At 73.9% G+C, this 57671-nt stretch carries 44 protein-coding genes and 3 pseudogenes (2 of these 47 only partly in view); 29 read left to right on the forward strand and 18 right to left on the reverse strand.

What is annotated here, in order from left to right:
* The 4 genes from ACIP67_RS37440 to ACIP67_RS37455 all read left to right on the forward strand — a co-directional run.
* On the forward strand, positions 1-411 hold the 3' portion of the coding sequence (locus tag ACIP67_RS37440; protein WP_401697958.1) for a WD40/YVTN/BNR-like repeat-containing protein. Its footprint begins 675 nt before the window's first position; the window shows 411 of its 1086 coding nt (coding positions 676-1086); its start codon lies beyond the left edge, outside the window; its stop codon occupies positions 409-411.
* 82 nt (positions 412-493) lie between these two features.
* A complete protein-coding gene (locus tag ACIP67_RS37445) occupies positions 494-1171 on the forward strand; it encodes a uracil-DNA glycosylase (RefSeq protein WP_401697960.1) in 678 nt (225 codons plus the stop codon).
* Positions 1168-2160, forward strand: a complete 993-nt coding sequence (locus tag ACIP67_RS37450) for an N-acetylglucosamine kinase (RefSeq protein ID WP_401697962.1) — start codon at positions 1168-1170, stop codon at positions 2158-2160. Before ACIP67_RS37445 ends, ACIP67_RS37450 begins: the two co-directional genes overlap by 4 nt.
* 158 nt (positions 2161-2318) lie before the next feature.
* Positions 2319-3242, forward strand: a complete 924-nt coding sequence (locus tag ACIP67_RS37455; RefSeq protein ID WP_401697963.1) for a sirohydrochlorin chelatase — start codon at positions 2319-2321, stop codon at positions 3240-3242.
* 339 nt (positions 3243-3581) lie between these two features.
* Here the strand turns inward: ACIP67_RS37455 and ACIP67_RS37460 are convergent, their stop codons facing one another.
* Positions 3582-4622, reverse strand: coding sequence for a lactonase family protein (locus ACIP67_RS37460; protein WP_401697965.1), 1041 nt, complete (start codon positions 4620-4622; stop codon positions 3582-3584).
* Between the two features lie 257 nt (positions 4623-4879).
* Here ACIP67_RS37460 and ACIP67_RS37465 point away from each other — a divergent pair.
* A pseudogene (locus ACIP67_RS37465) lies at positions 4880-5119 on the forward strand (hypothetical protein); the annotation flags it as partial.
* Positions 5120-5695: 576 nt separating this feature from the next.
* On the opposite strand, the pseudogene ACIP67_RS37470 reads toward ACIP67_RS37465, so the two are convergent.
* Positions 5696-6682 (reverse strand): annotated as a pseudogene (locus ACIP67_RS37470) (FUSC family protein); the annotation flags it as partial.
* Positions 6683-6878: 196 nt separating this feature from the next.
* On the opposite strand from ACIP67_RS37470, the gene ACIP67_RS37475 reads away from it, so the two are divergent.
* Positions 6879-7358 (forward strand): Lrp/AsnC family transcriptional regulator, encoded by a 480-nt coding sequence (locus ACIP67_RS37475; RefSeq protein ID WP_401697967.1) that lies wholly within the window; start codon positions 6879-6881, stop codon positions 7356-7358.
* Positions 7359-7524: 166 nt separating this feature from the next.
* Positions 7525-10329 (forward strand): beta-L-arabinofuranosidase domain-containing protein, encoded by a 2805-nt coding sequence (locus ACIP67_RS37480; protein ID WP_401697968.1) that lies wholly within the window; start codon positions 7525-7527, stop codon positions 10327-10329.
* A 93-nt stretch (positions 10330-10422) separates the two neighbouring features.
* Here the strand turns inward: ACIP67_RS37480 and ACIP67_RS37485 are convergent, their stop codons facing one another.
* Complete coding sequence (locus ACIP67_RS37485) at positions 10423-11247, reverse strand: LysR family substrate-binding domain-containing protein (RefSeq protein WP_401697969.1); 825 nt, start codon at positions 11245-11247, stop codon at positions 10423-10425.
* A 58-nt stretch (positions 11248-11305) separates the two neighbouring features.
* Between ACIP67_RS37485 and ACIP67_RS37490 the strand changes: the two genes are divergently transcribed.
* The 10 genes and pseudogenes from ACIP67_RS37490 to ACIP67_RS37535 all read left to right on the forward strand — a co-directional run bounded on the left by ACIP67_RS37490 (position 11306) and on the right by ACIP67_RS37535 (position 29341).
* A complete protein-coding gene (locus ACIP67_RS37490; RefSeq protein WP_401697971.1) occupies positions 11306-11728 on the forward strand; it encodes a DUF5997 family protein in 423 nt (140 codons plus the stop codon).
* Between the two features lie 299 nt (positions 11729-12027).
* Positions 12028-12378 (forward strand): annotated as a pseudogene (locus ACIP67_RS37495) (LysR substrate-binding domain-containing protein); the annotation flags it as partial.
* An 88-nt stretch (positions 12379-12466) separates the two neighbouring features.
* On the forward strand, positions 12467-12856 hold the full coding sequence (locus ACIP67_RS37500) for a cold-shock protein (protein ID WP_401697972.1): 390 nt from the start codon (positions 12467-12469) through the stop codon (positions 12854-12856).
* A gap of 734 nt (positions 12857-13590) precedes the next feature.
* Positions 13591-14445, forward strand: a complete 855-nt coding sequence (locus tag ACIP67_RS37505) for a DUF4132 domain-containing protein (RefSeq protein ID WP_401697974.1) — start codon at positions 13591-13593, stop codon at positions 14443-14445.
* Positions 14442-19547, forward strand: a complete 5106-nt coding sequence (locus tag ACIP67_RS37510) for a hypothetical protein (protein ID WP_401697975.1) — start codon at positions 14442-14444, stop codon at positions 19545-19547. The genes ACIP67_RS37505 and ACIP67_RS37510 overlap by 4 nt, the downstream gene beginning before the upstream one ends.
* Before the next feature lie 35 nt (positions 19548-19582).
* Positions 19583-20752, forward strand: a complete 1170-nt coding sequence (locus ACIP67_RS37515; protein ID WP_401698036.1) for an AAA family ATPase — start codon at positions 19583-19585, stop codon at positions 20750-20752.
* 122 nt (positions 20753-20874) lie between these two features.
* Entirely contained in the window at positions 20875-24378 is a 3504-nt protein-coding gene (locus tag ACIP67_RS37520; protein WP_401698038.1) for a DUF5682 family protein, read from the forward strand.
* A gap of 362 nt (positions 24379-24740) precedes the next feature.
* Positions 24741-26555 (forward strand): hypothetical protein, encoded by a 1815-nt coding sequence (locus ACIP67_RS37525; protein ID WP_401698040.1) that lies wholly within the window; start codon positions 24741-24743, stop codon positions 26553-26555.
* Between the two features lie 152 nt (positions 26556-26707).
* Positions 26708-27346, forward strand: a complete 639-nt coding sequence (locus tag ACIP67_RS37530) for a DinB family protein (RefSeq protein WP_401697976.1) — start codon at positions 26708-26710, stop codon at positions 27344-27346.
* A 156-nt stretch (positions 27347-27502) separates the two neighbouring features.
* The gene (locus ACIP67_RS37535) at positions 27503-29341 is read left to right on the forward strand and encodes a glycoside hydrolase family 15 protein (RefSeq protein ID WP_401697978.1); all 1839 of its coding nucleotides are present in this window, start codon (positions 27503-27505) and stop codon (positions 29339-29341) included.
* 74 nt (positions 29342-29415) lie between these two features.
* On the opposite strand, the gene ACIP67_RS37540 is transcribed toward ACIP67_RS37535, so the two are convergent.
* Complete coding sequence (locus tag ACIP67_RS37540; RefSeq protein ID WP_401697979.1) at positions 29416-29838, reverse strand: secondary thiamine-phosphate synthase enzyme YjbQ; 423 nt, start codon at positions 29836-29838, stop codon at positions 29416-29418.
* Between the two features lie 131 nt (positions 29839-29969).
* Between ACIP67_RS37540 and ACIP67_RS37545 the strand changes: the two genes are divergently transcribed.
* On the forward strand, positions 29970-31055 hold the full coding sequence (locus ACIP67_RS37545) for an NAD(P)-binding domain-containing protein (protein WP_401697981.1): 1086 nt from the start codon (positions 29970-29972) through the stop codon (positions 31053-31055).
* Between the two features lie 58 nt (positions 31056-31113).
* On the opposite strand, the gene mltG is transcribed toward ACIP67_RS37545, so the two are convergent.
* Both mltG and ACIP67_RS37555 read right to left on the reverse strand, forming a co-directional pair.
* A complete protein-coding gene (gene mltG, locus ACIP67_RS37550; protein WP_401697983.1) occupies positions 31114-31971 on the reverse strand; it encodes an endolytic transglycosylase MltG in 858 nt (285 codons plus the stop codon).
* A gap of 53 nt (positions 31972-32024) precedes the next feature.
* A complete protein-coding gene (locus ACIP67_RS37555) occupies positions 32025-33827 on the reverse strand; it encodes an ABC transporter ATP-binding protein (RefSeq protein WP_401697985.1) in 1803 nt (600 codons plus the stop codon).
* A 95-nt stretch (positions 33828-33922) separates the two neighbouring features.
* Here ACIP67_RS37555 and ACIP67_RS37560 point away from each other — a divergent pair, with 95 nt between their 5' ends.
* The 4 genes from ACIP67_RS37560 (at position 33923) to ACIP67_RS37575 (ending at position 39052) form a co-directional block, all read left to right on the forward strand.
* Positions 33923-34372, forward strand: coding sequence for a MarR family winged helix-turn-helix transcriptional regulator (locus ACIP67_RS37560; protein ID WP_401697987.1), 450 nt, complete (start codon positions 33923-33925; stop codon positions 34370-34372).
* A gap of 220 nt (positions 34373-34592) precedes the next feature.
* Positions 34593-36395, forward strand: a complete 1803-nt coding sequence (locus tag ACIP67_RS37565; RefSeq protein ID WP_401697989.1) for an ABC transporter transmembrane domain-containing protein — start codon at positions 34593-34595, stop codon at positions 36393-36395.
* Positions 36392-38209 (forward strand): ABC transporter ATP-binding protein, encoded by a 1818-nt coding sequence (locus ACIP67_RS37570; RefSeq protein ID WP_401697990.1) that lies wholly within the window; start codon positions 36392-36394, stop codon positions 38207-38209. The genes ACIP67_RS37565 and ACIP67_RS37570 overlap by 4 nt, the downstream gene beginning before the upstream one ends.
* Before the next feature lie 372 nt (positions 38210-38581).
* Entirely contained in the window at positions 38582-39052 is a 471-nt protein-coding gene (locus tag ACIP67_RS37575) for a DUF5709 domain-containing protein (RefSeq protein ID WP_401697991.1), read from the forward strand.
* Positions 39053-39195: 143 nt separating this feature from the next.
* Here the strand turns inward: ACIP67_RS37575 and ACIP67_RS37580 are convergent, their stop codons facing one another.
* Positions 39196-39990, reverse strand: a complete 795-nt coding sequence (locus tag ACIP67_RS37580; RefSeq protein WP_401697993.1) for a metal-dependent hydrolase — start codon at positions 39988-39990, stop codon at positions 39196-39198.
* Positions 39991-40135: 145 nt separating this feature from the next.
* Between ACIP67_RS37580 and ACIP67_RS37585 the strand changes: the two genes are divergently transcribed.
* Both ACIP67_RS37585 and ACIP67_RS37590 read left to right on the forward strand, forming a co-directional pair.
* Positions 40136-42649, forward strand: coding sequence for a DEAD/DEAH box helicase (locus ACIP67_RS37585; RefSeq protein ID WP_401697994.1), 2514 nt, complete (start codon positions 40136-40138; stop codon positions 42647-42649).
* Between the two features lie 43 nt (positions 42650-42692).
* Positions 42693-43559, forward strand: coding sequence for an acyl-CoA thioesterase (locus tag ACIP67_RS37590; protein WP_401697996.1), 867 nt, complete (start codon positions 42693-42695; stop codon positions 43557-43559).
* 27 nt (positions 43560-43586) lie between these two features.
* Here the strand turns inward: ACIP67_RS37590 and ACIP67_RS37595 are convergent, their stop codons facing one another.
* On the reverse strand, positions 43587-44591 hold the full coding sequence (locus ACIP67_RS37595; protein WP_401697997.1) for a DUF6397 family protein: 1005 nt from the start codon (positions 44589-44591) through the stop codon (positions 43587-43589).
* Between the two features lie 127 nt (positions 44592-44718).
* Complete coding sequence (locus ACIP67_RS37600; RefSeq protein ID WP_401697998.1) at positions 44719-45132, reverse strand: roadblock/LC7 domain-containing protein; 414 nt, start codon at positions 45130-45132, stop codon at positions 44719-44721.
* 156 nt (positions 45133-45288) lie between these two features.
* On the opposite strand from ACIP67_RS37600, the gene ACIP67_RS37605 reads away from it, so the two are divergent.
* A complete protein-coding gene (locus tag ACIP67_RS37605) occupies positions 45289-45717 on the forward strand; it encodes a PPOX class F420-dependent oxidoreductase (protein WP_401698000.1) in 429 nt (142 codons plus the stop codon).
* Between the two features lie 18 nt (positions 45718-45735).
* Here ACIP67_RS37605 and ACIP67_RS37610 read toward each other — a convergent pair whose 3' ends face one another.
* The 5 genes from ACIP67_RS37610 to ACIP67_RS37630 all read right to left on the reverse strand — a co-directional run bounded on the left by ACIP67_RS37610 (position 45736) and on the right by ACIP67_RS37630 (position 50630).
* A complete protein-coding gene (locus ACIP67_RS37610) occupies positions 45736-46341 on the reverse strand; it encodes a GTP-binding protein (RefSeq protein WP_401698002.1) in 606 nt (201 codons plus the stop codon).
* A gap of 63 nt (positions 46342-46404) precedes the next feature.
* Positions 46405-46815, reverse strand: coding sequence for a DUF742 domain-containing protein (locus ACIP67_RS37615; RefSeq protein WP_401698004.1), 411 nt, complete (start codon positions 46813-46815; stop codon positions 46405-46407).
* 20 nt (positions 46816-46835) lie between these two features.
* On the reverse strand, positions 46836-47273 hold the full coding sequence (locus ACIP67_RS37620) for a roadblock/LC7 domain-containing protein (protein ID WP_401698006.1): 438 nt from the start codon (positions 47271-47273) through the stop codon (positions 46836-46838).
* On the reverse strand, positions 47270-49789 hold the full coding sequence (locus ACIP67_RS37625) for a nitrate- and nitrite sensing domain-containing protein (RefSeq protein ID WP_401698007.1): 2520 nt from the start codon (positions 49787-49789) through the stop codon (positions 47270-47272). The genes ACIP67_RS37620 and ACIP67_RS37625 overlap by 4 nt, the downstream gene beginning before the upstream one ends.
* 46 nt (positions 49790-49835) lie before the next feature.
* Positions 49836-50630, reverse strand: coding sequence for an MHYT domain-containing protein (locus tag ACIP67_RS37630; protein ID WP_401698009.1), 795 nt, complete (start codon positions 50628-50630; stop codon positions 49836-49838).
* A 152-nt stretch (positions 50631-50782) separates the two neighbouring features.
* On the opposite strand from ACIP67_RS37630, the gene ACIP67_RS37635 reads away from it, so the two are divergent.
* Complete coding sequence (locus ACIP67_RS37635; protein ID WP_401698010.1) at positions 50783-51382, forward strand: class I SAM-dependent methyltransferase; 600 nt, start codon at positions 50783-50785, stop codon at positions 51380-51382.
* 97 nt (positions 51383-51479) lie between these two features.
* Here ACIP67_RS37635 and ACIP67_RS37640 read toward each other — a convergent pair whose 3' ends face one another.
* The gene (locus ACIP67_RS37640) at positions 51480-52376 is read right to left on the reverse strand and encodes an oxygenase MpaB family protein (protein WP_401698011.1); all 897 of its coding nucleotides are present in this window, start codon (positions 52374-52376) and stop codon (positions 51480-51482) included.
* Between the two features lie 101 nt (positions 52377-52477).
* Between ACIP67_RS37640 and ACIP67_RS37645 the strand changes: the two genes are divergently transcribed.
* Positions 52478-52840 carry a hypothetical protein gene (locus ACIP67_RS37645; protein ID WP_401698013.1) on the forward strand — a complete coding sequence of 121 codons (363 nt, stop codon included), beginning with the start codon at positions 52478-52480 and terminating at the stop codon, positions 52838-52840.
* Positions 52841-52981: 141 nt separating this feature from the next.
* The gene (locus tag ACIP67_RS37650) at positions 52982-53893 is read left to right on the forward strand and encodes a hypothetical protein (RefSeq protein ID WP_401698015.1); all 912 of its coding nucleotides are present in this window, start codon (positions 52982-52984) and stop codon (positions 53891-53893) included.
* Positions 53894-54010: 117 nt separating this feature from the next.
* Here ACIP67_RS37650 and ACIP67_RS37655 read toward each other — a convergent pair whose 3' ends face one another.
* Positions 54011-54193, reverse strand: a complete 183-nt coding sequence (locus ACIP67_RS37655; protein ID WP_389517422.1) for a hypothetical protein — start codon at positions 54191-54193, stop codon at positions 54011-54013.
* A 296-nt stretch (positions 54194-54489) separates the two neighbouring features.
* Between ACIP67_RS37655 and ACIP67_RS37660 the strand changes: the two genes are divergently transcribed.
* Entirely contained in the window at positions 54490-55833 is a 1344-nt protein-coding gene (locus ACIP67_RS37660; protein ID WP_401698016.1) for an esterase-like activity of phytase family protein, read from the forward strand.
* A gap of 180 nt (positions 55834-56013) precedes the next feature.
* Here ACIP67_RS37660 and ACIP67_RS37665 read toward each other — a convergent pair whose 3' ends face one another.
* Positions 56014-56316: a hypothetical protein gene (locus ACIP67_RS37665; RefSeq protein ID WP_401698017.1), complete on the reverse strand. Its 303-nt coding sequence runs from the start codon at positions 56314-56316 to the stop codon at positions 56014-56016.
* Between the two features lie 585 nt (positions 56317-56901).
* Positions 56902-57671, reverse strand: the 3' portion of a protein-coding gene (gene xylA / locus ACIP67_RS37670; protein ID WP_401698019.1) for a xylose isomerase. Its footprint extends 397 nt past the window's final position; 770 of the gene's 1167 nt are visible here — the last part of the coding sequence; its start codon lies beyond the right edge, outside the window — the gene reads right to left on this strand; it ends in the stop codon at positions 56902-56904.

Raw genomic sequence — 57671 nt, forward strand, 5'->3', positions numbered from 1 at the left:
GGCGTGTACCGCAGCGACGACGCGGGCGCGCACTGGACCGACATCGGCGAGGGACTGCCCTCCACCTTCGGATTCGCCGCCGCCGCACACCCCCGCCGGGGCGACACGGCGTACGTCTTCCCGATCAACGCCGACGCGGACCGGGTGCCCGCCGGCCACCGCTGCCGGGTCTTCCGTACGGCGGACGCGGGCAGGAGCTGGGAGCCGCTGTCGGCGGGACTGCCGCAGGAGGACCACTACGGCACCGTGCTGCGCGACGCGCTCTGCACGGACGACGCGGACCCGGCGGGCGTCTACTTCGGCAATCGCAACGGCGAGGTGTTCGCGTCGGCCGACGACGGCGACACCTGGCGGCAGTTGGCCTCCCACCTGCCCGACGTGCTGTGCGTGCGCGCCGCGGTGGTCGGGTGAGCCCGGCCGGCGCCGTGAGCCGGCCGCCCGGCCTTGGCCACCGGTTGATCGCCGCCCCGCGTACGGCAGTAGGGTGACGCCCGTGGCACCACGACCTTTGCATGAGATCGTCGAACCGGGCTGGGCGAAGGCCCTGGAACCCGTGGCGGGACGGATCGCCGAAATGGGCGACTTCCTGCGCGCGGAGATAGCCGCGGGACGCACCTACCTCCCCGCCGGGCCGAACGTCCTGCGCGCCTTCCAGCAGCCCTTCGACGAGGTCCGCGTCCTGATCGTCGGGCAGGACCCCTACCCGACGCCGGGACACGCGGTGGGCCTGTCGTTCTCGGTCGCGCCGGACGTGCGGCCGCTGCCCGGCAGCCTGATCAACATCTACCGGGAGCTGACCACCGACCTGGGCCTGCCCCAGCCGTCCGACGGCGACCTGACGCCCTGGACCCGGCAGGGTGTGCTGCTGCTCAACAGGGCGCTCACCACGGCCCCGCGCAAGCCGGCCGCGCACCGCGGCAAGGGCTGGGAGGAGGTCACCGAGCAGGCGATCCGGGCACTGGCCGCGCGCGGCAAGCCGCTGGTGTCCGTCCTGTGGGGCCGCGACGCCCGCAATCTGCGCCCGCTGCTCGGCGACCTGCCCGCGGTGGAGTCGGCACACCCGTCCCCCATGTCCGCGGACCGGGGCTTCTTCGGCTCGCGCCCCTTCAGCCGCGCCAACGACCTGCTGATCCGTCAGGGGGGTCAACCCGTCGACTGGCGCCTGCCGTGACCGACCCCGCCGGCCCGCGGCCGTCCCCCGGCGTCCTCGCCGTGGACTCGGGCGGCTCCGGGCTGCGGGTCGCACTCAGCACCGCCGGACACGGCGCGCCGGCGCGCCGCTCCTCCCGGGTACCGGTGCGCACCGGCGCGCGGGGCATCGACCCGGCACATCTGATGGAGCAGTTGACGCCCATGGTCCGGGCCTTGACGGCGGAGACCGGCGTCGAGCCTCCCGTCGCCGTGGCCGTCGGCGCCGCCGGGTTCGGCACCCTGGGCGAGGCACTGCGCGCCGAACTCCCGGCCGCGCTCGCCCGGGAGTTCGGCGTGCGCGGCGTCGCCCTCGCCTCCGACGCCGTCACCGCCTACGTCGGTGCCCTCGGGTGCCGGCCCGGGGCCGTGGTCGCGGCCGGCACCGGCCTGATCGCCCTCGGCACGGATCTGACGGCGTGGCACCGGGCCGACGGCTGGGGCCATCTGCTGGGCGACTGCGGCGGCGGAGCCTGGATCGGGCGGGCCGGGCTGGAGGCCGCCCTGCGCGCCCACGACGGCCGGCCCGGCGGCTCCGTGCCGCTCCTCACCCGCGCCGAGGAGCGGTTCGGACCGATGCCCGGCCTGCCCGGCCGGCTCTACCCGCGCCCCGACCGGCCGGCCGTCCTCGCCTCGTTCGCGCCGCAGGTCGCCGCGTGCGCACCGGGCGACCCGGTCGCGGCCGGCATCCTGCGGACGGCCGCCCGGCACATGGCCGACGCGGCCGCCGCCGTCTGCCCGACCGGCGGGGAGCCCCGAGTGGCCCTCACCGGCGGCCTGTTCCGGCTGGGCGACGCCCTCCTCGCCCCTGTGGAGGAGGAACTGGCACGGCGGCTGCCGCACGCGCGGCGGACAACGGCCGCCGGCGATCCGCTGGACGGCGCGATCCGGATCGCCACCGACCTGGCGGCAGGCGTGCTCACCCTGCCGGACGACGAGACCGTGCTGTACGTGGTGAACCGCACGCCATGACACGAAAGGGGGATTGACCCCTCCGCGGGCAAGTCGCCCGGAAAACACGCTGATCACTTCTGATCCGTACGTAACTCATCAGACAAAAGCGGACGGATACCGCTCACCTGCACCCTCCCCGAACAGGGGAGCCCAGGAAGCCAGTAACATGCGGCGCCATGAGCTCCCCCACTGGGCCCGCGTCCGGCCTGCCTGTACGAATGCCGCGCCCCCGCCAGCCCGGGCGGCACCGCCGACCCGAGCCCCTGGCGGCTCCCGAGGGCGCGCCCGCGCTCGTCCTCGCCGTGCCGGGCACGCCGAGCGCCGCCACCCGCGGCCTCGCCGAGGAGATCGTGAGCATCGCCCGCTCGGAGCTTCCCGGCCTCGACGCGCGCATCGGGTACCTCGACGGGGACGACAGCGACTTCGCCAGCCTCCAGTCGGTGCTGGCGTACGCCGGTGAGGAGCGCACCGCCCGCTACGAGCAGGCCCGCGCCGCCGGGCTGGACGTCAAGGAGCCGGACGGCCCCGTCGCGGTCGTCGTGCCGCTGCTGGCCGGGCCGGACAGCGCACTGCTGCGCCAGGTCCGCCAGGCCGTCATGGACAGCCGGGTCGCCGCCGACCTGACCGACGCCCTCGGCCCGCACCCCCTCCTCGCCGAGGCGCTGCACGTGCGCCTGTCCGAGGCGGGCTTGGCCCGCGCGGACCGCGCCCGCCTGTTCACGGTGGCCACCGCCGCGGACGGCATCATCCTGGCCTCCGTGGGCGGCGACGAGGCCGTGCAGGCCGCCGGCATCACGGGCATGCTGCTCGCCGCGCGCCTCGCCGTGCCGGTGATGGCCGCGGCCCTCGACCAGGAGGGCTCGATCGCCTCCGTCGCCGAGCAGCTGCGTACGTCCGGCTCGCAGCAGCTGGCCCTGGCGCCGTACCTGATCGGCCCGGAGATCGACGCCTCGCTCATCGAGGAGGCGGCCAAGGAAGCGGGCTGCCCCGCCGCCGAGGCCCTCGGCCCGTACCCGGCCATCGGCAAGCTCGCCCTGGCCAAGTACACGACGGCCCTGGGCATCGCCCCCCAGCAGCCGCAGGGGACGCCGGTCCGCTGACCGCTCCGCCGGCCCGTGCGCTCGCGCGTACGGGCCCACCGCACGTCGCGGTTCGTCGCGGCACGTCGCGGCACGTCGCGGCACGTCGCGGCACGTCGCGGCACGTCGCGGCACGTCGCGGTTCGTCGCGGCACGTCGCGGTTCGTCGCGGCACGTCGCGGTTCGTCGCGGCAGAACGTTGCAGATGGTTGCAGAACTTCGCAGAACGCCGAAAGGGCCCGCTCCGGGTGAGGAGCGGGCCCTTCGTCGTGCGGGGCGGCCGGTGATCCGCTGTATGCGGCGCGTCCGAGGCGCCCGAGACGCCCAATGCGCACGGTCGGGCGGGTGAGCGGGCGCCGGTCAGCCGAGCACCACGCAGGAGGCCGCCGCCACCTCGATCGAGCCGGCCCGGCGGGGCAGACCCGTGGACGGGTCGAGGGCGAACCAGGTGACGTCGCCGGAGCGTTCGTTGGCGACGTAGAGGAATCCCGCGGAGACGGCGAGCGCGCGCGGCCAGTGGCCCCCGCACGGCACGGTGCCGACCAGCCGCAGCGCCTCCCCCTCGCCCTCCACGGCGAACACGGACAGCACGTCCTCGCCGCGGGTGGCCGTCCACACGAACCGGCCGTCGGGCGAGACGGCGATGCCCGAGGGGTAGGCGTCCCCGGCGGGCGCGTCGGGCAGCACGGGGACCTCCACCAGCGGCTTCAGCGAACCGTCCGGGGCGTCCCAGCGGCAGGCGGTGACGCTCGGCGTGAGTTCGTTGACGACGTACGCGTACGAGCCGCCCGGGTGGAAGACCAGGTGACGCGGGCCGGAGCCCGGGCGCAGGGCGACCTCCCGGTGCAGCAGGGGGCTGCCGTCGCGCAGGTCGCACACCCGTACCGAGTCCGTCCCGAGGTCCACGCTGACCGCCCAGCGCCCCGTCGGGTCCGGCTGGACCTGGTGGGCGTGCGGTCCCTGCTGACGCTTCGTGTGCGGCCCGGAGCCGCTGTGCCGCAGGACACCGGAGGCGGCCCGCGCCAGGGTGCCGTCCGCCCGGACCGGCACGGCGGTGACGCTGCCGGACCCGTAGTTGGCGGTCAGGACGTGGCCGTCGAAGACGCTGAGGTGCGTGGGGCCGTTGCCGTCGACCGGCACGGGCGCCCCCGCCCGCTCGGGGACGTCCCCGGTCACGCCGTACGCCACCACCGCGCCCTCGGCGGTCTCGCTCACCGCGTACAGCGTGCCGCCGGTCGGCGACAGGGCCAGGTACGAGGGGTCGGGAATGCCGTTCGCCCTGCTCAGGACGGTCAGCGCACCGCTGTCCGGATCAACGGCCGCCACCACGATCCCCGGCCCGCCGGCCGCGGTGAACGAACCGATGAACGCCCGCCCGGGCCGTCTGCCGACCTCCGCCACCGCTGTCCCCTCTCGTGTCGCCGCCGTCCCGGGGTGACGGTAGCAGCCGGCCTCGCGCGGTCTAGACCAGACGAGAGGCTCGGGACGGGTGTTTCCGCAGGCCCGCGACGGGGGGCTCGATACGGGGCACGCCGAGGGCACCGGTGGTCCGGGCGTGGCGACGGATCCGGCCGGAGCCCGGCTTCGGCCCCGCGACGGTCGCGGGGGACGCGGCCTCACGCGCCGACCAGCGGCGCCTCTCGCCTGGCCCGCAGGGGATGGGCCAGCTCCGCCAAGGCCCGCTCCAGACCGTCCAGGTGCGTGAGGGCGGACGCATCGCCGAGCGGCGGGAGGCGGTCGGCGGACCACGTCGGCGGGCGGTCGGCCAAGGGCGTCACCGGCGGGCGATCAGCCCACAGCATCGGCGGACGGTCGGCGCACGGCACCGGCAGACGGTCGGCGTACGGCACCGGCAGACGGTCGGCCAAGAGCACCGGCAGACGGTCGGCCAAGAGCACCGGCAGACGGTCGGCCAAGAGCACCGGCAGACGGTCGGCCAGGAGCATCGGCGGACGGTGGGCGTACGGGGTGGTCCGCGTGCGCTCGGGGTTCGGCTGCGGGCACTGCGCGCGGACGGCCCGCTCCGGTCCGCCCACGGTCAGCGCCTCCACAGCGCCCTGCACGCGCCGGCAGGCGGCGGCGAGGCGGACGTCGTGGGAGGCTTCGGGGTCGGCGGCGACCGCGGCCAGGCCGCGGATCTCGCGGGCGCAGTCGTCGAGCAGGGCCAGGACCCGGCGGGCGCGCCGCTTGCGGACGAGGACGGGGTTCAGCGGGTGGACGAGCGGGGCGACGGAGAGCCGTACCCGGCCGAGGAGCTGTTCGAGTTCGGCGACCCGTGCGGCGGGGTCGGCCTCCGGGTCGCCGGCGAGGCGTGCCGCGGCCTCCGCGGTGCAGGTGTGGACACAGCGCAGGGCACGCCGGATCCAGCCGTCGGTGACGGTGTGGGTGGTGACGGGGAGCACGAGCAGGACGGCCAGGACGGCACCGAGGGCCCCCACGCCGGTCTCCACGGCCCGCAGCGCCAGCAGGGCGGGGTCGAGGACGCCGAGGAGTCCGTAGAGCAGCTCGGCGAGCAGGGTCACCCAGAGCATCATCCAGGTGTAGGAGACGGCGGCGGTGTAGAAGATGCCGAAGACGCTGACGGCGGCCAGGGCGGCCGTGGGTACGCCGGCGCCGTTCACGGGGACGGCGACGAGCAGTCCGAGTCCGATGCCGAGGACCGTGCCGAGGACCCGGCGGAAGCCGCGCACCAGGGTCTCGCCGCGCGAGGTGGTGTTGACGAAGACCCACCAGGTGGCACCGACGGCCCAGTACCAGCGCTGGCCCGACACCAGCTGGCCCACGACGAGGGCGAAGCCGGCGCCCGCCGTGGCCTGGACCGCCTGCCGGGTGGTGACGCGGACGAGTCCTCGGCCGCCCGGCGGCACGGGAACGGGAACGGGAACGGGCGGCAGCCGGCGCTCGTAGCACCAGGCCCCGAAGCGCACCGCCGCCGCGCTCAGCACGGACAGCACGACGGCCCCGCACAGCTCGGGCAGCCGGCCGCCGGTCGCGTGCAGGAACTGCGCGACGAAGAACATCATGAACGCGAACACGCCGAGGCTGTGCCCGCGGGGCCCCCAGCGGCGCGCGTACACGCCCGCGCCGACGACGGCGAGGAAGGTGAGGTCGCGGGCCACCGGGTGGCCGTGCAGCAGGGCCGCGGCCGCCAGCACGGGCAGGCCGACGGCGGGCAGCAGCGCGGTGGTGACCGCCTGGCCGCGCATGGTGGCGTCGGTGACGGTGAACAGGGCGAGCAGCGCGGCGAGCCCGCCGGTGACGGCACCGGCCAGGGAGTGCCCGGCGAGGCCGCACACCACGACCGCCGACCCGATACCGAGGACGGCCCGCGCGGCGAAGCGCAGCCGCGCCCGCCCCGGGTCCGGAGCCACGAACACCCTCTTCAGCACTGTGTCCCGCCCCTCCGCGACATCGGCACGCAAAAGGCGCCGCGGGGTCCGCAGCGCCATCGATGTCCCCATGACAGCATCCAGGCCACCACTGGCTCAAGTGCCTGCTCAGAAGGTGAGCCAATGGCCCATTGGTTCAGGAAGTGCCAAGGCCATCGGAATGCCAATGGACCAGGATCGAACGGCTCACCCTCAAGGCGCACCGCTGGGCCATCGGTACAGTCGAGGGAAGATCGCAGGCACGCAGACCGAGGAGGCCGGGCACCCCGTGGCCGTGGACGAGCTGGACACCCGCATCCTGCGCCTGCTGCTGGAGCAGCCGCGCACCAGCGCGCGCGAGTACGCCCGCGTCCTGGGCATCGCCCGCGGCACCCTCCAGGCCCGCCTCGACCGGCTGGAGCGGGAGGGCGTCGTCACCGGTACCGGCCCGTCCCTCTCCCCCGCGGCGCTCGGCCACCCGGTGCTGGCGTTCGTGCACATCGAGGTCACCCAGGGCCACCTCGACGACGTGGGTGACGCGCTGGCCGCCGTGCCGGAGATCGTCGAGGCGTTCTCGATCACCGGGGGCGGCGACCTCCTCACCCGGGTGGTGGCGCGGGACAACGCGCACCTGGAGGACGTCATCCAGAAGCTCATCAGCCTCCCGGGCGTGGTCCGCACCCGCACCGAGGTCGCCCTGCGCGAGCGGGTGCCGTACCGCCTGCTGCCGCTGGTGGAGTCGATCGGCCGGTCCACGGCCGGAAAGTGACCCCGAGCACGCCCGGCGGCCGGTCCGGCCGCCGGAGGGCGACCGCACGCCGGAGCGGCCGATCCCGTCCACACGGTTGACGCCCCTCCGCACCGCCTCTAACGTCTGGTCGATCACTCGCACACTGTCCGTGATATCGAACATTCTGCCTCCGGAGGAGCAGTACATGGCGCAGCCCCTCACCAGACGGACCCTTCTGCAGAGCGCGGTCCTCGCGGCCTCCGTCCCCGGAATCGCCGGCGGAGCCTCCGTGGCGGCCTCGGCGGCCACCGCGGCCCCGACGGCCGTGCTGCCGCCCCCGGCCGCCTGGACCCTGCTCCCCTTCGACCTCGGCAGCGTCTCCCTCGGCCCCGGCGTCTTCGCCGACAAGCGCCGGCTGATGCTGGACCACGCCCGCGGCTACGACGTGCACCGGCTGCTCCAGGTGTACCGGGCGAACGCGGGCCTCTCCACGCTGGGAGCGGTCGCCCCCGGCGGCTGGGAAGGGCTCGACGGGGAGGCCAACGGCAATCTGCGCGGCCACTACACCGGCCACTTCCTGACCATGTTGTCCCAGGCCTACGCGAGCACCGGCGACCAGCTGTACGCGGACCGGATCGGGACCGTGGTCGGCGCGCTGACCGAGGTGCGCGAGGCGCTGCGGCGCGACCCGGCCGTGCTGGGCGTGACCGGCAGGTTCGGTACGGCCGTGGAGAACGTCCGGGGCTCCTACCAGTACGTCGACCTGCCCGCCGGCGTCCTCGGCGGCGCGTCCGAGATCACCCTGGCCGCCTGGGTGAAGCCCACCCACGCCAGTGCCTGGGCCCGCGTCCTCGACTTCGGCGACGACACGACCCGCTATCTGTACCTGACCACGCGCAACGCCGGCGGGGTGCCCCGGTTCGCCGTCACCACCGGCGGACCCGGCGCCGAGCAGGGCCTCGACGGCACCACCCCGCTCCCCCTCGACGAGTGGAGCCACCTGGCGGTGACCCTCGCGGGGAGCACCGGGACGCTGTACGTCAACGGCACGGAGGTGGCCCGGAACACGGCCATGTCCCTCACCCCGGCCGCCCTGGGCACCCTCGCCCACCACTGGCTCGGCCGCTCCCACTACGCCGCCGACCCCGTCTTCGCGGGCGCCTTCGGCGGCTTCGACGTCTGGTCGCGCGCCCTGGGCGCGGCGGAGATCGGCGGCCTGCAGAGCGTCCGCGGCGCCGGCGACCTCGCCTCGTACGCCTTCGACGAGACGTCGGGCTCCACCTTCGCGGACACCTCCGGGCACGGCCTGACCGCCACCCTGCGCCGCACCTGGGGCGGTCCCAGCCACCCCGGTTTCCTCGCGGCCTACCCGGAGACGCAGTTCATCGAACTGGAGTCGATGACCGGCAGCGACTACACGCGGGTGTGGGCGCCCTACTACACCGCGCACAAGATCCTGCGAGGCCTGCTGGACGCCCACCTCGCCACCGACGACGCCCGCGCCCTCGACCTGGCGTCCGGACTGGGCGACTGGATGCACTCCCGGCTGTCGCCCCTCCCCGAGACCACGCTCCAGCGGATGTGGGGCCTGTTCTCCAGCGGCGAGTTCGGCGGCATCGTGGAGGCGATCTGCGATCTGCACGCGCTCACCGGCAAGGCCGAGCACCTCGCGCTCGCCCAGCTGTTCGACCTCGACCGGCTCATCGACGCGTGCGCCGCGAACACCGACATCCTGGACGGCCTGCACGCCAACCAGCACATCCCGATCTTCACCGGGTACGTCCGGCTGTACGACGCGACGGGCGAGGAGCGCTACCTCACCGCCGCGAAGAACTTCTGGGACATGGTCGTACCGCACCGCATGTACGGCATCGGCGGCACCAGCACGGGCGAGTTCTGGAAGGCGCGGGACGTCATCGCGGGCACCCTCGGCGCCACGACCGCCGAGACCTGCTGCGCGTACAACCTGCTGAAACTCAGCCGGCTGCTGTTCCTCCACGAGCAGGACCCGAAGTACATGGAGTACTACGAGCGGGCCCTGCTCAACCAGGTCCTCGGCTCCAAGCAGGACACCCCCGACGCCGAGAAGCCGCTGGTCACGTACTTCATCGGCCTCACGCCGGGGCACGTCCGGGACTACACCCCCAAGCAGGGCACCACCTGCTGCGAGGGCACCGGCATGGAGAGCGCCACCAAGTACCAGGACTCGGTCTACTTCGCGGCCGCCGACGGCAGCGCCCTCTACGTCAACCTGTACAGCCCCTCCACCCTGACCTGGGCGGAAAAGGGTGTCACCGTCACGCAGAGCACGGACTTCCCCCGCGAGCAGGGCACCACGCTCACCGTCCGGGGCGGTACCGCGTCCTTCGCGCTGCGGCTGCGCGTGCCGTCCTGGGCGACCGCCGGGTTCCGGGTGACGGTCAACGGCCGCAGGGCCGGCGGCACCCCCACCCCGGGGACGTATTTCACCGTGTCCCGGACCTGGCACGACGGGGACACCGTCCGCGTCGAGGCGCCGTTCCGGCTGCGCGTCGAGAAGGCCCCGGACGACCCGTCCCTGCAGACCCTGTTCCACGGCCCGGTCCATCTCGTCGCCCGCGACGCCGCCACCACCTACCTGGAGTTCGGCCTCTACCGCAACGCGGCCCTCTCCGGCGACCTGCTGCCCTCCCTGACCCCCGTGGACGGGAAGCCGCTGCACCACACGCTGGACGGGACCGAGTTCGCCCCGTTCTTCGAGGGCACCGAGGATCCGACCCACGCCTACGTGCGCCGGGCCGAACCCCGGGTGGTCTTCGGCAACAGCGACTCGGGCGTGGCCAACCCCGCCAAGGCGGACGGCACCACCCTGCTCGACGAGGTGTGGGCGGGGGCGCCGTTCAACGGCAAGGCAGCGCTGGTGGCCCGGGTGCGGAGCGTGGTGAACGCCTGGGTGGCCGACGGGCTGCTCGGACAGACCGACGGAGAGACGGTGGTGAGCACGGCGCGGAACGCGACCTTCGTGCCATGACGGATGACCGGATCGCGGATCGCGGATGACGGATGAGGGATGAGGGATGACCGGATCGCGGATGCGTGACTGACGTCGCCCGGTGCGGGGCCGTTACGACCGGCGGCGCGGCCTGCCGCCGCCGGTACCGCGCCGGCCGCCGCCCTGGGCGCCGCCCGCGCGGCCGCGGGTCCCTCCACCCGCCGCGGCCTTGCGCGGGGCGCCACCGCCGGACTGCGGAGCCCGCCGTTCGCCCTTCCGCTCCTGCTTGCGGTCGCCCTTGCCGTCGCCGCTCCGCTCGCCCCTGCGCTCCACCGGTGTCTGCTGGGCCCGGCCGCGCGTGCTGTTGACGGTGCGGCCCCGGACGATGCCGATGAAGTCCTCGACCAGGTCGGTGGTCGCGTCCTCGGGCCAGGACAGCGCGACGCTCGACTGCGGGGCGTCCAGGACCGGGCGGTACGTGAGGTCGCGGCGGTGGTGCAGACGGGCCAGCGACTGGGGCACGACCAGGACGCCGATGTTCGCCGCGACCAGTTCGATCGCGTCCGCCGTGGTGGCCGGGCGCTCGAAGGCGGGCTCGCCGGGCAGCCGCTCCCAGCCGAGGACGTCGTCGAGGGGGTGGAGAACCACCTCGTCGGCGAGGTCGTCGAGGGTGACTTCCTCCGCCGCCGTCAGCAGGTGGTCCTTGGGGACCACGACGACGCTCGTCTCGGTGTAGAGGGGGATCGCGCTGAACACCGTACGGTCCACCGGGAGCCGTACGAAACCGGCGTCGGCGGCACGGTCGCGCAGCACGCCGGAGACCTCCGCCGCCGTCACCTGGAGGAGGGTGAGGGGGACGTCGGGCAGGCGCTCCTCCCAGGTCCGCACCCACTTGGCGGGCGTCACTCCGGGGACGTACGCGAGCCGGAACGAGGGGGAATCCGCCGAGTCGGTCATCCCGCCAGGCTACCGGCTGTGGTCGGGGGCGCCGCCCGCGGCCGATAGTCTGGACGACATGAAGTCGCACCAGAGCACCCAGACGATGAAGCCCGCGACCGCGGCGAAGAAGCTGGGTGTGTACCTCCCCGCCACCCCCGCCGAGTTCCAGGAGGGTGTCGTCTCGCGCGCCGAGTTCAACGAACTCCAGGCGAACCCGCCGGAGTGGCTGCGCGCGCTGCGGGAGAGCGGTCCGCACCCCCGCCCGGTCGTGGCGGCGAAGCTGGGCGTGTCGATCGCGGGACTGGCCCGGGGCGGCGTCACCGAGGCGCTGACCACCGAGCAGATCGAGGCCCTCAAGACCGCCGGTCCCGAGTGGCTGGCGAAGGAACGCGCCACCCAGGCGGAGGTCCGCAAGGAGGCGGTCCGCCTCAAGCAGCGCAAGGCCGAGAAGGCGGAGCAGGCCGAGAAGGCGGAGCAGGCCGCGCGCACGGAGCGCTGACCCGGAACCCGGCCGACGGCTCGCGGGCACGGCTCGCGGGCACGGCTCGCGGCCGACGGTTCCCGGCCGCGGGAGAGGTTCATCGTCCCGAACACCAGGGCGAGCAGCAGGACCGGCCCCCACTGGTGCCGGGTGAGCGCCCGCAGGCGAGGGCGGCCGACGGCCGGCAGGGCGAGTGCGGCGACGTACTGGCGTACCGCCACGACGCCCACGGGGCCGAACACGGGGAAGGCGAGGGAGCGGATCGCCGCGCCGGTCTGGTGGGACAGCCCACTGCCGACCATGACGGCCACCCCGGCGAGCCGCTGGCCCGGCGGCGGTCCGTGCGGCCGGCCGACCTCGGTGGACGGACGCTGCTGATCGACCGCCGCACCGGCGCCACCACCCCTGCACTGTGGCCTGCCGACGCGTGGCCGGCCACCGAGGAGACCCACGACGTCGACGACTGGCTCACCGTGATCGCCACCGGCCCCGGCGTCGGCATGACCGCCGAGTCGGCCGCGAACCGGTACCCACGGCCCGGGATCATCCACCCTCCCGTCCGCGACGCCGAACCGGTCGCCGTGCGCCTGGCGTGGCGGCGCGACGATCCCCGTCCGGCGACCCAGGCCGGGATGGAGCTGCTCACGGCGCTGTACCGTGCGCAGTGAGCCCCGGGAGTCGCTCGGGGGCCGTCGGGATGACTACGATCTGGTCAGGTTCACCGACGTGGGTGTTTCGAGGTTGTTGGGGGTCGGGATGGTTGCTGGTCGTGTGGTGCGCTTCGACAGCCAGCGTGGTTACGGGTTCATCGCGCCCGACGACGGCGGCGAGGACGTCTTCCTGCACGTGAACGACATGCTGATGCCCGAGTCGCAGGTGCGGCGGGGCATCGTCGTGGAGTTCGAGATCGAGGACGGAGAGCGCGGGCCGAAGGCGTCCGGGGTCCGGCTGGCGCGGGGCGCGGACGGCAAGCCGCTGGCGGCCGACGACGACGTCCTGTGCGATGTGCTCAGCACGGAGGAGTTCACCCGGGACGTCACCGAGGCCCTGCTGACGGCTGCGCCCTCGCTCACCGCCGAGCAGATCCTCCAGGTCCGCGGCTCGCTGGCCCAGTTCGCGAAGAATCACGGCTGGGTCGAGGGCTGAGCGCCCCGGCCGGGCTGCCGGCCGGACGTTCCGTGTCGCGTCGGCCCCGGTGGAGCCGGGGCGGACACGGTCGGTGTGCCCGCCGTCCCACCCGTGCGACCGGATGCCGGCCGCGGGAGGTGCGGGCGACCCCGGAGTGTGCCGGAGCGTCGGTGTCCCGGGCGGGCGTCGGCGTCGGCATCGGGCCGCCCGCCTGTCGATCGCCTCGGTGATCGAGGCGCATGCCGTCCCGCGCCGTCCGGCGCGTCTGCCGGGCCGGCCGCTGCCCGCCTTCCCCGCCTCACGGTGGTGCCGAGCGACAGCGGCCCCCTGACGGCGCTCCCCACCCCCGGCATCGACCGTCCCCGCGGACCGAGCCACGCCCTCGGTATCTACCGCCCCCGGCGGATCGAGCCACGCCGTCGGGACGCCGCCGGGACGCCGTCGTGGTGGCGGCGTGGCGGCGTGGCGGCGTGGCTGCGTCCTGGCACTGCCGGAACGTCGTCAGGACGCCGCCGTCGGAACGTCGGCGGAACATCGCCGGGACGCCGGGCGGAGCGAGCGGCCCGTGACCGGAACGAGCCCTCCGCGGGCGGCTGTCCGCTCCTCGAGCCGGACGCGCGTACGTCGTCGACCTGGGCTTTCGTCCCGGTGGTGCCGCGCAGCGCCGAGCCACCGCCTCGGCCCGGGACCCGTTGTCAGTGGCCTGTTCTACAGTTCCCATCACTTGATCACTGCGGGTGCGGGAGGCACACATGGGGTGGGTGTCGGCCGGCGGCTACGAAGTCGCCCTCGACGACGGCAAGGTGGTGTGCCGCAACGCGGCCGGGCGGCGGTTGAAGTCCGTACCGCCCAAGATCGCGGACGATCCGGCCGTGGTGGGCCTGCGTCAGCTCGTCGAGTGGCTGGAGCGGCACGAGCGCCGGTGCCTGTCCGACGTCGAGCGGTGGATGGTGCGCTCGCTGCCGGTACCCCTCACGGTCCTCACCCGGGTGTGGCCCGACCCGGCCTGGCGGGCCGCCCTGCGCGACCTCGTCGTCATGGGAGCCGACGGCGAGGTGGCCGGTTTCCTGCGGGACGCCGACCCCGAGCGCGGTCTCGGTCTGGTCGACCTGGACGGCGACACCGTACGGATCGCACCGGACCTCGTCCGGCTTCCGCACCCGGTGCTCCTCGACGACCTGGAGGAGCTGCGGGAGTTCGCCGTCGAACTCGGCGTCGAGCAGCGCGCCCAGCAGCTCTTCCGCGAGGTGTGGCACCGGCCCGCCGCACTCGACGCGGAGGCCGCCTCCGTCGAGGACTACGCGGGCGGGCTCTTCAAGCAGCTGCGCTTCCTGCACGGCCGGGCGGCGCAGCTCGGCTACCGCGTGCGCGGCGGCCACGCCGTGTGCTCCGTCCTGGAGGACGGCCGCGGCGTCGAGGCCCGGGTGTGGGTCGGTGACTACGACGGCTACGAGGAGACGGAGACCGGCCCGCTGGTCTTCACCGACGGCGCGGGGCGGGCGCTGAAGCTCGGTCAGGTCGGGCCGGTGGCCTGGTCGGAGGGCATGCGCATGGCAGCCGCGCTGTACGCGGGCCGCGACATCGAGGACGAGGAGCAGGCGGCATGACGTACGACGAGACCACCACGACCGCCCTGCTCGACGCCGGCGCCGTCCTGCCGCCGGGCACCACCGGCCGGGAGGACGCCGACGTCCTCACCGTCCGCACGTACACGCACCCCGTTCTGGACGACCGGCAGGTCGTGCGGCTCGTCGCGGGCACGCTCGGCGAGGCCGAGGACCTCGCCCTGGACTTCCTGGGGCTGGTCCGCGAGCCGGAGACCCCCGAGGTCGGCCAGGTGCGCCGGGAGACGCTCGGCTTCCCCGCCTGGGCGCTGGTCAACGACCCGGCCAACGGACACCACGCGCTGGCCCTGGTCAAGGACGTCGAGCGGCTCGCCCAGCAGGCCAAGTCCCGCCCCGGCACGGCCAAGGAGGGCTTCGAAGCGCTCGGCACGAGGCTCGGCCGGGCCGTGCCGCACTTCCTGCCCACCTTCTACGAGCAGGCCGCCCGGGTCTTCCTCCAGCACGAGAACACCACCTACGCCGCCGCCTTCTTCGGCAAGGCCCGCGAGGCCGAGCGGGTGCACGCGCTGGCCGTGGACGAGGAGCGCCAGCGGGCCGTGTTCCTGGAGTTCGCCTTCGCCGGGGCACTCACGGTCAAGGCGCTCAAGGAACACGTGAAGGCCCTCGCGGCACGGCTCAGCCCCGCCGACGCCTGGACGCAGTTCCGGCAGCTGACCGTGGAACGCTGCGCGGCCGGCATGCCGCCGTACGCCTCGCTGCCCCAGGACGCGCGCGGGCTGATCAAGGCCGCCGGGCTCGACCGCGTCACCGAGGAGTGCTCCCTGGTCGCCGACCTGCTCGCCTCCCCGGCGGCGGTCCGGGCGCCCGCGTCCTTCTGGAACACCTACCGGGCGGCCCTCGTCGTCCTGGCCGAGCGGCAGCCCACCGTACGGGCCCGGCTGCTGGAGATCATGCCGGCGGGCCTGGGCCGCTCCACCGAGGACGACGAGTTCTGGCTGGCGCTGCTCGCGGAGACCCGCGCCGACCTGCTGCTGACCGGGGACGCCGGGGCGACGGACGGCGGGGAGGACCCGGCGGCCGGTGTCGACCCGGCGGACTGGCTCAGCCGCTGGTCCCTGCACCGCAAGCACGGCTCGTCCGTCTCCGACCGCTCGCCGTCCACGCTCGCGCTCGTCGAGCGGATGGCGCCGCGGCTGCGCGCCCGGGGCCGCGCCGTGGACCTCTTCACGGGCCGCTGGCACGCCGGCGCCGACCTCGACCTGCTGGACCTGTGCGTCGCTCAGGGCATACCTCTGGCACCGCCCGCGGCCGGCCAGGACGTCTTCCTCCCGCTGAACCGCTGGCTGCAGGACACCCGGCCCGGCCGCCGCGATCTGACGGCCATCGCGGCCGACCCACGCCACCGGCGGCTGCTGTACGTGTCCGTCGGCACCCTGAGCGGCCACCGCCCCGAACCGGAGCTGCTGGACGGCCTCGCCGGGCAGCCGGTCCTCGCCGACGTGCTGCGCGAGTGGCTGGACGACGCGGCCGAGGAGCTGACCGCCGCGGCCGGCCTGCCCGCGGCCCGTACGGCGCTCGACCGGCTGCGTCCGTTCCGGACGGTCGCCGCCCGGGTGAGCCCGGCCGCCGTCGCCAAGGTCGCCGCGCACCGGGCGGCGCCGCTGCTCGGCCGCACCCTGCGGGCCGGGATCCCGGACGAGCTGGGCTGGCCCGCCCTGGAGGAGGCGCTGGCACGGCTCGACGCCGAGACCCTTCGCGGCCGCGACGACACCCTGGCCGTGGAGGAGGCCTGGCCCGCGCTGATCCTCTCCCGCCGGCACAAGGCGATCGTCGTCGGCCCGCAGGAGATCCTGCTGGAGCACGACCTGCGGCTGCCCGCGGAGCTGGACCGCTGGCAGCGTCCCGTCTTCCGTTACACGGACGGCGAACTGCTGGTCATGTGGCGGCAGGGCAGCAAGCAGTTCGGCTACTGGTCGGCCCGCCCGTCCGAGGTGTTCCCGCTCGGCGGCGAGCAGCTCCCCCACTGGTACGGCAGCAGCGACGCGGGCGAGCCGTCGATCCCGCTGCCCGGGGGCGGCCGCGCCACCGGCGGCCGCACCCTGCACGCCGGGGACACGGTCGTACCGCCCGACCGTCCCGTCCTCGGGGACGGCACCTCGTACTGGCGCCAGGGCAGGGAGGGCCGCCGCCGCGTGTGGCTGGAGTACGACCCGGCCACCGGCACGCACGGACGTGCCTCGCTGCCCGCGTTCCTGCGGACCGGGATCCGCGAGGACACGACCCTGCTCCAGCAGCACTGCGCGGTGCTGCCGCTCCAGCCCGGTCTGGAACACAGCCCGTTCGGCACGGACGGCACGGTCCTCGGCCGCTGGGTGCGCCGGGAGGGCACCGGCACCGAGGCCCGTACGACCGCCGGCACCCCGGACGGGCGGACCGTGAGCCTGCCGACGGGCCAGGGCCGGGATGCGGGCGTCCCGCTCGGCGCGCTGCGCCTGCCCGGCGCCGAGCCCATGGTGGTCGCCCGGCACCGGCACATCGCCCTGTACACGGCGGACGAGACCGCCGGCGCACTGGAGTGGGGACGGGTGACGCCTCTGGAGCGCGGCGGCGAGTTCGCCGCCGGTACGCGCCTGGTGCCGCCGGTCGACTTCTGGCACGCGCTGCGGCCCCGGGACGAGGAGGCGTCGGCGCTCCTGCGAGCCCTGGGCGACGACCGGGCCGGGGAGCTGCTGCGGGCGGGCGCCCAGGCCCTCGCGGAGCGGGCGGCGCTGGTGGCGGCAGCGGCCGAGGCGTCGGGCGCGGGCGCGGCTCCGGCCGCGACGGGCGCGGCTGCCGGCACGTCGGCCGTGGGAACGCCGGCGGTGCGGGTGACGGCCACGGGGACGGCGGACGCCGAGCCGGCCGTCCCGAGCGCCGACACGATGCTCCAGGAGGCCCTCTCCCGTTGCCTGCCCGCGCTCACCGAACCGCACCTGCTCGCCGGTGTCGCCTCCCTCGTCCGTGCCGTCGTGCGACTGGAGGAGTCGACCGCCGCCTTCGTGGCGCCTCCGGTGGAACGGCCGCAGGCCGACCGGCGGCGTACCGAGGGCATGTTCGGCGACTACCGCCCCGAGAACGGCGACGACCAGACCCTGCGCGAGGCCGCGGGCGGATTCGCGCACCTGCACGGCTGGGCGGGCAGCAACCCGCGCCACGCCGTCCTACGGCAGATCCGCGCCGTGAACCACGTGCTGTCCGGGAAGCCCGCCGACGGCAGGCCGCTGCCCGCGGGGGCCAGGCTCACCCCGGCCGCCGACGGGTGGGACAGCGACGACTTCACCGTGCCGGGCATGGGGCTGATGTGGCCGTCCGTGCTGGACGTGCTGCGCCCGCTCGCCTACCGCGCCGCCTCCCCGACCGTCACGGACGCGCACCGGGAGGCGCTGCTGCTGCTGTTCGAGGCGATCACGGAGGGGCCGCTGGCCGCACCGGGCGGCGCCCTGCGCGAGATCGTGCTGAGCGAGCCGTTGCCCAGACAGGAGCGGTCCGGTCAGGTGCTGCGCCGGGACGGCCGCACCGTGGTCGTCCTCGACTGCCGGAACGTCGACACGCAGGGCGGGCGCGTGCACTGGCTCGCCCTGGACCACGATCCGGCGGGCGTGTTCGGCGCGGTCGCCCACTTCACGCTGGAGAAGGAGACCGCGCACCCGCCGGTGTTCGCCGCCGACGCGCTGGCCGCCGTGACCCGGCTGGTACGGGAGAAGGGGGCCGCGCCCTGGCAGGCGGAGGCGCCCGACGCCCTGGCCGCGGTGACCGGGGGCGGGCTGGGGCTGGTGCAGGCGGCCCTGCTGCTCGCGGGCAAGCCGGCACAGCTCACGGACGAGGTGATCGCCGCGACCGGTCTGAAGCCGCGTCAGAAGAGCCTGGGCGACGCGCTGCTGGGCTCGCTCCCGGCCGGCGACCTGGCGGCGCTGACCGGCGCCCTGCTGCCGGAGACCCCCGGGGACCTGTGGACCCGCGGACCCGACACGGACGCGGCGGGCCGAGTGTGGCAGGAGCGGCTCGGCGGGATCGTCCGGCTGCCCGAGGACCTCGCCGGTGAGCTGTCCCTCGCCGGCCTTCCCACGGTCTCCGCCGAACAGGTCCTCAACCCCGCACGCACTTCCTGGCTCAGCCGCACCACGGTCCAGCGCCCCGACAAGGACGGCGACCTGGTCCCGGACGATCCCGGCGCGCTGCCGGGACGGTACGACCTGACGCGCGGCGTGGCCGCACTGGCGGGGCTCGCCTACTCCCTGCCGTACGGGCACCCGCTGCGCGCCGCCCTGCCGGAGGGCCTGGCCGCGCTGCGCCGCCGGGTCGCCGACCCGGGGCTGCTGCTGGACCTCGACGTCACCTGGGCGGAGAACGGCGGGACGACCGCGGCCCAGCTGCGCGGGGCGTACGGTCTGCCGGCCGCCGGGGGTGCCGGCGCGGACGGTCTGACGCGGCTGGGTGAGGCCCTCGTGCTGCGCCCCTGGTACCAGGACCAGGAGGCCGTCCTGGTGCGCCCGGCCGGGCTCACCGGGGCGGACGACACCGTGTTCGGGCTCGTCGAAGGGCTGACCGGGGCGGGTCGCGGCGACGGTCTGCGGGCGCTGCGGACGCTCCTCGGCGACGATCTCGCCCGCGCCCTCGCCGCCGGTGGCGGCACCGAAGGGCCCGCCGGGTACGCGCAGGACCCCACGGTCTGCGTGCCGGAGCTGGTGTCCGAGGTCGCCGTGACGCACGGCCTCGGCGAGGACGCCGCCGCGCTGTACCTCCAGCTGCTGGCCCTGCCCGACCCCACGGACCGCAACTGCGCCCGCTGGACCGGCTGGAAGCCCGCCCGGGTCAAGAAGGCGCGTACCGAACTCGCGGCCACCGCTCTCGTCGTCCAGGCCAAGCGGCCGCGGGCCGGACGCACCCTGTTCCTGCCGTGCGGCTGGTACGACTTCAAGGCGCCCGCGCTGCCGGTGGAGGTCTGGAAGGAGGGCCTGTACCCCGTCCGCGACCATTCCCTCGCTGTGCCGCTGATGCCGGTGCCGGAGCTGTTCACCCGTGCGTGGGACCGCGTCCGCTCCGGGGACGCCCCGGCCTACGAGGAACTCACCACCCGCGCCACCCGCAAGGGCCGCCGCCGATGACCGCCGTCCCGCCCCACCTGGAAGACACCACGTCGATGACCACCACCCTCACCCCGTCCCCCGCCCGCCAGATCGTGCCGCCCGAGGAGCGGCACGCCGCCGAACTGGCCTTCCTCGCCGCCTACGACGACGGGCCGCGCCCGCCCGCCTGGCACCTCACCCCGCGCGCGGTCGTCACGTTCGTCATGGGCAGCGACGGCCGGGCACTGAAGCTGCCCGAGGGAGCCGAGGTGCCCGAGGGCGTGCCGCGCCGCATGGCGGTCGAGGGCAAGTTCGTCGGCGACCGGGCGCTGGTCGAACGGTGTGTGGTGACCCTCGCGGGCGAGCGCGGTCTGCTGCTGGTCGGCGAGCCGGGCACCGCGAAGTCCATGCTGTCGGAGCTGCTGTCGGCGGCCGTGTGCGGCACCAGTGGCCTGACGGTCCAGGGCACCGCCGGCACCACGGAGGACCAGCTCAAGTACGGCTGGAACTACGCCCTGCTGCTGGCGCAGGGCCCCAGCCCGCAGGCGCTGGTGCCGTCGCCGGTGCTGACCGCCATGCGCCGGGGCGCCGTCGCCCGGGTCGAGGAGGTCACGCGCTGTCTGCCCGAGGTGCAGGACTCCCTGGTGTCGCTGCTGTCGGAGCGGCGCATCGCCGTGCCCGAACTGGCGGGCACGGAGGACGCGTTGGCGCACGCGGCGCCCGGGTTCAACCTGATCGCCACGGCCAACCTGCGGGACAAGGGCGTCTCGGAGATGTCCGCCGCCCTCAAGCGGCGGTTCAACTTCGAGACGGTGGGCCCGATTCCGGACCTCGACGCGGAGACCGCGCTGGTGCGCGGGCAGGCGCGGGCGTCCGTGGAGCGGGCGGGGGCGCCGTTCCAGGTCGACGACGCCGTGCTGGAGGCCCTCGTCACCGCGTTCCGGGACCTGCGGGAGGGCCGGTCGGCGGAGGGCTGGGAGGTGGAGCGGCCGTCCACGGTGATGAGCACCGCGGAGGCGGTGTCCGTCGCGGGCGCGCTGGCGCTCTCGGCGGCGTACTTCCCGGGGGACCGTGACGTGCTCGGCCTGCTGCCGGGGCATCTGCTCGGGGTGGTCCGCAAGGACGACCCCGCCGACGCGGCCCGTCTGCGCGGCTACTGGGACGGCCCGGTGCGCCGCCGCGCCGAGCAGGGTTCCGCCACCTGGCGCACCCTGTGGGACCTGCGCGCGGTCCTGGAGGGCTGACGGCCGTGCCCCTCATCCCCAGCACCGGGTCTCCCGGCACCTCCGCCGACGCACCGGCCGCCGTACCCGGCCCGCCCGGTGACGTGTCGCCTTCCCCCCGGTCCCCTCACGACGGGTCCGCCCTGCCCGGCGGGGCACTGCGTGAGCCCGACGCGGCCCTGGCCGCCCTCACCGGTCCGGCGGCGCCCTACCTGATCGGCGTACGGCACCACGCGCCGTCGCTGGCCGCCGCGATGCCCGCGCTGCTCGACGGGGCACGTCCGGACGTGCTGCTCGTGGAGCTGCCGGACGAGATGCAGGAGTGGCTGCCGTGGCTCGGGCACGAGGAGACACAGGCCCCGGTCGCGCTCGCCGCGGCCCCGGGTGACGGGGGCGGCGGGCCGGCGTTCTATCCGTTCGCGGACTTCTCGCCGGAACTGGCGGCCGTGCGCTGGGCCGCCCGGCACGGTGTGCCGGTGATCGCCTGCGACCTGCCGCTCGCGGACCGGGCGTGGGGTGAGGGCCGCCGCGCCGCGGCGCGGGGCGCCGGCGGTCCCGGGCTCACCGCCGCCCTGCGGGCCGGGCTGACCGGCCGTCCCGGGGACGACCTGTGGGACCGGCTCGTCGAGGCCACCGCCCCCGGCTCCCCGCCCGAGGCACTGCGCCGGGCGGCCCTGCTGACCGGGTGGGCGCTGCGCGAGGACGCGGCCGTCTCGGACGGAGTGCCCGCACTGGATCTGCGGCGGGAGCGGTGGATGCGGGCCCGGCTGGCCGAGGCCACCGCGCGCGGGGAGCGGGCCGCCATGGTGGTCGGCGCGTTCCATGCCCCGGCGCTGGTGGGAGAGTTCCCGGAAGAGGAGGACGCAGCCGCCCCTGACGGGCAGCGGACCGTCTGGACGACCTCGCTGATCCCGTACGCCTACGCCCTCCTCGACGAGCGCTCCGGCTACCCGGCCGGCATCCGGGATCCGGAGTGGCAGGACAGGGTGCTGCGCGCGGCGGGCGATCCGACGGCGCTGGAGGAGGCGCTGACCCGGGCCGCCGTGCAGATCTGCGCGGAACTGCGGAGCCTCGGTCATCCGTCGGGGCCCGCCGACGCTCGCGAGATCACCCGGCTCGCCTCCGACCTCGCCCGGTTGCGCGGGCTGCCCGCGGCGGGCCGGGGCGAACTGGTCGAGGCCGTGCAGACGGTGCTGGCCCAGGGCGAGCCGTACGGGCGGGGGCGGGCCGTGGCGCGGGCGATGGAGCGGGTGCTCGTCGGCACGCGCACCGGGCGCCCCGCCCCTCGGGCGCCGCGCAGCGGTCTCGCCCCGGCGGTGGAGGCCGAGGTGGCGGAGCTGGGCCTGCCCGGCCCCGCGACGGGCGGTCCCGGCACGGCCCGTGACCTGCGCCTGGACCCGCTGCGGTCCGACCTCGACCGGCGCCGTGAGCTGCTGCTGCGCCGGCTGACGGTGTGCGGGGTGCCGTACGCGCAGGCCAGAGAGGTCACCGGCGCGGGCGGCGCCGAGGCCCTCACCTCCCGCTGGGAGGTGCGCTGGACGCCCGCGACGGCGGCCATGCTGACCGCGGCCGCCGTGCGGGGTGTGACCCCGGCGCAGGCCGCCGAGGGCGTGCTGCGGGACCGGCGGCGCGCGGAGCGGGACGAGGGAGGCCCGACGGCCGCGCAGTGTCTGGAAGGGCTCGCGCGGGCGGCGGAGTGCGGTCTGCCCGCGCTCACCGACGAGCGTCTCGACGACGTCGCCGAGTCCCTGCCCCCGGCGGGCACGCTCCCCGAACTCCTCGCCGGTCTGAGCCTGGTGGACCGGCTGCGCGCCGGTCACGTCCCCGGCCTCGGCGCCGACGCGGACCGCACGGCCCGGGCGGCCGCCACCGCCGAGCTGCTCACCTCCGCGGCGGTACGGCAGGTGGACGGCCTGACCGGGTCCGAGGACCCCGCCGACGCGCACGCCCTGCTCGAACTGGCGCACCGCGCAGACCTGTTGGGCGGCATCCGGCTCACCGACGCCCTCGCCCGGCTCGCCGCGGACGGCTCGCCCCTGATGCGCGGGGCAGCCGGGGCCGTCCGTGTCCTGCTCGGGCAGGAGGACGCCCGCGTCCTCGGCGACCGGGTGGCCTCCTGGGTGGACGGCGCCGTCGACCCCGACTCCCGCGCCGCGCTCACCGCCCGGCTCGGCGGGCTGCTCACCGCCGCGGGCCCGCTGCTGGAGGCGGCGGCGCCCGCGCTGGAGCCGCTGCTCGACCGGGTCGCGGAACTGCCCGACCGGGAGTTCCTCGACCGGCTTCCGGCACTGCGGGGCGGTTTCGACACCCTGAGTCCCGCGGCGCGCGACCGCCTCCTGGCGGCCGTCGAGGAGCGTCTCGACACCGCGCGCGTCGCCGACACCGACGGGATCGACCCGGCCGCGCTCGCGGTGTGGACGGGTGCGGACCTCGCCGCCCGCGGCACCCTGCGCTCGCTCGGCCTGCTGCCCGCACCGGGGGGTGTCGAGGCCGGCACCATCGCGGAAGGCGCCGCCGTGCCGTCGGCCGGCGAGGACCGCCGCCTGGCGCCCGCCGACCGGTGGCGGCTCGTCCTGGGCCGCCGTGCCGACCGCCTGCCGGCGTCTCTGGCGCCGCTGGCGACCGCGCTGGACGAGCTGTACGGCAGCGGGCGCGGGGAGGGCAGCAGAGGTGATCTCACCGGGGCGGGGCCCGGCGGCGGCCGGGAGGTGCCGTACCCGGGGGTGCGGGAGTGGTCGCAGGAGCTGGCCGCGCTGTTCGGGCCCGGTATCAGGGAGGAGGTGCTGGCGGCGGCCGCCGCCGCGGGCCGCAAGGACGTCCTCACCGAGCTGGACGCGGACAGCGTGCGGCCCTCGGTGGATCTGCTGCGGACCGTGCTCCGCCACGCCGGCGGGCTGCCCGAGGCCCGGCTGGCCGTGCTGCGCCCGCTCGTCCGGCGACTGGTCGACGCCCTGACCCGGCAACTGGCCACCCGGCTGCGTCCCGCCCTGCACGGCACGGCCCTCCCCCGCCCCAGCAGGCGGCCCGGTGGCGGCCTCGACCTGGCCCGCACCCTGCGGGCCAACCTGGCGACCGCGCGCCGCGGCCCGGACGGCACCGTCCAGGTCGTCCCCGAACACCCGGTCTTCCGTACCCGGGCACGGCGGGCCGCCGACTGGCGGCTGATCCTGGTGACGGACGTGTCCGGCTCCATGGAGGCGTCCACGGTGTGGGCCGCGCTGACCGCCTCGGTGCTGGCGGGGGTGCCGACCCTGTCGACGCACTTCCTGGCCTTCTCGACAGAGGTCATCGACCTCACCGGGCATGTGGAGGACCCGCTGTCGCTGCTGCTGGAGGTCAGCGTCGGCGGCGGCACCCACATCGCGGCGGGGCTGCGGCACGCGCGCGAGCTGGTCACCGTGCCCTCGCGGACCCTCGTCGTGGTCGTCAGCGACTTCGAGGAGGGCTACCCGCTGGGCGGCCTCCTCGCGGAGGTCCGCGCACTCGTCGGGGCGGGCTGCCACGTCCTGGGCTGCGCGAGCCTCGACGACACGGGCCGGCCTCGTTACTCCACGGGCGTCGCGGGCCGGCTCGTCGCCGCGGGCATGCCCGTCGCCGCCCTCAGTCCGCTCGAACTGGCCCGCTGGGTAGGGGAGAAGATCGCATGAGCCAGGACCTGTCGAGGGAGTCGAGGAAGTCGGGGGAGTCGAGGGAGTCGAGGGACCGGACGGTTCCGGCGCCGCCTTCGCACCGGATGGATCGGGACCCATCGGCTCCGGACCAGTCGGCTCCGGGCCCATCCCCGGACCAGTCGGCTCCGGACCAGTCGATTCCGGGCCCATCCCCGGACCAGTCGGCTCCGGACCAGTCAATTCCGGGCCCATCCCCGGACCAGTCGGCTCCGGACCAGTCGATTCCGGGCCCGTCCCCGGACCAGTCGGCTCCGGGCCCGCCGACCGACCCGTCGCTTCAGGACGCGCCGACGGACGCGCCCCTTCCGGAGCCGCCTGCGGAGGGGCCGGGCTCCGGGCTGCCACCGGTCGATCCGTCCGTCACCGCCGAACTCGTCGGGGCGCTCTCCCCCCGGCTCCGCAAGCGGCTGGACGCGGGCGTGGCCAAGCTCGCGGCGCGGCCGGTCGTCCGTGCGGGCGACACCGTACGGATCGCCGTCGACGACGACACCGACCTCGTGCTGCACGCACCCGGCGGGACGGTGACCGCCGCGGACGCGATCCGGTGCGGGTGCCTGCTGGCCCCGGACTGTCTGCACCGCGCGGCGGCGGCCTCGGCCGCTCCGGTGGCCGAGGCCACGGCAGGCGCCCCCGTCGACACGCCCGTCGCCGCCGGTGCCGGCACTTCTGCCGGAGCTCCGGCCGCGATCGCCGCGGAGGCCGAGGACCGACGGAAGGAGGAAGCAGGGGCCGCGAGCGCCCCGGACGCCCGAGGGGAGGAGCGGGCGGAAGCCGAGACCGCCACCGACGGCGAGCGCACCGCCGCACGGGCCGTGCACGACGCGACGGCCGCCGTCCTCGAAGCGGGCACCGACGGGACCGGCGCCGTGCTCCAGGCGGAGCTGCTGCGCGCCGCGCACACCGCTCGTCTGGCCGGCCTGCCCCGGGCCTCCGCCGCGGCGGTCTCCGTGGTCACCGGGGTACGCGCGGCGCGCTCCGCCGACCCCGCGTACCGTCTCGCGGACCTGTCGGCCGCCGTGCGCGAGGTCCTGGACCTCACCCACCGGCTGCCGCGGGCCGGCGGCCCCGACCTGGCCGGCCTGCGGGGCACGGTGCGGCAGCCGTACCGTCCGGACGGTTCCCTGCGTCTGTACGGCCTCTTCTCCGAGCCCGTCCTGACGGCGACCGGGTACGCGGGTGCCGTCAGCTGGACCGCCGACGCCCAAGGAGGCCTCTACACGGTCTCCGACGTGGCCCCGGGCGGCCCGGCGCGCGCGACCGGCGCCGCCGACCGGGCCGTGCGCATCGGCGACACCGCCCTGACCCACCGCGAACTGTCACGCGCGGGCCTCGCGGTGTCCGGCGCGACCGTCTCGCCGACGGGCCGGCTCGGCGCGGGGGCCGGGGTGCGGGCGGTGCGCGCGGCCGGCGCGTCGTGGTACGGCGAGCCCCTGGATCGCCTGTGGTCCGTCCCCGTCCCCGAGCAGGTGTCCCGGGCCCTGAGGGACGGCCACGACCTGCTGTTCCTCGATGTGACGCTCCGGGGCACGGTCCGGGAGACGGCGGGCGACTGCCTGCTGGCCGACTGCGACGGACTGGCCCTCCGCCTGGTCACGGCTCATGACGATCCCGCTCTCCCCTGCCGCGACAACCTGCGTCTCCTGGCCGCCGCCGGGGGCAGCCGGCTGCGGATCGTCGCCCGCCTCGCCCCGGGGCCGCTCCCCCGCGCCCTGCTGCTCGCCGCCGAACACCCCGGCGACCCCACCGCCCGGGTGGATCTGGGACTGGACCGTCTCCAGCACGCGGACCTGCCCCCGGCGACGGCCTCTCCGTCGGACGCGTCGGCACCCGCGGTGGACGAGGCTCCCTTGCACCTTCTGCGCCGTCGCGTCCACCAGGCGGTGTCCGGGGGCCGCCGGGTGCTGGCGTTCCCCGGCAGCAGCGGGGCGGGCGACAGCGCGCGCCTGCGCCGCTGCGGCCTGGCCACGGCGGGTGATCTCCTGGACGCGCTGCACACGGCCGCCGCGGACCGTTCCCGTGACGTCTTCGGGCGTCTGCTCCCGGCGGACACGGACCGGTTCTCCCGCGCCTGGCTGGCCGCCGCGCTCTACACGGAGGAGGTGGAACGTGCGCTCTGCGCGGCGGCATGGGGCGGATCCGTCCACGACGCATGAGGCCGGCGGCCGCCGACGCGAGCCGGATCCCCGTGGACGGGGTCCGATGCCGACGCCACATCGGCCCGCCCGCCCCTCTAGGTCAGGATCTGTCCTCTATCGCTCCTAACGTGTTCCTCGTCCACGGAAGACGACCGACGGAGACGCAGAACATGAACACGCCCGAGCACCTCGCCGAGCCGACCACGCCTGCCACCGCAACCGAGTCCGCAACCGAGTCCGCCACCACAACCGAGTCCGCCGCCGCGCCCGCGGCCGCCCCCACCGGCGGCCTGCCGGCCGTCACCGGCGAGCGGGCGGACCTGCTGGAGTCACTGGCCGCCCACCGCCGCTTCCTGCGTCTGACCACGCGGGACCTGACCGACGAGCAGGCGGGGCGGCGCACCACGGTGAGCGAGCTGTGCCTCGGCGGTCTGATCAAGCACGTCACCTCGGTCGAGCGGGGCTGGGCGGACTTCATCCTGGACGGTCCGTCGGCGCTGGGCGACTTCAGCAGCATGACCGAGGCGGACTGGGAGCGGCGCGCGAACGAGTTCCGTCTGCTGCCCGGCGAGACGCTCGCCGGGGTCCTGGCGGAGTACGCCCGGGTGGCCGGCCGTACGGACGAGTTGGTCGCCACCCTGCCGGACCTGGACGCGGCGCACCCGCTGCCGTCGGCCCCCTGGTTCGAGCCCGGCGCGCGGTGGTCGGCCCGCCGGGTGCTGCTGCACATCGTCGGGGAGACCGCCCAGCACGCCGGTCACGCCGACATCATCCGGGAGTCCCTGGACGGGGCGAAGAGCATGGGGTGAGCGCCGGCGCCTCCCCGCGGGCCGTGCCGTACAGCCGTATGGCACCGCCCTTTCCTCCTACGGCGGTCCCGCGGGAGCGAGCTTAGGCTGGAAGCCTCGCCAGGCGTTCGCGGCCGCCGCGGGCGTCGTGCTCGCCGGCCGGCCAGGGAGGCTGCGATGACGGATGCGTCGAGCGACCGGTACCCGCGCGGGGACGCCCGTTGCGCGGAGGTCGCCGAGCACGGGCTGATCGGCGACCTGCGCACCGTGGCCCTGGTGGGAGCGGACGGCACGATCGACTGGTACTGCTGCCCTTGTTTCGACTCCCCGAGCGTGTTCGCCTCGATCCTGGACACCGAGCGCGGCGGGGCCTTCGCACTCGGGGCCGCGGTTCCCGCGCGGACGAAGCAGTTCTACTTCCCCGACACCAATGTCCTGATCACCCGGTTCTTCACCGAGGACGGGGTCGGCGAGGTCCAGGACTTCATGCCGGTGACCGGCCGGGACGACGTCGAGGCGGAGCGGCACCGGCTGATCCGGCGGGTGGTGTGCGTGCGCGGCTCCCTGCCGTTCCGGGTCCGCGTGGCACCGCGGTTCGCCTACGGTGCCCGTGCGCACACCCTCCGGATGACCGGTGACGTGGCGGTCTTCGCCTCGGACGGCCTGTCGTTGGCGCTGACCGCCACGGTGGCCATGGAGACCGACGGGCGGGACGCTCACGCGGAGTTCAAGCTCGTCGAGGGCGAGTCGGCGGTGTTCGCCCTCGACCAGGTCGGCGGCGAGGTGCCCCCGCGCGGATGCGCGCGGGCCGAGGCGGAGGAGCAGTTCAACGCCACGGTGGCGTACTGGCGGCACTGGCTGTCCGCCTCCAGGTACCGGGGCCGCTGGCGGGAGATGGTGCACCGTTCGGCCCTCACCCTGAAACTGCTCACCTACGCGCCCACGGGGGCGATCGTCGCCGCGCCGACCACGAGCCTGCCGGAGCAGTTGGGCGGCGACCGCAACTGGGACTACCGCTACGTCTGGGTGCGCGACGCCGCCTTCTGCGTGTACGCGCTGCTGCGGCTCGGCTTCACCGGCGAGGCCGAGGCGTTCATGGAGTTCGTGACCCGGCACATCAGCCCGGGTGACGGAAAGCCCTCCGGACCGCTGCAGATCATGTACGGCATCGACGGGCGCACGGACCTTCCGGAGTCCGAGCTCACCCATCTCGGCGGCCATCACGGCTCGGCGCCGGTGCGGATCGGCAACGCCGCCGCGGACCAGCTACAACTCGACATCTACGGGGCGCTGATCGACTCGATCTACCTCTACGACAAGTGGGCGCGGCCCGTCTCCAGCGACCAGTGGGACGACGTGTGCGCCCTCGTCGAGTGGGTCTGCGACCACTGGGACCAGCCCGACGAGGGCATCTGGGAGACCCGCGGCGGCCGTAAGAACTTCCTGTACTCGCGGCTGATGTGCTGGGTGGCGATCGAGCGGGCCATCCGGATGGCGCACCGGCGCGGCCTGCCCGCGGACCTGCCCCGCTGGCGGGAGTGCCGCGACAGGATCTACCGGCGCATCCACTCCCGGGGCTGGTCGCCGAGCCGCCGGGCCTTCGTGCAGCACGAGGACGGGGAGGTGCTGGACGCGGCCGTGCTGATGATGCCGCTGACGAAGTTCATCGCGCCGACCGACCCGAAGTGGCTGTCCACGCTGGACGCGCTCACCCACGACCTGGTGTCGGACTCCCTCGTCTACCGTTACGACCCGCTGGCCAGCCCCGACGGACTGCACGGCGCCGAGGGCACCTTCTCCATCTGCTCCTTCTGGTACGTCGAGGCACTCGTGCACGCGGGCCGGCTCGACGAGGCACAGCTCGCCTTCGAGAAGATGCTGACGTACGCCAACCATCTGGGCCTGTACGCCGAGGAGATCAGCCACACCGGGGAGCAGCAGGGCAACTTCCCCCAGGCGTTCACTCATCTTGCGCTGATCAGCGCGGCGTTCAACCTGGACCGGGCGCTGGGCTGACGGGGGACGGGTGACGAGTCGCCCGGCGCCCCCCGGGGACGCGGGGCGTCCGGGACGACGCCGGGCGACGCCGGTCAGCTCAGGAAGCTCAGTCGCACCTTGCGCTCGGGGTTGTCCTTGTTGGTGTCCACCAGGCACACCGACTGCCATGTGCCGAGTTCCAGCCGCCCGCCCACGACCGGCAGGGTCGCGTGGGGCGGGACGAAGGCCGGCAGGACGTGGTCGCGGCCGTGGCCGGGGCTGCCGTGGCGGTGCTGCCAGCGGTCGTCGGCGGGGAGCAGGCTGTGCAGCGCGGCCAGCAGGTCGTCGTCGCTGCCGGCGCCGGTCTCGATGACCGCGATGCCGGCCGTGGCGTGCGGGACGAAGACGTTCAGCAGGCCGTCGCGGCCGGCGGCGGCGTCCTGGAGGAAGGCCTCGCAGTCACGGGTGAGGTCGACGACCCGCTCCCGGGATCCGGAGGCGATGTGCAGTACTCGGGTGGTGAACGCGTCTGACATGCTCCCATCCTGACCCACGCACCGGTCCCCACACCCCGGCGACCGTCCCCGCTGTCCTGTTGTCCCCGCTGTCTCCCCTGTCTGCGCTGTCCCGCCGGAAGATCCCGCGCCCCGGCGCTGTTGGTAGAAGCGTGAACGACATCCGTGAGGTCGAGGTGGTGGTGATAGGCGCCGGCCAGGCGGGACTGGCCGGCGCCTATCACCTGCGACGTACCGGATTCGCGCCGGAGCGCGACTTCGTGGTGCTGGACCACTCGCCCGGCCCGGGCGGCGCCTGGCAGTTCAGGTGGCCCTCGCTGACGTACGGCAAGGTGCACGGGATGCACGCGCTGCCCGGTATGGAGCTGACGGGCGCGGACCCTCAGCGGCCGTCGTCCGAGGTGATCGCGGCGTACTTCGACCGCTACGAGCACGCCTTCGACCTGCGCGTACGGCGCCCCGTGGACGTACAGGCCGTACGCGAGGGGGACGACGGGCGGCTGCTCGTGGAGACCTCCGACGGTCCATGGGCCACGAGGGCCCTGATCAACGCGACCGGCACCTGGGACCGGCCGTTCTGGCCGCGCTACCCCGGCCAGGAGAGGTTCCGCGGACGTCAGCTGCACACCGTGCGGTATCCGGGCCCGGAGGCGTTCGCCGGGCAGCGGGTGGTCGTGGTGGGCGGCGGGGCGTCCGGTACGCAGCATCTGCTGGAGATCGCCCCGTTCGCGGCCGCCACCACCTGGGTGACACGGCGCCCGCCCGTCTTCCGCGAGGGTCCCTTCGACGAGAACGCCGGCCGTGCCGCGGTCGCGCTCGTGGAGGAACGCGTGCGCCAGGGGCTGCCGCCGCGGAGCGTCGTCTCCGTGACCGGGCTGCCGCTGAACGACGCGATCCGGCGGGGGCTGGCGGACGGGGTGCTCGACCGGCTGCCCGCGTTCGACCGGATCACCCCCGACGGCGTGGAGTGGCGCGACGGGCGGCGGGTGGCCGCGGACGTCATCCTGTGGGCGACCGGCTTCCGACCCGCCATCGATCACCTGGCGCCGTTGCGGCTGCGCGAGCCGGGCGGCGGAATCCGGGCCGAGGGCACGCGCGCGGTCGCCGACCCTCGTGTCCACCTCGTCGGCTACGGCCCGTCGGCGAGCACGATCGGCGCCAACCGGGCCGGTCGTGCCGCCGTACGCGACATCGGACGACTGCTCGCCGGACGCTCGCAGGAGCCGGCCGCCGCCTGAGGTCCGTCGCGCTCCCCGATGCCCGCTCCCGGGACCGCCGGGTCGCCGGAGCGCGTGGTCACCGGGACTTCGACGGGCTCGTCGAGACCTGTGCGCTCTGCTGGTGTCGGTTGAACTCGGCGACGTTGCGCTGGTGTTCCGCGTAGTCCGACGTGAAACGCGTGTCGCCCGGCTTGACCGTGACGAAGTACAGCCAGTCGCCCGGGGTCGGGTTGATCGCGGCACGCATCGCGTCCTGGCCGGGGCTGTCGATCGGCGTCGGGGGCAGACCCATGCGCTGGTAGGAGTTGTAGGGGCTCTCGATGCGGGTGTCCCGCTCCGTCGTGTTCACCGAAAAGCGGTTCAGCGCGTAGTTGACGGTGGAGTCCATCTGCAAGGGCATACCGCGCTCCAGGCGGTTGAAGACGACCCGGGCCACCTTGCCCATGTCCGCCTTGGTGGCGGCCTCGGCCTGGACGATGCTGGCGATGGTCACCGCCTGGTACACGTTCATCGCGTTGCGCTGGGCTCCGGCGGCGATCGGCGCTCCGTCGAACTTCTCGTTCGCCGCGTCGACCATCCGCGTCAGCAGCGCCTGCGGCGTCGGCTTCCTGTCCAGCGGATAGGTCGCCGGGAAGAGGTAACCCTCCGGGTTGCCCTCGGCGTCGATCGGGAGCCTCAGGTTGGCCGTGGGCACGGTCTTTCTGGTGGTGCCGGCGGGCAGGGCGAGGGCCTTGTCGACGGCCGCGTAGATCTGGTTCGCCCGCCAGCCCTCCGGGATCACCAGGGAGGTCGGCCTCTTCTCCTCGTGGCTGTCCGGACTCAGCAGCGGCACCGCCACGGCGGTGCCGGCCACGACGGCTCCGGTCGCGATGAGGGCAAGACGGCCCCGACGCGTCAGTCGAATCGTGCTCCGTGGCGGAGTGTTCATCTGCATGCGGGCACGGTAACCCGCATATCGTCAGGAAATCGGCATAACCTGGCGTATCGTCATCTTGTCGGCTCCAGCCGGGCGTCCCGCCGCACCAGGGCCGCATACCGCCCGTCCCGCGCCAGCAGTTCCTCGTGCGTCCCCCGTTCGGCCACCCGGCCGGCGTCGAGGACCACAATCTGGTCGGCGCCGCTGACGGTGGACAGCCGATGGGCGATGGTGATCGTGGTGCGGTTCGCCGAGAGCGCGTCGATGGCCTCCTGGACAGCGTGCTCGGTGCGGGTGTCCAGGGCGCTGGTCGCCTCGTCGAGGATGAGGACGGGCGGGTCCCGCAAGATGGTGCGGGCGATGGCCAGGCGCTGCTTCTCCCCACCGGAGAAGCGGTGGCCGCGCTCGCCGACGACCGTGTCGTACCCGTCGGGCAGGGCGGCGATGTGGTCGTGGATCTGGGCCGCCCGCGCCGCGGCGTACAACTCCTCGTCGGTGGCGTCCGGCTTTGCGAAGCGCAGGTTCTCCGCGACCGAGGCGTGGAAGAGGTACGTCTCCTGGGAGACGACGCCGACCGCGCGCGCCAGCGTGTCGAAGTCCAGGTCGCGGACGTCGACGCCGTCGAGGGTGACCCGGCCGCCCGTCACGTCGTACAGGCGGGGGACCAGGTACCCCAGCGTGGACTTGCCGGCGCCGGTCGGGCCGACGATCGCGAGGCTGCCGCCTGCCGGCACGGTGACGTCGATGCCGTCGAGGACCGGTCCGCCCTTGCCGTCGTACCGGAACGTGACGTCCTCGAAGCGGACCTCGCCCCTGACGTTGTCGAGGTGGAGCGGGTTCGTTCGTTCGGTGATGTCGACGGGGAGGTCGAGGTACTCGAAGATGCGCTGGAAGAGGGCGAGCGAGGTCTGGATCTGCACGCCGGTCGACAGGAGACTGACCGCCGGGCGGAACAGTCCCTGCTGGAGCGAGACGAAGGCGACGATGGTGCCGAGGGAGACGTCCGGGCCGCCGAGTTGGAGGGCCAGTCCCGCGGTCCAGTAGATGAAGGCCGGCATGGCGGACATGACGATGCCGATCACGGCCATGCGCCAGCGGCCGGCCATGTTCGACCGCACCTCGAGGTCGACCAGGCGTTCGGACTCTCCGGCGAAGGACTGCGTGAGGGAGTCGGCGCGGCCCATCGTGCGGCCGAGCAGGATGCCGCTGACGGACAGGGACTCGGTGACGGTGGCGGCCATGGCGGCCATCTGCTTCTGACGCTGGGTGGTGATCTTCCGGCGTTCGTTCCCGACGCGGCGGCTGATCCACACGAAGACCGGCAGCAGGAGCAGGGACACGACGGTCAGCCGCCAGTCGAGGGCGACCATGGCCACGATCGTGGCGACGACGCTGGTGAAGTTGGAGACCAGGGAGGTGGCGGTGGAGGTGACGGTCGCCTGCATGCCTCCGATGTCGTTGGCGATGCGCGACTGCACCTCACCGGTCCGCGTACGCGTGAAGAACGCGAGCGACATCCGCTGGAGACGGCCGTAGACGGCGGTGCGCAGGTCGTGCATGACACGCTGGCCGACCGTCGTGGAGATCAGGGTCTGCAGGACACCGAAGACCCCGGCAAGGACGGCACTGAGGATCATGCCGAGGGCGAGCAGGCTCAGCAGGCCCGTACGCCCCTGGGGGAGGGCGACGTCGAGCGTCTCCTTGAGCAGGAAGGGCGTGGCCACCGAGACCAGGGAGGAGGCGGCGACCAGTAGGCCGACGACTGCGAGCCGGCCGCGATAGGGGCGGAAGAGCTTCAGGATGCGGCGCACCTGCCGCGGCTGCTGCTCGGCGCCGACGGGCGGGGTCCAGGAGTCTGGCGTGTCGGGGTGCATGGGCTCCTTCGGGGAGGTCGGGCGGGAGGATCTCGTGGAGCGTAGCTCATTGTTACCTATATTCACAATGAACGGCATCCTGATATTGTTCCCGCATGACCACCCCTGATCCCGACGGCCTGCTCGCCGAGCAGCTGCTGCGGCTCACCCGCCGGGTCCACCGCATCCAGAAGCGCCACCTGGAGCACTCCGACATGGGTGTCACCCCGGCGCAGTCCCGCCTGCTGCGCACCCTCGCCCACTTCGGTGAGCCACCGCGCATGACCGACCTCGCCGAGCGCCTCGAGGTCGTGCCGCGCGCGGTGACCACGCTCGTCGACGGGCTGGAGGCGAGCGGGAAGGTGCGCCGGGTACCGGACCCCACGAACCGACGGGTGATACGGATCGAGCTGACGGACGCGGGCCGCGAGACGCTCGGCGAGCTGCGCCGGGCCCGCCAGTCGGCGGCGCGGGAGATGCTCGCACCGCTGACGGACGTGGAGCGGGCGGTGCTCGGGAAGTTGCTGGACACACTCATCGACGGGACCGCGGCTCCACGCTGTTGAGCGGGCTCGGAGGACGGACGGGAGCGCCCGTCGGCGGCTCGGCCCCGGACGCGGGACGCATGTCTGTGCGGGCCGTCCGGATCCATGCGGTGCCGCGGAAAACCGGTTGATTCCGACCAGCCTCCGACGGGAACCTTGCACGGTTTGCTGCCGCCGCTCTCGCGGACACTCCCCTGGTCCGCGTTGCCCCTCCTCTCCTGACACGAGCCACTGGGACGTCATGCAGATCCAAGACCTTCCGTACCCCGACCCGGGTGTACCGGACGTACGCTCCGGGCCCCGCTTCCTGTGGTGGCTCGGCCGCAATCAGTCGGGCGGTCAACTCAAGTCACTGGCCTGGGGGCTGCTGCACTTCGTGGCCGTCTCGACGCTGCCGTTCTGTGTCGGGTTCGCCGTCGAGGCAGTCGTCGACCGCTCCGGTTCCCGGCTCGCCCTCGCCGGCGGCCTGATGGCGCTGGCCGGTACCGCCACCGCCGTCGGAGACACCTTCCTGCACCGCGCCGCCGTCACCAACTGGATCACCGCGGCCGCCCGCGTCCAGCAGCTCCTCGCCCGCAAGACCTCGCGGTTGGGCTCCGTGCTGAGCCGGCGGGTCGCCGCCGGCGAGGTGGTGTCCGTCTCCACGGGTGACGTCGAGAAGATCGGCTGGTTCGTGGAGGCCGTGTCGCGGTTCACCGCCGCGGCCCTCACGGTCGTGCTGGTCTGCGTCGGCCTCGTGGTCTATCAACCGGCCCTGGGGCTGGTGGTCGCCGTGGGCCTGCCCGTCCTCGCCGTCGCGGTGCTGCCCCTGCTGCCCCGCGCGACCCGCCGGGCCGACTTCCAGCGCGAGAAAGCCGGCCGCGCCACCGAACTGGCCTCCGACACGGTGGCCGGCCTGCGGGTGCTGCGCGGCATCGGCGGCGAGGAGCTGTTCCTCGACCGTTACCGCCACGCCTCCCAGGAGGTCCGGCACGCGGCCGTGCGCAGCGCCCGCATGTGGTCCCTGATCAGCGCCATCCAGGTGATGCTGCCGGGGCTGCTGCTGATCGCGGTCGTCTTCCACGGCGTCCGCCTCGCCCGCGAGGGCCGGATCTCCGTCGGGGAACTGGTCACCGTCTACAGCTCCGTCACGGTCCTGACCTATCCCCTCAGGCACTTCGAGGAGATCGCGATGGCGTACTCCTTCTCCCGCCCGTCGGCCAGACGCGCCGCCCGCGTCCTGTCCCTGGAACGCGGCACGGACGCTGCCGGAACCCGCCCGCCGGACCTCCCCACCGGTGACCTGTACGACCCGGCCACGGGGCTGCTCGCGCCGGTCGCCCGCCTCACCGCGGTGGTGTGCGGCGACCCGGACGCCGCCGGACGGCTGGCGGAACGCCTGGGCGGACACGCCACGCAGGACGGTCCGTCGGTACTGCTCGGCGGGGTTCCGCTCGACGAACTGCCGCTCGACTGCGCCCGCACCGCCGTCCTCGTCCAGGACAAGGACCCGGTGCTGCTGTCCGGTTCGCTGCGCGACCTGTTCGACGTGCCCGCCTCGGGTGACGTCGACGCGGCGGCGGCGCTGGCGGCCGCCCAGTGCGGGGACGTGCTGGAGGCGCTCGTCCAGGGGTCGCTGGACGCCGAGGACCCGATGGACGCGCGGATCACCGAACGCGGCCGGTCGCTGTCCGGCGGCCAGCGCCAGCGGCTGGCCCTGGCCCGGTCGCTGTTCACCGACCCGGAGGTACTCGTCCTGGACGAACCCACCTCCGCCGTCGACTCGCACACCGAGGCACGGATCGCCGAGGGCCTGCGAGGACTGCGCGCCGGGCGCACCACCGTGCTGTTCACTTCCTCCCCGCTGCTGCTGGACCGGGCCGATCAGGTCGTCCTCGTGCACGAGGGCCGGGCGGCCGCGGTCGGTGTGCACCGCGAGCTGCTGCACACCGAACCGCGCTACCGCGCCGTGGTGACCCGGGAGACCGACGAGGAAGCCGCTCTCAGCGGTGCGCTCACTGCATTCGAGAAGAACGAGCTGCAAGAGATCGAGGAGACCGCATGATCGGCGTGGCGCCCCCGGCGTACGACCCGGCGGCACCGACCGCGGCCACCACACTGCCGGTCGGCGCCCCCGCCACCGTACGGGCCTACGTGGGGGACCTGTTCCGCCGGCACCGGCGCGCCTTCCTGGTCCTCGTCGCCGTGAACACGATCGCCACCATCGCCTCGATGATCGGTCCATGGCTCCTGGGCGACCTCGTGGAACGGCTGTCGGACGGGGCACGGGACCTGCGTCTGGAGCTGACCGCCACACTGTTCCTGCTCGCCCTGGTCGTCCAGGCCGCGTTCGTCCGGCAGGTGCGGCTGCGCGGCGCGATGCTCGGTGAGCGGATGCTGGCCGACCTGCGCGAGGACTTCCTCGTCCGGTCGGTCCGGCTGCCGCCGGGCGTGCTGGAGCGGGCCGGGACGGGCGATCTGCTGTCCCGCATCACCACGGACGTGGACCGCCTGGCCAATGCCATGCGCGAGGCGGTGCCGCAGCTGACCATCGGTGTGATGTGGGCGGTGCTGCTGCTCGGCGGGCTCGTCGTCACGGCACCGCCCCTGGCGCCCGCCGTGCTCGTCGCGGTGCCGCTGCTGGTGGCCGGCTGCCGCTGGTACTTCCGGCGGGCGCCGGCCGGCTACCGCTCGGAGGCCGCCGGCTACGCCGCCGTCGCCGCCGCCCTGGCCGAGACCGTGGACGCCGGGCGCACCGTGGAGGCCCACCGCCTCGGCGAGCGCCGTGTCGGGCTGTCGGACCTGCGGATCCAGCAGTGGACGGCCTGGGAGCGGTACACGCTCTGGCTGCGCTCGGTGCTCTTCCCGGTCATCAACCTCGTGCACGTCACCGTCCTGGGCTCGGTCCTCATGCTGGGCGGGGCCTTCGTCCTGCAGGGCTGGATCGGGGTCGGCGAGCTGACGACGGGCGCGCTCCTCGCCCAGATGCTCGTCGACCCGGTGAACCTGATCCTTCGCTGGTACGACGAGCTGCAGGTGGCGCAGGTGTCGCTGGCCCGGCTCGTCGGCGTGCGCGACATCGAGCCTGACGCCGGGGACTCCTCGCTGGAGCCGGGCGGACGGGACGTGCTCGCCGACCGGGTGCATTTCGGTTACCGCGAGGGCGTCGACGTGCTGCGCCAGGTGTCGCTGGAGGTCGCCCCCGGCACCCGACTGGCCCTGGTCGGCCCCTCCGGCGCCGGCAAGTCCACACTGGGCCGGCTGCTCGCCGGCATCTACGCGCCGCGCGAGGGCCGGGTCACCCTGGGCAAGACCGAACTGTCCCGGATGACCGCCGAACGCGTCCGCTCGCACGTGGCGCTGGTCAACCAGGAGCACCACGTCTTCGTCGGTTCGCTGCGCGACAACCTCCGTCTCGCGCTCCCGCACGCCCGGCTGCACCCCGGCGAGGACACCCCGGAGGGGGCCGAGGACGCCGAGCTGTGGTCCGCCCTGGCCTCGGTCGACGCGGAGAGCTGGGCGCGGGCGCTCGACGACGGCCTGGACACCGAGGTGGGCTCGGGCGGGGTCGCGCTCACCCCGGCGCAGGCCCAGCAGATCGCGCTGGCCCGGCTCGTGCTGGCCGATCCGCACACGCTGGTCCTCGACGAGGCGACCTCGCTGCTCGACCCGCGTGCCGCCCGTCACCTGGAGCGGTCCCTGGCCCGCGTCCTGGACGGCCGCACCGTCATCGCCATCGCCCACCGCCTGCACACCGCCCATGACGCCGACGTCATCGCCGTCGTCGAGAACGGCCGCATCAGCGAGCTGGGCAGCCACACGGAGCTGGTCACGGCGGACGGTGCCTACGCGGCCCTGTGGCGGTCCTGGCACGGGTGAGGGCCGTGGCACCGGATGCGCCGTCCGGCGGTACGTAAGGAACGGTGGTGCCGGAGGCGGGGACGGGGCGGCGGCCGGGGTCGGTGCACCCGTCCCGGGCCCGAGGCGCAGCGGGCTTCGGAAGGTGGTCGGCGCGAGGCGGCCGGGCCGCGCCCGGCACCCCGGCCCGGCCCGCCCTCCCCGGCTGCCGTTGCGCGCCCCCGAAGCGGGGTGGAACGCTGGAGAACGGCAGCCGTGCGGACGGCAGCGGGGCGGTCCGTCCGAGAACGTCCTGATCCGTCCATGCTCTGCCGACCCCGGCCCGCGCCCCGAGCGGCGGTGTTCCATCGCCGACCGTGGTGAGGACGGGCCCGTCATCCCCTGGAGGAACCCGTGAACAGCTCCGAAGGATGGGGGGACGACGTCTACCAGCCCGACGCGTCCGAGATCCAGGACGACGCGGGCCTGCTCGACGCGGAGGACACGCTCGTGGACGACGGTGTCGACGACCCGCTGGACCGGGGCTGGTCGCCGCCGGAGAGGCCGTGGGCCGTGGAGCACACCGGCGTGACGGCCGCGGAGCGCCGGCAGGGCGAGACCCTCGACCAGCGGCTCGCGGAGGAACTGCCCGACCTCGCCGCCCCCGACGGCGACGGTCTCGGAGACACCGACGGCACCGACGGGGAACTCCTGGACAACGAGGTGGGCTCCGTCCGCTCCGGCCGGCTGGTGGCACCGGACGAGGGGGTTCACGAGGACGAGGAGAGCGCCCTGGTCGCCACCGATGTGGGCATCGACGGAGCGGCCGCCTCCGCCGAGGAGGCCGCGATGCACATCGTCGACGAGGACTCCCTGCCCGGCTGAGCCGGTCCTCCCCGGTCCGTCCCGCCCGCCCCCACCGCACGGGGAGCACAACGGGCGGGGCCCGTACGGAGGGCCGTCGTCGGCTCCGAGTGCCGCTGCGGAGAGGGCACGGCGAGCTGAGCCGCCTCCGCCCACGGCGGGATTCAGATGACGTTGAGGGCGACCGCGCCGCCCACGCCTCCGAGGACCATGAAGACCGGCATCAGCACCTTCAGTTCGACCCAGCTGCCCGCGCGGAACCGCATGGCCTTGGGCGGTCCCAGGGGGTACCAGCGCTTGCGCCCGATCGGGATGGGCCACAGGACCGGGCAGCCGGAGACGGTCAGCGCGTCCCCGATGTCGTGCACCAGGGCCCCCAGCAGGATCGGCAGCCCCAGCCACAGGTACTCCTGGCCGGGGTCCGTGAACAGCCAGCCCGCGCCGTTGCCGGGCTTGTCGAGGATCCCGGCGAGGATCCAGGCGCTCGTCGCCGCCAGCAGCCACACCAGTACGTCGCTGCTGGAACCGCGGGCCGCCCGCCACAGCAGACCCTCGATCGCCAGCACCATGTGCACGAAGAGGATCGCCAGGACGGCCCAGCGGCCACCGGTGATCGCCAGCGCCGAGGCACCCGCGCCGATCATGACCGCCCACAGCCAGGTGTGCGTGAGCGTCCGGTGCCCCCCGGAGCGGCGCGGGTCGCCCTGCTTCTTGGTGGCCTTGTAGACGGCGTAGGAGAGCTTGTCGACGATCTCGCACAGCCAGCGCGATACGGGGCCGAAGGCCCGGGAGATCGTGGCCGCCTTGTGGTCGAGGTCCGGGGCAAGCGCGGCACCCGCGCATATCAGCGCACCCGCCAGCAGCACCGGCCACGGCATCGTGTGCCCGGCCGCGGCGGCCGCGGCACCGACGCCGAGCCAGGCGGCGGCGCCCGACAGTGAATGTGCTGGTCCCATCATGGCCGTTGCCCGCCCTGTTCCTCGTTCGCCGCTGTCCAGTTGACCGGGTGCGATGACGCTCCGTCGGCGCCCCAGCGTAGCGGTCGTGATCTTCGGCCGGGCAGCCGATTCCCCCCTCGGGCTCCGGGGCAGGCAAGATGGGGTCGTGACCCTCATCGATCAGCTGCCGCCGACCGCAGATCCCGACGCCCTCTACGACGCCTTCGAGTCCTGGGCCCAGGAGCGCGGTCTCACGCTCTACCCGCACCAGGAGGAGGCGCTGATAGAGGCGGTGTCCGGCGCGAACGTGATCGTGTCGACGCCCACCGGCTCCGGCAAGAGCATGATCGCGGCGGGTGCGCACTTCGCGGCCCTCGCCCGGGACGAGGTCACCTTCTACACGGCGCCGATCAAGGCGCTGGTGTCGGAGAAGTTCTTCGAGCTGTGCAAGCTCTTCGGCACGGAGAACGTCGGCATGCTGACCGGCGACGCCTCCGTCAACGCCGACGCCCCGGTCATCTGCTGCACCGCCGAGGTGCTGGCGTCGATCGCCCTGCGCGACGGCAAGGCGGCGGACGTCGGCCAGGTCGTCATGGACGAGTTCCACTTCTACGCCGAGGGCGACCGCGGCTGGGCCTGGCAGATCCCCCTCCTGGAACTGCCACAGGCGCAGTTCGTCCTGATGTCGGCCACGCTCGGCGACGTCTCCTTCTTCGAGAAGGACCTCACCCGGCGCACCGGCCGCCCCACCGCGGTGGTCCGTTCGGCGACCCGGCCCGTACCGCTGTCCTACACGTACCAGTACACACCGCTCACGGAGACGCTCACCGATCTGCTGGAGACCAAGCAGGCTCCCGTCTACATCGTGCACTTCACCCAGGCGCAGGCGGTGGAGCGGGCGCAGGCCCTGATGAGCATCAACATGTGTTCGCGGGAGGAGAAGGAGCAGATCGCGGAGCTGATCGGCAACTTCCGCTTCACGACCAAGTTCGGCCGGAACCTGTCGCGTTACGTGCGGCACGGCATCGGTGTCCACCACGCCGGCATGCTGCCCAAGTACCGGCGTCTGGTGGAGAAGCTCGCCCAGGCCGGTCTGCTGAAGGTCATCTGCGGTACGGACACGCTCGGCGTCGGTGTCAACGTGCCCATCAGGACGGTGCTGTTCACGGCGCTGACCAAGTACGACGGCAACCGTGTGCGCACGCTGCGGGCGCGGGAGTTCCACCAGATCGCGGGCCGGGCCGGACGTGCCGGTTTCGACACGGCGGGCTTCGTGGTGGCGCAGGCGCCGGAGCACGTCATCGAGAACGAGAAGGCTCTCGCCAAGGCCGGTGACGACCCGAAGAAGCGCCGCAAGGTGGTGCGCAAGAAGGCGCCGGAGGGCTTCGTCGGCTGGACGGAGAACACCTTCGACAAGCTCATCGAGTCCGAGCCGGAGCCGCTGACGTCCCGCTTCCGGGTGACGCACACGATGCTGCTGTCCGTGATCGCGCGCCCCGGAAACGCCTTCGAGGCGATGCGGCACCTGCTCGAGGACAACCACGAGCCACGCAGGCAGCAGCTGCGGCACATCCGGCGCGCGATCGCGATCTACCGTTCGCTGCTGGACGGCGGGATCGTGGAGAAGCTCGACCAGCCGGACGCCGAGGGCCGGATCGTCCGCCTCACCGTGGACCTCCAGCAGGACTTCGCGCTCAACCAGCCGCTGTCCACCTTCGCGCTGGCCGCGTTCGAGCTGCTCGACCCGGAGTCTCCGTCCTACGCGCTCGACATGGTCTCGGTCGTGGAGTCCACCCTCGACGATCCACGCCAGATCCTCGCCGCCCAGCAGAACAAGGCACGCGGCGAGGCGGTCGCCGCGATGAAGGCGGACGGTGTCGAGTACGAGGAGCGTATGGAGCGCCTCCAGGACATCACCTACCCGAAGCCCCTGGAGGAGCTGCTCTTCCACGCGTACAACACGTACCGCAAGAGCCACCCGTGGGTCGGAGACCATCCGCTGTCGCCGAAGTCGGTGATCCGGGACATGTACGAGCGGGCCATGTCCTTCACCGAGCTGGTGTCCCACTACGAGCTGGCCCGCACCGAGGGCATCGTGCTGCGGTACCTGGCCGGCGCCTACAAGACGCTCGACCACACGGTTCCGGACGACCTCAAGTCCGAGGACCTGCAGGACCTGATCGAGTGGCTGGGCGAGATGGTGCGCCAGGTCGACTCCAGTCTGCTGGACGAGTGGGAGCAGCTCGCCAACCCGGCGGAGATGACCGCCGAGGAGGCGCAGGAGAAGGCCGACGAGGTCAAGCCGGTCACCACCAACGCGCGCGCCTTCCGCGTCCTCGTCCGCAATGCGATGTTCCGCCGTGTGGAGCTCGCCGCGCTCGACCAGGTCGACGAACTGGGCGAGATGGACGCCGAGTCCGGCTGGGACGCCGACGCGTGGGGCGAGGCGATGGACAAGTACTGGGACGAGTACGACGACCTCGGTACCGGTCCGGACGCCCGTGGCCCCAAGCTGCTGGTCATCGAGCAGGAGCCGCAGAACGCGCTGTGGCGCGTCCGCCAGATCTTCGACGACCCCAACGGTGACCACGACTGGGGCATCAGCGCCGAGGTGGACCTCACGGCCTCCGACGCGGAAGGTCGCGCGGTCGTCCGCGTCACCGACGTCGGCCAGTTGTGAGTACGGGCCGAGGCAGAGAAGCAGGCACAGGAGAAACACACCGATGACGAACCCGGCCGAGAGCCTAGTCGACCTGCTCGACCTGGAGCAGATCGAGGTCAACATATTCCGCGGCCGCAGCCCGCAGGAGTCCCTGCAGCGGGTCTTCGGCGGCCAGGTGGCGGGCCAGGCGCTGGTCGCGGCCGGCCGGACCACGGACGGCGACCGGCCCGTGCACTCGCTGCACGCGTACTTCCTGCGTCCGGGCCGGCCGGGCGTGCCGATCGTGTACCAGGTCGAGCGGGTGCGCGACGGGCGGTCGTTCACCACGCGTCGCGTCACCGCCGTGCAGCAGGGCCGCACGATCTTCAATCTGACCGCCTCCTTCCACAAGCCCGAGCAAGGTCCGTTCGAGCACCAGTTGCCGCCGGCCCGTGAGGTCCCGGACCCGGAGACGCTTCCGACGGTCGCCCAGGAGGTCCGGGAGCATCTGGGCGGGCTGCCCGAGCAGCTGGAGCGGATGGCACGTCGGCAGCCCTTCGACATCCGGTACGCGGACGGGCTGCGCTGGAGCCCCGAGGAGATCAAGGACGCCGAGCCGCGCAGCGCGGTGTGGATGCGGGCGGTCGGTCCCCTCGGCGACGATCCGCTCGTGCACACCTGCGCGTTGACGTACGCCAGCGACATGACGCTGCTGGACGCGGTCCGTCTCCCGGTCGAGCCCCTGTGGGGTCCGCGGAACTTCGACATGGCGTCGCTGGACCACGCCATGTGGTTCCACCGGCCCTTCCGCGCGGACGAGTGGTTCCTGTACGACCAGGAGTCGCCGATCGCGACGGGTGGCCGTGGGCTGGCCCGTGGGCGGATCTACGACGTGCACGGCCGTCTGCTGGTGTCGGTCGTCCAGGAGGGCCTGTTCCGGACGCTGTAGGACCGGTGGGTCCGCCGGAGACGTGCCTCAGGTGCTTCTGCGGCGGAGCCTGCCCAACAGACCGCTCATGAGCCGGTGGGACCGGTGCCGGTCCGACGACCGCGGGTTCGATGTCGGGCGCGCGTCCAGCGTCAGGTGCGCGTCCAGCGTCAGGTGCGGGTCCGCCGTCGGCCGCGGAGAGACCGGGAAACGCCCCACCCCGTGCGCCTGCGGCTTCGGTACCGGTAGCGGTTGCGGTTGCGGTTTCGGCGAGGGCCGTGGCGCGGGCTGGTGGGCGCGGGCCTCGTCCAGGGCTTGCAGCAGGTCGGACCGGAGCCAGTCGATCTCGTCGGGGGCGTCCGCCGTCACGGTCTTCTCGATGAGACGAGCCGCCGGGGAGCCGGGCGCTCCGTGAGCCGGCGGCCCCGGGCGGAACCGGTTCAGATGGGAGCGGTCGTAGGGGTCCTTGACGATCTCGGCGATGTGGGCGGCATCGAGGAGAGAGGCCACGGCTGCCGCCCGCTGCCAGGGGCCGTCGGCCTGCCGCAGCAGGAAACCGAGACGGCGGCCCCGCCAGTTGCGGGGGCGCAGGTCGAGACCCTCGGCCACCTGCTGCCGCAGGGCTTGGGGCGTCCGGCCGGTGAGCAGCGGGGCATTGTCCTCATCGGCGGCGAACTGTCGTAGCTCCTCGGCGAGATACAGCCAGACGACGGCCCGGTAGCGGTTCAGATAGAACCTCACAGGTACCACCAGACCCAGGCGCGCCAGACGCGTGAACCGGGTGGGCGCCACTTCCATGACGGCCGCCCCCTCGGCGGTGCCGACGGCCTCGACGCTCCTGCGGAGCGCCTCGGGGAAGCCGGGCGCGGCGCGCAGCCGGTCGAGCTCGGTGCGGGGGACCCGGCGTCCCCCTCCCCCTTCGTCGGGGACGGTCCTGATCCGGCCGAGGTCCACGGCGAGTTCGAACTCGCTCCGCTTCATGCCCAGTTCCCTCGCCGCTCGGCCGAAGGCCATGAAAGGGGCGTGGGGTCGGGTGGTGGTGTCGCCTGACATGGCCGGTCTCCCCCGTGGAGTGGTGGGCCCCGCGCCGTCCGCGAGGACCTCGGAAAAACCGTAGCCGGATTCGCGGATCCCGTGGCAAGCCTGTGGATAACTCCATGGAACGGGACAGAAGCGCAGGTCAGAGGTCCGTTAGTGGAGTGCGCTCCGGGTGGCGGGCGTCCACCGCGAGGTGCTCCCCGACCCGGTTGACGAGCAGCGCCATCTCGTAGGCGATCTGGCCCATGTCGGCGTCCACCCCGCTGAACACGCACAGGCAGCTGCCCGCGCCGGCCGCGGTGACGAAGAGCACCGCGTCATCGAATTCGACCATCGTCTGGCGGACCTGACCCGCGCCGAAGTGGCGTCCGGATCCCTTGGCGAGGCTGTGGAGGCCGGACGAGACGGCGGCGAGGTGTTCCGCGTCCTCCCGGCGCAGCCCCGTGCTGGCGCCCGCCACCAGCCCGTCGTTGGACAGGACGAGCGCGTGCCGTACGTGGTCGACGCGTTCGGTCAGGTCGTCCAGCAGCCACCCCAGCGTCTGCTTCTGCGCCATGTTCCCTCCCCGTGTGAGGTTTCCCCGTGTGCTGTCCCCGCCCGTCGGGTGGCTCCGCCCGTCGGGTGGCTTCGTCCGTCAGGTGGCTCCGTCCGACGGGTGGCTCCGTCCGCCAGCCTTCCCCACCACCGGCCGACGGGCAAGGAGGATGAGGGCATGGCACAGAAGATGACCGATGAGGAATGGCGGGCGTTCGTCTCGCAGGGCACGCGCACCGGGAAACTGTCGACGGTGCGTGCGGACGGACGTCCGCACGTGACACCAGTCTGGTTCCTGCTCGACGGGGACGAGGTGGTCTTCACCACAGGCGCGAACACCGTGAAGGGACGCAACCTGGCCCGGGACGGCCGGGTCGCCCTGTGCGTGGACGACGACCGGCCGCCGTTCGACTACGTGGTGGTGCAGGGCGTGGCAGACGTCTCGGAGGACCTGGACGAGGTCCGCGGCTGGGCGACCCGGATCGCGGCGCGGTACATGGGCGAGGAACGTGCCGAGGAGTTCGGCGCCCGCAACGGCGTTCCGGGAGAACTGCTCGTTCGCGTCGGGATCGACAGGGTGCTCGCCGAGAAGGCGATCGCGGACTGACCCGACGGTGGTGACGGCTCAGCTCACGGAGTCGAGCAGCCGGGCGGTGTGCACCCGCCCGGCGTACTCGACGAGCCGGATCAGCACCTCCTTGCCCGAGGCGCGGTCGCGGGCGTCGCACAGGACGACGGGGGTGCCCTGGTCGAGGTCGAGGGCACGGGCGACCTCGGGAGCGCTGTAGGTGCGCGCTCCGGGGAAGCAGTTGACGGCCACCACGAACGGGATGTGCCGGTGCTCGAAGTAGTCGACCGCGGGGAAGCAGTCCTCCAGACGGCGGGTGTCGGCGAGGACGACGGCACCCAGAGCGCCCTGGGACAGCTCGTCCCACAGGAACCAGAAGCGGTCCTGGCCCGGGGTGCCGAAGAGGTACAGGGAGAGGCCGGAGCGGATGGTGATGCGGCCGAAGTCCATGGCGACGGTCGTCGTGACCTTCCGGTCCACACCGTCGGTGTCGTCCACCGACCGGCCCACCTCGCTGAGCAGTTCCTCGGTGCGCAGCGGCTTGATCTCGCTGACCGCCCCCACCAGGGTGGTCTTGCCCACGCCGAAACCGCCGGCGACCAGAATCTTCAACGCCAGCAAGGACGTGTCGCCGCCCGTGGCGTGCACGTGTTCGGAGACCATGGATCACTTCTCTCGGGAGTTCGGGGAACCGGTCGACGGGGGTGCGGGGGATCCGACGCTCATCTACAGGGCCCGCAGCCCGTCGATGACCTCGCGCAGGATGCGTTCGTCGGGCAGTTGCGCGGGGGGCACCGGGCGGTTCACGGTGACGCAGCCCCGTTCGAGCAGGTCGCCCAGGAGCACCCGCACGACGCCCACGGGCAGTGCGCAGCCCGCCGCGAGTTCCGCCACGGACTGGGTCTCCGCACGGCACAGGCCGATGAGGGCGCGGTGTTCCGGGCCGAGTCCGGCGCCGTCGGCTTCCGGGGCGCCGGCGTCCAGGGCGACCAGCGCGATCAGGTCGAAGCGGACTCCGGTGGGTCCGGGTCTGGTGCGTCCGCCCGTCACGGCGTACGGGCGGACGAGCGGTCCGGCGTCCGTGTCGTACCACTGGCTGCCCGGCCGGCAGGAGGCGTCGGTCACGTCCTCGGTCATCGCGCGGGTCACCTCGCGCCTCATCCTGCGGCAGGCGGTCGTGCGGAGCGGCGCGGCGGCGCGTGGAGGTGCTCGCCGACGCGTTTGACCAGCCGTGCCATCTCGTACGCGACCAGGCCGATGTCGGCGGTCACGGCGGTGAGGACGGCGAGGCAGGAGCCCTCGCCCGCAGCGGCGACGAACAGGAAGCCGTCGTCCATCTCCACCATGGTCTGCCGGACACCGCCGGCGCCGAAGTGCCGGCCGGCGCCCTTGGCGAGGCTGTGGAATCCGGAGGCGACGGCGGCGAGGTGCTCGGCGTCCTCCCGGCCCAGGGCGGTGGAGGCGCCGACGGCGAGGCCGTCGCCGGACAGCACCACGGCGTGCCGGACCTCGCTCACGCGGGTCACCAGGTCGTCCAGCAACCAGTCGAGTTCGCCGGAAGCCTGGGCCGCTCTCGTGCTCGGGTCCTGGATCATGCGGGGTCTCCTTCACTGCTGTCGCCGCCTGGTGCGGGATCCGGGGCGGCGCCTCGACCGGATTGCCGTCCGCCCCCGCGCGCCCAGCCCTCCCGGTACGCGGCCATCCGGTCCCGTACGAGTTCCGGCGTGCGCCCGTCGTCGCCGCGCGGGCCGGACGCCGGGGCCTGCTCCTCGGGGCGGGCATGGCGCAGCTGGGGGGCCAGGTGTGCCTGCCGTGTCCGGCGCGGCAGGTCGTCCGACGCGTCGAGGTCGTCCGGTGGGCGGTGCAGGCGCAAGGCGGTGACTCCGGGGGGAGGGGTGTCGGCCGCCGCCGGTTCGGCGGCGGCCCGGACGGGAGCGACCAGGGCCGGCCGGTCGGCTCTGGCGGGTACCGCGTCCTGGTTCCGGTCGGCGGCGGGCACGCGCGCGTACGCCCGTTCGGCCGGCCGTGGCGCCTGCGCCGGCTCGTCGGCGGATCGTTCCGGCGTGGCGCCGTGCAGCAGGGCGGTGGGCAGCAGGACGACCGCCGTGGTGCCGCCGTAGGGCGAGGTGCGCAGGTGGACCTTGACGCCGTGGCATGCGGCGAGTCTGCTGACCACGAACAGGCCGAGCCGGTCGCTGTCGAACAGGTCGAGCGCCTCGGACTGCGCGATGCGCCGGTTGGCGCGGGCGAGGGTCTCCTTGCCCATGCCGAGGCCCCGGTCCTCGACCTCGACGGCGTAGCCGTTGCCGACGGGCTCGCCGGTGACCCGCACACGTGTGTGCGGCGGCGAGAACTGGGCGGCGTTCTCCACGAGTTCGGCCAGCAGGTGGGTGAGGTCGGCCACGGCCGAGCCGATGACGGCGGCCTCCGGAAGCTGCCGGACCTCCACGCGCGCGTAGTCCTCCACCTCGGAGACGGCGGCGCGGACCACGTCGGTCAGCGGGACGGGCATGCGCCAGGCCCGGCCGGGGGCGGCTCCGGAGAGGATGATCAAGCTCTCCGCGTGGCGCCGCATACGGGTGGTGAGGTGGTCGAGCCGGAAGAGGTCGCCCAGTTCGTTCGGGTCGTCCGAGCGGCGTTCCATGCTGTCCAGGAGGCTGAGCTGGCGGTGGACGAGGACCTGGCTGCGGCGGGCGAGGTTGACGAACACTCCGGAGATGCCGCTGGCGAGCTCGGCGCGTTCCGCGGCGGCCCGCAGGGCGGCACGGTGCACGGTGCCCAGGGCCTCGGCGACCTGGCCGGTCTCGTCCTCGGCGGACGGTCCGGGCGGTGCCTCGGCCTCGATGTCGATCTCCTCGCCGGCGCGCAGCCTCCGCATGGCCTCGGGCAGTTTGCGGCGGGCGATCCCCAGGGCGCCGTTGCGCAGGCCCACCAGGTCCACGACGAGTCCGCGGCCGATGCGCACGGAGATGACGAGCGAGGTGGCGACGGCCACGAGTCCGAGCAGCAGTGCCGCTCCGGCCGGGGTGAACAGTCCCCGGGTGAAGGGGTCGGCGCGGTCGGCGGTTCGGCGTGCCGCGTCCGTCTCGACGGTCCGCATGCCGTCCTGCACGCGCGCGTGGGCCGTGCTCCAGGTCGTCTCCGGCGCTGCCGCGAGGGCCTTGGTCCCGGGTCCGTGGGCGAGCACCTTCTCCTCGACGGCGTTCACGGCGGCGTAGGCGCTGCCCGCGGCCAGCTGTCGCCAGGCGGTGCGTTCGGAGCCGCGGAGGTCCGCCGCGGCCGACTCGGTGAGAGCACGGCGGGAGGCGACCGCGCCGGTGAACAGCCGCAGGCGCGGCCCGTCCAGGCGCCCGGCCAGGCGCGCGCTGCCGAGTACGACGTCCTCCTGCGCCAAAGCCTCGCCCGCGCGGGCGAATTCGAGCAGCACGCGCGCGTCGGAGCCGAGTTCTGCGTCCTGGATGCCGGAGAGCGACCCGCCGACGGCGAAGGCGGCCGCGAGCGTCCGCGTGTACCGGTCGTACGTCTGCGCCCAGTCCGCCGTGCCGTCGAGCACCGTGGGCCGCAGCGAGCGCAGTTCCTCGGCCCCGGAGACGAACACCTCGAGGCGCCGGGCGACCTCGCCGGGCAGGTCCTGGGCGTCGGCGACGGTGCTGTCGTCGTCGAGCCGCAGTGCGGACACCGCGCGGTCGGTGCGTTCGCCGAGCTCCCGCAGGTCGTCCTGGTGTCCGGCAGCCGGATCGGTGGCATGGCGTACGGCGGCCGCACGCTCGGTCTGCAGCGCGGCCACCGCGGTCGCGACCGGAGTACGGACCTCGGTGTCCACGCGGTGCGCCTGGCGCAGTCGGGAGACGTCCTGTGCGGTGCTGACGGTGGCGTACGCCCACAGGGCCAGCAAGGAGACGACGGGCACCATCAGCAGGCAGACGATCCTGGCGCGCACCGTGCGCGGCCGTATCCGTCGGCGGCCCGCGCGCGTGGGTGAGGCGTCCGCCGTCGTGCCCGGCTCTTCGTACGGTCCCTCGTCGGCGGGTGGTCCGGCGTGGGCACGTCGCCCGCGCACGGGGAGCGGCGTCCTGGCGCCGTCCGTGGGGGTCCTCCGGGGTGTACGCATGGCCTCCTCGCTCGGGAGTGGTTCGGGGGCGTGCCGTCCGGGCCCGTCACACGGTGCGGGCCGGTCGGCGGCTTGCGGCGTGCTCCGCCGGCTGCTGCGCGGAGGCGGACGCCGCGCGTTCTCCCGTGGTGGGCGACAGCGCGACGAAGGCCGAGGTCAGGAAGAGGTAGGAGCCGAGGCCGACGGCGAGGGGGAAGACGAACTGCATCGCTGTGGCCCCGGGCAGGGCTGCGCCGGAGGGTGTGACGCGTACGTCCACCGCGAGCATCCCGGTGTAGTGCATGCTGCTGACGGCCGCGCCCATGACGAGCGAGGCGAGGGTGACCGCGACCGGCGACTCGATGTTGAGCGCCGCCCAGAGGGCCGCGGTCGCCGCGACGACGGCGATCACAACGGAGACCGCGACCAGAACCGGGTCGTAGGTCACGTCGCCGTGCAGCCGGACCGCCGCCATGCCCAGGTAGTGCATGCTCGCCACGCCGAGTCCGGTGGTGAGACCGCCGAGCAGCAACGCGCGCGTGCGGTCGCGGCCGTAGCCGACGGCGAAGACGCCGGCGCAGACGACGAGCATGGCGACGAGGAGGCTGAGCACGGTCAGGGGGACGTCGTAGCGGATGTCGGTGCCGCCGACGCCGAAGCCGAGCATGGCCACGAAGTGCATGGTCCAGATGCCGGTGCCGATCGCGGAGGCCGCCGTGACGAGCCAGTTGCGGCGGGAGCGTCCGGTGGAGCCCAGCGCGCGGACGGTGCAGCGCAGTCCGAGGGCGGCGCCGATGCAGGCCATCCCGTACGACAGCACGGGGGTCAGCCAGCCGAAGGCCGCGTGGTCCAGGTGTCCCATGGCTCCGGGACGCTAGTGGGGGCACAGGGGCACAAAGGGGGCGCATTTCGAAAGGTGCCGCAAATTGACGGGGAAGTGCGCCGGACCGATCGGCTCGCGCTCGAACGTGTGCACCGCGACGTCCTCCGTGCCGGTGAGGGATCATGCGGCACATGAGCGACGACCACACACACGTCCAGGAGTTCTTCACCGCGCGCGCGGCGACCTGGGACAGCCGTTTCCCCGACGACGGTCCCGCCTACGCGGCCGCTGTCGCCGAACTCGGTCTGCGGGAGGGCGATCGCGTGCTCGACGCGGGCTGCGGCACCGGACGGGCCCTGACGCCCCTGCGTGCGGCCGTGGGAGATTCGGGCGAAGTCGTCGGGGTCGATCTGACCCCGGCCATACTGCAGGCGGCCGTGCGGGCGGGACGGGACCGCGACGGGCGGCTGGTGCTCGCCGACGTGGCCGCTCTGCCCCTGGGCTCGGCGGCCTTCGACGCCGTGTTCGGAGCGGGGCTCGTCTCCCACCTGCCCCGCCCGGCGGAGAACCTCCGGGAGCTGGCCCGTGTCGTGCGCCCGGGCGGCACCCTCGCGCTGTTCCATCCGATCGGCAGGGCGGCACTCGCGGCACGCCAGGGCCGGCGGATCACCCCGGACGACCTTCGTGCAGAGCCGAATCTCCGCCTCTTGCTGGCCGGCTCCGGATGGCGCCTGACCTCGTACGTCGACGAGGACACCCGCTTCCTGGCCCTGGCCGTCCGGGAGGTGTGAAGGTCGTGCCCGACCACCGCTCGCCGGGCTCGGGCGCCCGCGGACTCACCGCCGGGCTCGCCTGGAAAGCGGGCGAAAGCGGGCGCGGGGTCCCGGCTCACCACGAGGCCGAACCGTCGACATGCCGTACGGGGCAGCCGCCCGCGCCGGGCACCGGGCGGGTGCCCAGGTCCTGCAGCCGGTAGCCGTCCGGGTAGCTCTTGATCTCCCAGTTCTGCCGCGCGAAGTGCGGTGCCCGGCGCGGTGGCAGCAGCCGGACGGCGCGTCCACGCGCGCGTACCGCCCGGCGGACCAAGGAGCGGGTGGCGGGGGCCGGAGGCGGGTAGCGGAAGGCCTTCAGGAGCGGTTCGTCGAGCAGGGCGAGGGTCGCGGTGCGCAGCACGGGGGCGAGCGGCCGCGGGTACCAGGAGGCCATCAGGTCGAGCGTGGCGTCCGAGACACGCCGAGCGCCCTCGTCCCAGGCGAAGTGGGCCTCCTCGTAGGCGTCGAGGCAGGCTTCGAACTCCTCGTACGTATCGGGGATGTCCTTGATACCCATGCGCTGTCCGAGGGTGCGGTAGTGGACGGCGGAGGCGACGGTCTCGTGGCGGGAGAGCCTGCGCCAGCCGTAGGAGTCGATCCAGCGCTTGGGCATCACGACGAACGTGCAGAGCACGTACCTCATGTCGTCGTTGCCGATGTCGTAGCTGCGGTGCATCTGGTTGATGCGGCGGACGGCCGTACGGCCCTGTTCGCTGTCGAAGCCGTGCTCCACGACGGCGTCGAGGAGCAGCGAGGTGTCGTCGTAACGTTTCTGGGTGCGGTCCGTGAGTTCCGCCGTGCGCGCCAGCAGCCGGCCGATGCTCGGCACCGCGTACGTGCGGTAGAGAGCCAGTTCCAGGGCTCGGGTGAAGTCCCAGGGGAATTCGTACGCCGCGGTGAGCCGGTAGATCTCGGAGGCCTGCTCGTAGGGGTCCATCGTCCTTATGCATGCGAGCCGGTCGAAGCGCTTCACCGCGCCGTCCCCCTTCTGTCAGCGGAATCCCAACTCTACGGTCGTCAGCGGGAGACGAGTGCCCGGCAGGGGAATCACGCAGGGGGAAGGTGGTGGTCGGCATGGTCGACGAGGTGCGCAGGGCGTGGGAGAGAGTGCTCGGCGCGGTGCGCGCACCGGCGCGCACCCGTGGGGAGCGGTCCGCCGGCGGGAGCCCGGTCTTCGGCGGCGACAAGGCTGCCGACGGACGGGGGTCCGAGGGCGGCAGGCGGCACAACCTCTTCGAGGCGGCCGCGGAGTACGTCTCGGCCTGCGCGGAGGACGACCAGGACGGCATCGAGGAAGCGGCGGGCTGGGTGTCGCCGGAGGCGCTCTCCTTCGGGGTCAACGAGCTGGCCTGCCGTGCGGTCATCGCGCTCGCGCGGGAGCGCGACGAGTCGCCGCGGACGGTCGCCCGCGCGCTCCTCGGGCTGCCGGCCGCCTGAGCGCCGAGGGCGGGCGAACCGAGGCGGTTCGGCCTTGTACGGCCGGAAAACGGCAGCTCCGAGTGTGTCGGGGAGTCGTGACAACCGCGTTGTCGCCGCACTAGGGTGCGCGCCGTTGGACGAACCTGTGGGGAGGCTGAGATGGCCGGGACGGACGAGGACGCCGCCGCCGCGGACGACGCGCTCTACGTGCTCACGGCGGTGGTGCTGACTCCGGCGCAGTTCCCGAGTGTGCTGGGCGACGACTACCCGGAGGCCTGCGCGGCGCTCGGCCTGGCGCCGTTCGCCGACGGTTACGGTCTGGTGCTGGGCCAGGACGGCGCGGGCGCGCGGTGGACGGTCGTCATCGACGACGTGTCGTTGGTGGCCGTGGCCGTCGCGTCGTGGGACTGCGGCATGGAGTACGACCTCTCGCCCGACGAGCGCACGGTGGTCGCCGCCCTGCCGGGCTGGCCCCTGGAGGTGGCCGTCGCGGCCCCCGGCGTACCCTCCCCGCACGACCCCGCCCCCGAGGGCGAGGACGGTCCCACGCTGTCCCCACCGGACACGAGTACCTGGGGTCCCGCACAGCGGCGGCTGGGAGCGGACGAGATAGCGCTCCAGTGGACGCTGTGGCGCGAGCAGATCGACGACGCCGCGTTCACGGCTCGCCCGGAGGCCTCCGGGGGCGGGGCACCGGGTGCAAGCGCGAGCACGGGCGAGGGCGGCGAGGCGAGCACGGGCGAGGGCGCGGGGGCAGCAGGCTCGGGCGGGGGCGGCGAAGACGGCAAGGGCGGTCCGAGGGGGCACAGCGGCATCCGGCGCGTCCTCGCGGAGGCGCGTGCCTATGTGGAGTCACCGCCCCCGCTGGGCCGTGTGCGCTCGTCGTTCGCACCCGGGGACGCACGCACGCTGCGGGCCGACGGCCCCGGCTGGTCGCTGGTGGCCCGGACCGACGACATCGCGTTCGTGCTGCTCGACGACGAGCCCGGCGAGGTGCTTCCCGTCGGCCGGGGCCCCGAGCTGCCAGGCCTGCTGGAAGCACTCGACAAGATGGCGGTCCGGCCCAGCTGAGCCGCCGTGCCGAGTCGTGCCGTGGCAGCCGTGCCGCACTCGCGTGGTGGCTGCCGCATCGCGCATACGGGACCGAGCGCCGCGGAGGGCGGGGGCCGCGGCCCGGCCCCCGCCTTCTCAGCGACCGAGCTCCTTGCGTGTGACGCGGCGCAGCCTGCGCCGTTGTGAGGGATCCAGCGCCAGGTACGCCGCCGCCGGAACACCCAGCACAATCAGCAGAGCAGCCCACCAGGGCAGCCAGATCAGCAGTAGGAGACCTACCGCCACGCCCCCTGCGGCGATCTTCGCGTTTCTCGACATGTGCGTCGCCTCCTTCGCGGCCACTGCCGCTCTCTGCTCTGAAAACGGGTCCACGCGGCGCACGGTTCCACCGGCGTCCCTGAGACGTCCCTGACATGCACCCGTAGACGCCCCTGAGAGTGCCTGCTCCCCCACCATCGGACCACTCGGCCGCGCTGGGCGCGCGTTCGGCCTGGACGTGCCGGCGCCCAGGCCGACGGATGGCCGACGCCCGGCGTTCACCGGCGCGTCGTGCGGCGTTCCGCGGGTGGCCCAAGCCTGGCGGCTGTCACCGAACATGCCCCTCAGGAGGCCCGATGTCCCCGCACGCCCCCGGCCGGCGCCGCGTCCACCGATCCGTCGCGGCGGGCGTACCGCTCGCGGTGCTGGCCGCACTGGCCACGGCCGGACCGGCCGCCGCGCACACACCGTCGGGGGAGGCGTACGTCACCCGGACGGCGACTCTCGGCGACGTCCCGCTCGGGGCGTTCAGCAACTCGCTGCTCCCGGGCACGGTGGCCGACGACCGCGGGGTGGACCTCGGCGGCATCGGCAGCGACATCTACCCGGCGGACCGCGTGGGCGAGTTCTGGACGGTCACGGACCGCGGCCCCAATGGTCAGATCAAGGTGGACGGAACCAAGCGCCGCACGTTCCCCGTGCCCGGCTTCGACCCGGCGATCGTGCGGATCCGGGTCACGGGGAGCACGGTGAAGGTCCTGGGGGCGATCCCCCTGACCACGTCGTCCGGGAAGCCCGTCACCGGCCTACCGAACCAGGCGGGGCGGGACGAGGCGCCCTATTCCTACGACGCGGGCACGCCGCTGTCGTACGACCCGGACGGGCTGGACACCGAGGGCATCGTGCGGGCCTCGGACGGGAGTTTCTGGCTCGTCGACGAGTACGGGCCGTCGCTGGTGCACGTCTCCGCGCGCGGGAAGGTCCTGACGCGCTACGTGCCAGAGGGGCTGCATCTCGAGGGCGCCGACTACCCGGTCGTGGAGGCATTGCCCGCGGTCCTGCTGAACCGGAAGATCAACCGCGGCTTCGAAGGACTGGCCCAGTTGCCGGGCGGTGACCTCGTGCTGGCGGTGCAGAGCCCGCTGTCGCTGCCGGACGAGGACGCGGGCGAGGCCTCGCGCACCGTGCGTCTGCTGCGGTTCTCTCCCGGGAAGAAGGCGGTCACCGCCGAGTACGCGTACCGCTTCGATGCGGTGAACGTGGTCGACCCGAGCGAGGACGACACCTCCGAGCTCAAGATCTCGTCCGTGATCGCGGTGGGTGGCGACCGGCTGCTGGTCGAGGAACGGACGGACAAGGCGGCGCGCCTGCACCTGGTACGGCTGGACCGCCGGGCGAACATCCTCGGCGGCCGCTGGGACGACGAGGCGACGTCGCCCTCGCTGGAGCAGCTCGACGATCCCGCCGCGTTGGGTGTGCCGGTCCTGTCCAAGCGGCTCGTCGTCGACCTGGGCACGGTCGCCGGGGTGCCCGGGAAGATCGAGGGCGTCGCGCGCGTGGACCGCGACACGCTCGCCCTGATCAACGACAACGACTTCGGGATGACGGACGGCGCCGAGGCGTTCGACGCACAGGGCCGGCTGGTCGACAGCGACGTCGAGACGACGGTGACCTACGTGCGGCTGCCGCGGGCTCTGTGACGTCGGTCGGCCGGTCCACGGCCTCGGGGACGCGTCGTGCGGCACACACACCCGCGCGTGAGGAGATCCGCTCCGCTTGTGCGAGAGGGTCTGCGAGAGGGGCCGAACCATCTGTGGAGTCCCGGGTTCCCTCACGATGACCCTCACGCCGGTGTGTCGCGCGACGGCCCTGCGGCCCCGCTACGGCAGCAGTGCGTCCAGGGACGGCAGGAGCGACTCGAGATCACTGGGTACTTCGGTGGGCAGTGCGGTCGGCAGCTCGGTGGGCAATGCGGTCGGCAGCTCCGTCGGCAGTCCGCTGGGCAGCCGGGTGGGCAGGTCGCTGGGGAACCCGCTGGGCAGCTCGGTCGGGAGGCTGAGGGACGGCGCGGGAGAGGAGCTGGTGCCCGCCGGCGGGTCCTCGTCCGGTGAGTCGTCGCCACCCGAGGCCATCAGCACCACGGCGACCACGGCAATGGCGGCCGCCAGGAGCGCGAGCACCACGAAAAGGGGTTTTCCGCGCCTCCTGGGGCCACCGGGCGGGCCCGGCGGCGACGAGGGCGGAGGAGGCGGCCAACCGCCCCCTCCCGTGCCGTGATCGGAGCCGGAGCCCGAGGGAGGCGGTCCGAAGCCGCCCGGAGGCGGCGTGTCACCCGGCGGTCCGGGCGGCTGGGGCGGTACGGGCGGCATGGCCATGGTGTCCAGCGTCGCCCGCGACCGCCCAGGACGCGACCCCCTTACGGGACTTGATACGCCTCCATGCCATGGAGCGGACGATTCCGGCGTGTCCGATGAAGGGACCGCCACCACGACGGTACGCGGTCGCCATCGAAGCAGAGGCCGACGCCAGGACGAAACAGAGGCCGACGCCGGAGCGGAGCAGAGGCCGACGCCAGGACGAAACAGGGTCCGACGCCGGAGCGGAGCAGAGGCCGACGCCACGCGCGCGTGCGGCACCGCGCGGGTGCGAGCACAACCCCGCGCGCACGAGCACCTGCGTGTGCCCGCGGGAGCGCCGGAGACCGCCTCCGAGCCCGCGTGGGTGCGGTCGGAGACGGGCCCGGGCCTCACACCCCCGCGCGCGTGCGGTCAGCCCCGGGCGCCGAGGAGGTGGTCCATGGCGAGCTGGTCCAGGTGCTCGAAGGCCATGCCACGGGCGGCGGCGGCCTCGACGTCGAACTCCTCGAACGCGGAGCGGTCGGCCAGCAGGGCCTCCAGGCCGTCGGCGGCGGTGGCCTGGGCCAGCTGGTCCAGGCGGGCGTCGCGCAGGGCCTGCTGGACCTCGGGGTCGTTGCGGAAGGCGGCCGCGCGCTCCTTCAGGATCAGGTAGTTGCGCATGCAGCCCGCGGCCGACGCCCACACCCCGTCCAGGTCCTCGGTGCGCGGCGGCTTGAAGTCGAAGTGGCGCGGGCCGGTGTAGCCGGCGCTCTCCAGCAGGTCGACCAGCCAGAAGGCGGAGCGCAGGTCGCCGGCGCCGAAGCGCAGGTCCTGGTCGTACTTGATGCCGGACTGGCCGTTGAGGTCGATGTGGAAGAGCTTGCCCGCCCACAGCGCCTGGGCGATGCCGTGCGGGAAGTTCAGGCCCGCCATCTGCTCGTGGCCGACCTCGGGGTTGACGCCGTACAGCTCCGGGCGCTCCAGGCGCTCGATGAACGCCAGGGCGTGGCCGACGGTGGGCAGCAGGATGTCGCCGCGCGGCTCGTTCGGCTTGGGCTCGATGGCGAAGCGCAGGTCGTAGCCCTGGGAGGTGACGTACTCGCCGAGGAGGTCGAAGGCCTCCTTCATGCGGTCGAGGGCCACGCGCACGTCCTTGGCGGCACCGGACTCCGCGCCCTCACGGCCGCCCCAGGCGACGTAGG

The organism is Streptomyces sp. NPDC088812 (assembly GCF_044750285.1).
Classification (GTDB): Bacteria; Actinomycetota; Actinomycetes; order Streptomycetales; family Streptomycetaceae; genus Streptomyces.

Coding starts and splice junctions, on each gene's coding strand:
- ACIP67_RS37655 (WP_389517422.1), bottom strand. CDS start 54,193: ATGTCGAGAAACGCGAAGATCGCCGCAGGGGGCGTGGCGGTAGGTCTC.
- ACIP67_RS37510 (WP_401697975.1), top strand. CDS start 14,442: ATGACGTACGACGAGACCACCACGACCGCCCTGCTCGACGCCGGCGCC.
- ACIP67_RS37555 (WP_401697985.1), bottom strand. CDS start 33,827: ATGCACCCCGACACGCCAGACTCCTGGACCCCGCCCGTCGGCGCCGAG.
- ACIP67_RS37595 (WP_401697997.1), bottom strand. CDS start 44,591: ATGTCAGGCGACACCACCACCCGACCCCACGCCCCTTTCATGGCCTTC.
- ACIP67_RS37610 (WP_401698002.1), bottom strand. CDS start 46,341: ATGGTCTCCGAACACGTGCACGCCACGGGCGGCGACACGTCCTTGCTG.
- ACIP67_RS37485 (WP_401697969.1), bottom strand. CDS start 11,247: ATGACCGACTCGGCGGATTCCCCCTCGTTCCGGCTCGCGTACGTCCCC.
- ACIP67_RS37580 (WP_401697993.1), bottom strand. CDS start 39,990: ATGATGGGACCAGCACATTCACTGTCGGGCGCCGCCGCCTGGCTCGGC.
- mltG (WP_401697983.1), bottom strand. CDS start 31,971: ATGCAGATGAACACTCCGCCACGGAGCACGATTCGACTGACGCGTCGG.
- ACIP67_RS37590 (WP_401697996.1), top strand. CDS start 42,693: ATGACGAACCCGGCCGAGAGCCTAGTCGACCTGCTCGACCTGGAGCAG.
- ACIP67_RS37560 (WP_401697987.1), top strand. CDS start 33,923: ATGACCACCCCTGATCCCGACGGCCTGCTCGCCGAGCAGCTGCTGCGG.
- ACIP67_RS37500 (WP_401697972.1), top strand. CDS start 12,467: ATGGTTGCTGGTCGTGTGGTGCGCTTCGACAGCCAGCGTGGTTACGGG.
- ACIP67_RS37540 (WP_401697979.1), bottom strand. CDS start 29,838: ATGTCAGACGCGTTCACCACCCGAGTACTGCACATCGCCTCCGGATCC.
- ACIP67_RS37605 (WP_401698000.1), top strand. CDS start 45,289: ATGGCACAGAAGATGACCGATGAGGAATGGCGGGCGTTCGTCTCGCAG.
- ACIP67_RS37615 (WP_401698004.1), bottom strand. CDS start 46,815: ATGACCGAGGACGTGACCGACGCCTCCTGCCGGCCGGGCAGCCAGTGG.
- ACIP67_RS37635 (WP_401698010.1), top strand. CDS start 50,783: ATGAGCGACGACCACACACACGTCCAGGAGTTCTTCACCGCGCGCGCG.
- ACIP67_RS37630 (WP_401698009.1), bottom strand. CDS start 50,630: ATGGGACACCTGGACCACGCGGCCTTCGGCTGGCTGACCCCCGTGCTG.
- ACIP67_RS37650 (WP_401698015.1), top strand. CDS start 52,982: ATGGCCGGGACGGACGAGGACGCCGCCGCCGCGGACGACGCGCTCTAC.
- ACIP67_RS37505 (WP_401697974.1), top strand. CDS start 13,591: ATGGGGTGGGTGTCGGCCGGCGGCTACGAAGTCGCCCTCGACGACGGC.
- ACIP67_RS37565 (WP_401697989.1), top strand. CDS start 34,593: ATGCAGATCCAAGACCTTCCGTACCCCGACCCGGGTGTACCGGACGTA.
- ACIP67_RS37480 (WP_401697968.1), top strand. CDS start 7,525: ATGGCGCAGCCCCTCACCAGACGGACCCTTCTGCAGAGCGCGGTCCTC.
- ACIP67_RS37535 (WP_401697978.1), top strand. CDS start 27,503: ATGACGGATGCGTCGAGCGACCGGTACCCGCGCGGGGACGCCCGTTGC.
- ACIP67_RS37455 (WP_401697963.1), top strand. CDS start 2,319: ATGAGCTCCCCCACTGGGCCCGCGTCCGGCCTGCCTGTACGAATGCCG.
- ACIP67_RS37600 (WP_401697998.1), bottom strand. CDS start 45,132: ATGGCGCAGAAGCAGACGCTGGGGTGGCTGCTGGACGACCTGACCGAA.
- ACIP67_RS37515 (WP_401698036.1), top strand. CDS start 19,583: ATGACCACCACCCTCACCCCGTCCCCCGCCCGCCAGATCGTGCCGCCC.
- ACIP67_RS37490 (WP_401697971.1), top strand. CDS start 11,306: ATGAAGTCGCACCAGAGCACCCAGACGATGAAGCCCGCGACCGCGGCG.
- ACIP67_RS37645 (WP_401698013.1), top strand. CDS start 52,478: ATGGTCGACGAGGTGCGCAGGGCGTGGGAGAGAGTGCTCGGCGCGGTG.
- ACIP67_RS37625 (WP_401698007.1), bottom strand. CDS start 49,789: ATGCGTACACCCCGGAGGACCCCCACGGACGGCGCCAGGACGCCGCTC.
- ACIP67_RS37570 (WP_401697990.1), top strand. CDS start 36,392: ATGATCGGCGTGGCGCCCCCGGCGTACGACCCGGCGGCACCGACCGCG.
- ACIP67_RS37530 (WP_401697976.1), top strand. CDS start 26,708: ATGAACACGCCCGAGCACCTCGCCGAGCCGACCACGCCTGCCACCGCA.
- ACIP67_RS37620 (WP_401698006.1), bottom strand. CDS start 47,273: ATGATCCAGGACCCGAGCACGAGAGCGGCCCAGGCTTCCGGCGAACTC.
- ACIP67_RS37660 (WP_401698016.1), top strand. CDS start 54,490: ATGTCCCCGCACGCCCCCGGCCGGCGCCGCGTCCACCGATCCGTCGCG.